Here is a 57,671-nt window from a genome sequence, read left to right on the forward strand (position 1 = left end):
AGCCGGACCGAGTTCGTGGCCGGCGGGGCGTCCGGGTCGGCGGCGACCTCGTCGGCCAGGCCCTCGTCCACGGCCTCCTGGGCCGTGTACCAGGTGTCGCGGGCCATCGCGGCACGGAACTCTGCCACCGGCCGGCCGGAGCGGGCGGCGTAGATGCCGGCGATGGAGTCCGACACCCGGTCGAGGACCTCGGCCATGTCCCGCATGTCCCGGGCGTTGCCGATGGCCAGCCCGGCCGCGTCGTGGATCATCATCTGCGCGCCGCGGTTCATGGTGATGCGGTCCCCGGCCTGCGCAATGAAGCTGGCCGCGCTGGCCGCCAGGCCGTCGACCACGACGTGGACGCTGGCCTGGTGGTCCTTGAGCGCGTTGAAGATCGCGATGCCGTCCCAGGCGTCCCCGCCCGGGGAGTTGAGCCGCAGCGTGATCGCGTCGGCGTCCAGGGCCCGCAACTCGGCCGCGAAGTCCTTCGCGCTGGTGCCCCAGTCGCCGATCTCGTCGTAGATGGACACCTCGGCCGTGCGGGCGCCCGCCTTGGCCTTGATGCGATACCAGTCGCCGGCCTTCGCCGTCGGTCTCGCCCGCAGCCGTTCCAGGTGCGCCGGCAGTTCCGGCAGGGCAACCTCACCCATCAGGGTTCTCCTCAGTCGATGCCGGCCGTGGCCGGTAGTCCTTCGGGGGCAGCCCGTACGCCTGCCGGGCGGCTTCCTCCAGCGACCGGTCCGGCAGGAGGATCCCGGCGTCGGCGAGCATCTTCAGCGCCTGCGCCGTGGCGGCCTGCCGGGAGCCGATCTCGTCGAACACCACCCGGGGGGCCGGCTCCGACTCCCCGAAGTTCAGGTCAACCAGGTCCTCGACGATGTGCTGCGTGGCCACGTCGGCGATCTGCTGGGCGAGGGTCTGCAGCGACAGGGTGAAGAAGTCCGCGAAGGTCGAGCCGAGCGCCCAGCTTCCCGTCTGGGTGCCGAGGTTGAGGAAGTGGGCCAGGACCGCCCTGGCGATCTGCTCGTCGTGGTAGCGGATCGGCTTGTCCGCGTCCGGCAGGTCCCCCTCGACGCCCAACAGCCGCATCTTCGCCCCGTGGGGGATGGCCGACCCCGCGGACTGCCCGGCACGCCACGCCTGCGCCATCTGCGCGCCCTTGCTGAGGTCCGTCTCACCCGGGGCCCCCTCGTACAACGGCACGCCCATCCCGTTGCGCTCGATGGTCTGCGCCTGGACCCGCAGCAGCCGGTCCTTGATGAGCCAGTTCTTGTAGCAGGACCGCAGCACCGACCGGCCCAGCCAGTTGCCGCCCTCACGGTCGAGGACGTACGCCACCAGCCGGCTCACCGGGATCGGTTGGGCCCGGCCGCCGGTCCTCGAGCTGTACTGCAGGACCGAGACCAGGCCGCCGTCCGGGGCGGCCTCGATGCGTTCGATGGTGCGGGGCATCCGCTCCGCGAGCTTCCGCAGCCGGGCCCGGCCCTGGTCGTCGATGCGGTACACCTGCTCGAAGATCATGAAGCCGAACGGCAGCATCAACAGGGCGAGTCTCAGGTGCTCCGGCCACGAGAACCGGTCCCGGGTACGCACCACCGGACGGACCGCCTGCCCCACAACCGGAAGCCCGAGGTCCTCGGCGACGAGCTGCACCACCTCATCACGGGCACCCGCTGGATCCAGCCGCCACGGTGTACGCCGCAGCGGGTAGGTGACCGCCCGCAGCACCGACCCGACCTGGGCATCCTGCGACCGCATCGCGTCGTAGACGGCCACCGACTCCGGCCAGCGCAGCTCAGGGGTCGGCTCATCGTCGGTGGTCCACCACGACCCGGGGACATGGGCGTAGCCGATCTCGCTCACCGGCGTGACCACCATCCACCCTCCTCATCCTCAGAACCCGACCGTGGCCAGCCCGCTCGTCTCCGACCATCCCGCCGCCGCCGGAACCGACATCGGCGGGGCTGGCGGCGGGGCGTCCGGGGTTAGCCCACCGTCCTCGATCGCCCGCCCCCGCGCGTGGTAGGCCAGCACCGCGGCGACCGCCGCGTCGATCCACAGCCCGTCGCCGCGCTTGGCCAGCTTCAGGTAGTGCTGGGCCAGGTCCGTTTCCTCGCCGGGGCGCAGCTTCTTCCGCGAGCCCTTCACGATCACGGCGTTCTTGACGTGCCGGGCCAGGTCTTCCGACCCGTCGTGGGTGATGTCGGCGGCGGCGGTCTGGAACCGCTCGATCGCGCGGTCCATGCGCTGCTCGACGTTCGTCGGGAACTCCAGCACCCGATCGCCGAAGTCCGCCGACCACAGGTCCAGGTAGTCCTGCCACCGGTACGGATCCGCGTACATCAGGACCACCTGGTAGGCGCCGAACGCCTCCCGGACCCGCCGATCCACCTCGACCCGGTCCACCCGCCAGTCCCGGTCGCCGCCCTTCGGTGACTCCCACACGCCGAGCTGGAACAGCCGGCCGTCGGACAGCCTGGCCGCGATCAGCGCGGTGGCGTCCCGGTTGCGAGAACCGTCGAACCCCAGCGCGATCCGGTCCCCGGGCCGGAGCTGGTCGACGCGGGCCTGCAGGTCCCAGTGCGTCGGATCGGCCAGCGCCGCCTGGCCGACGACGATCTCGTTGAGGAAGAACCGGCGCCGGTCGGACTCCATGTGCCGGGCCGAGCGGACCTCGTGGAAGATCCGGCCCCGGATGTTCACCCAGCCGCCGCGCTCCCGCGCCGAGTCGCCGTACTGCCGCAGCAGCTCCGCGTAGAGCGCCTCGTCGTCGGTGAGGCTCTCTACCCGCTGCGGCTCGACGGTGTCGACGTGCACCCGCTCGTCCCCGGCCTCAGCCGTGACCTGCGCCTCGCTGCCCTCGGTGGGGTCCCAGGCGTTCGTCAGCTCCAGCCACCGGCCGTCCATCCCGGCGACGTTGCGCTTCACCGCGCCCGCCACCTTGCGGAAGCCGCCCTGCAGGGTGAACAGGTGCGACTCCGTCAACGTCACGAACGTCATCGGCGCACCCAGGCGGGCCCGCGCCGACGTGGTCACCGGCTCGATCTTCCCGCCGCTGGGCAACTCCACCCGGGTCTGCCCGGCGTCCATGCCCGGCAGGTCGATCAGCGGCCCACCCCGGATCATCGACAGCAGGGGCCGCCACGTGTTGTCCGTCTGGTCCTCAGCCGTGCCCAGGCACACGATCAGCGGCGACGGGTACGGCGACCCCACCGGATCCCCGTCGCCGTTCCACCCGTCGAAGCGGGTCGGGCCCAGCGCCTCGGCCAGGATGATCGCCGCGCCGAACGGGTCCTTGCCCCACTTCTGCGACCTGCGCAGTTGCCCGCCGACGTACCGGAGGGCGTCCGGGGCCGGCCACGGGCCCGCGTGCGGGTACAGCCGGTAGAAGTGGACCAGGAACGTCCACATCTCGTCGGTGAGCCGGTACGGCTGGCCCATCCGGTAGCCGTCCGGGACGACGCAGTGCTCCTCGATCCACTCCCCGACGTCGTACCCGAGGGTCGGGAACTCGCCGTCCTCGGCCGGGCCGCGCCAGGGCATCAGCCGACCGCCTTGATCCGCCCGCGAGCCGATCCGGCCGCACGCTCCTGCCGCTTCTCGGCCACCTCATCGGCGGCGACCCGCCACCGCAGCCGCAGCATCGCCATCGGCGACAGCCCCAGCCGGTCCGACCACTGCCGGGCCTCCCGGGCCGCGTCGAGGTCCCCCAGCTCGGCGAGGACCTTGTGACGCACGTACTGGGCGACGTCCCGGGTCCAGCGCTGCCGCTCCCACTCCACGGCCTGCGGCAACGCCCACAACTCCGCCCACAGGGAGGTCTCCAGCTTCCGCTGCTGCCGGAGCTGCGCGTCCAGGATCGCCAGGCGCTCCCGGGCGGCGTCGAGCTTGCGCTCCAGGCCGCTCGCTTTCGCCGTGCCCTCTGCGTCGGCCAGGTCCGCCTCCAGCCCGGCGACCTTCGCCGCCGCCAGCTTCTTGCGGGTCGTGAGCACCACGTCCGGGGTCAGCGGCCACTTCGGAGGCGGGCCTTTTCGGCCCTCGGCGGGCAGCGCGGTCATCGACACCGTGGCGTTGCGGCGCACCCGGGCCGTCGGGTCCTTCGGAGGGGGGCCCATACCGGCCATGACGGATCACCTCCCGCTTCACCGTGAGTGACAAACAGGCGGGCGGTATGCATGGTTATGCACCATTGGGGGCACCCAGACCCGTACAGATTTCCAGCCCCCTGCCCCGGGGGTCCGGCAATTCGGACATCCTGGATTTTTTGAGCATGCATATCATCCGCATGACTGCATAACCATGCAGAGCGGCGGTCACTCACCGTGACGGTGGGATGGGTGGGGTCGCGTCGGCGTTACCCCGCACCTGGTTGCAGCGTACACCGCAGGTCCCACACGGCTCCGTACCGTGCGCCGGTCGCAGGTTGGACAGCGCGCTGGTCCCGCCCTTGGACTTGGGGATCACGTCGTCGGCCTGGTCTGCTCCCTCGTGGCCGCACAGCCAGCAGACCGTGGACCCGCCGAGCACGATCGCCCGGTTCCGTTCGTGCTCCGTGGTGTATCCCCGCTGCCGGGGGCCGGGACGGTTGCGTGTCCGGCCCCGGGCCAGCCGGCAGGGCTCGCACCTGGTGGCCTGGCTTGGTCGGCCGCAGTCGAGGCAGGGCTTGGCCACGGTCACCTCCGGCGGTGGTCGCGGGCCGGCCGTCACCGCCGAGCAGCCGGCCCGCTCTCCACCATCCCCGGGAAATGTCTGAGGTCCTCGGCTCAGGGCGCCCAGGCCAGGACGGTCAGGTTGGCGGAGGCGACGGCCAGGCCGGCGGTGACAGTGAGGACCGCGCCGGTGGTGGTCTGCGTCTTGAGCGCCACGGTGATCCGGCCGAGCAGCGAGGCGGGTATCGCCCAGTCCACGGCGTAGGTGGCATTGGGCATCGGGGTGCGCCAGGTGGCGGTGATGTCGGCGCTGGCTCCGAGGATGAGCGCGGGTACGACCGGGGTGGCGATCCGCATCGCGCCGACGGTGCCGGTGAGGCCGCGGTCGCCTTGGATGCCCTTCGGGCCGGTGATGGCGGCCAGGGCGACGAGGTCTGCCCAGGTGCCGCCCGTCTGCCGCCACTGGATAGCGGTGCCGGTGGCCCGCAGTTCGACGGACAGGCCGTCGGTGCCGTCCTTGCCGGGGGTACCGGGCGCCTGGTGCATCTGGTCGATGCTGGCGGCCATGCGGTTGATCTGCCGCCAGAGGGATGCCCGGTCGGTGTACATCCCGTCGTCCACGGTGCCTCCTCCCTGACTGGGTGGTGCGGGCCGGCCGGCCACCACGACGACCGGCCCGCTTCCCACCGCCCCCGAGGATGGTCTGTTGGCGTACCCGGCCCGACTTGCACGGGCTGCAGTCGCGAGGAGGCACCTGCCGTCCCGGCGTCAGGGAGAGCCTCGACGTGTGGCGGGCACGAGTCTGGGAAACGTGACAGCCCGGGGCGCGGGCGCTCTACCGGGCTGTGGACACACTCCTGCTACGGAGTGGATGTGTGAGAAATGATCGCGCGGTCAGGCGGCGGGCGTCAACTCGACGCCCCGCGCCGCGCCGGCCCGGCTGGTGCGGGTGAGCATCTCGACCTGGGCGGCCTGGTCGATGCGGTACCAGGTGGTGCCCCTGCCCTGGCCGGGTAGGTGATGGCCGGGCAGGAGTCCGTGGAGCCGGTCACCTGGGCGGCGGGAGCGGCGGGCCCAGTCGCGGACCCGGGCGGCGGTGATGTCCTCGCCAAGCCGGTGCGCGATCTGCGCGGCGGTGCCGTACTCCTGCCCGTTGTGGTCGAGGAGCGGGGTGTCGCCGGGGCAGCGGCCGGTGGGGGCGAGGACGGAGCCGCAGTGGGCGCAATGGCGGGTGGTCACAGGCCGATCCCGGCGGCCGGGTTCTTGCGCCACCGGTCGACCTCTTCGAGGTACCCGAACAGCGCGGCGCTACCCTCCTTCCAGCCGCCGTGCCGGGCGATCCGGACGAGGTCGGCGTCGGGTGCGGCGTACGCAGCGGTGGCGAAGCCCCGGCGCAGCGAGTGGCCGCTGAACGCGCTGGCGGCGTCGAGGCCGGCGGCGACGGCAGCCCTACGGATGATCGCGGCGACGGTCTCACCGGTGATGCGCCCATCGGGTGAGCCCTTGCCGGTGGCGACGTGCCCGAGCCGCCCGTGCCGGTCGATCCGCAGGAACAGTGGGCCGGACTCGCGGCCGTGGTGGGCGAGGGCGGTGCGCCACTGTTCGACGGCGCGGACGGGGCAGGTGGCGAGGTTGGAGCCGTAGGGGACGGCGACAATCCGGCCGGCGCCGTCCTTGTCGGTCTTGGAGATGCGGACGGTGACCTGGATGCCCTCGGCGTGCGGTTCCAGGTCGGTGAGATCCAGGGCGGCCAGTTCGGAGCGGCGGGCGCCCATGGCGAAGCCGAGGACGATGACGGCCCGGTCGCGGACGCCGACGAGGGTGTCGGGGTCGAGGGTGGCGACCATGGCCCGCAGCGCGGTGAGGGTGAGGGCCGGGGCCCGCTTGGTCTTCCCGCCGGCCTTGGCGTACCGCTTGCGGTAGCCGCGGAGCACCTCGCGGGCGCCGCGCCGGTCGACGGGGTGTCCGGCCGCCTCGTGGGCCTTGGCGATGGCGGCCATGGCGCGGCCGATGGTCGCGGGCGCCTTCCCGTCCATGGCGAGCGACGTGGCGTACTGGGCGAGGGTCTCGGCGGTGGCGGGCAGCGGGGTGCGCTCCTGGGTGGCGCACCATCTGGTGAAGCGATTCCAGTCGTCGCGGTACGCCCGCCGGGTGGTGGCGGGGGTGGCTTCGAGGATGAGCGCCCAGGCGTCTTCGGACAGGTGGGTGTCGCGTTCGGCGAGCGTCTGTTCGGCCGGGGCGAGGGCGTGAGATTCGCTCACCTCGTGTCCTTTCTGGTCTTTGAGAATGTCAGTTATCACGATGCAGGGCATGGGGGTTGTGGATCACACCCTTGGATGCCGGGTATCGGGTGCCTCAGTGGGCGACGGTGGGGACGAACCACGCTCCGCACGAGCAGAGGTGGTCGGCGCCGAACTTGCCGTCCCGGCGCTCGACGTGGCCGACGGGCTCGATGCAGACGCACACCTCGCCGCCGAGCTTCCAGACGGGTCCGGTTCGGGCACCACACAGCGGGGTGGGGGGTCGGGGTCAGGTCGGTCACGGCTTGCGGCCCTTGCAGTCCGGGCAGAGGTCTTTGCCGCCGGGGCGGCCGGTTGACCAACCCTGGCGGCGGAGGGCTGCACGGACTGCAAGGCCGGATCCGTAGTCGGGCACAGTGAACTCGCAGCCGTCGCAAGTGACCTCAACGATGTGCCGGACGGTCATGTCGATCTCTCTTTCCGGTTCGTGGGTTTCGTTTCGGCACGACCCCCGCGACCGCGCCGAGGACCCGGGCGCGCGGCCAGATGTGCGGGGCCCCCTCCACCGCGCCGGGCATCCCGCAGCGGCAGCCCTGGCCGGTGCAGGGCCGTCCGGTGGCGCACACGACGACCCAGGCGTCCACCGGCCCGGCGCAGAGCACCTGGAGTTGCCGCTCCCCGCAGTGCGGGCACTCGACGCCGGGCAGCGGCGTGGTGGCGGCGGGCATCCGGCAGGCGGCGCGCACCCAGGCGTCCTCGTCGGCCAGGTGAGCGGCGACCACCCGGGCGGTGCCGGGCTGGAGCGTCGGCAGGGCGGTGAGGATGCGGCCGAGGGCAGGGCCGTCGGGGCAGCGGAGGGTGTCGCCGAGCCAGCGGAGCCGGTGGTCGAGGCGGTCGAGAAGGTCGGCCCAGGTGGTGATGCGGGGCTCGCGGGTGCCGGCCCACTGGCCGGTGGGGTCGCCGTGGTCGCCGCTGGAGTGCCGGGTGCCGTAGGTGGGCGAGCGCAGTGCGCTGGCGGCGGCGAGGAGGCCGGCGTCGGCGAGGCGGACCTCGTCGCGGGCGAGCTGGGCGAGGCGGCGCCGGGCCTCCTGGAGGGACCAGGCGGCGGCGGTGGCGGCGAGGTGGTGCGGGGTGGTCAACGCGGTGCTCCTCAGACGTTGAGCGGGTTGCGGATGAAGCGGTGGAGCCGCAGGGCGACGGCGGTCTGGACGGGGGTGAGGGTGGGGCTGGGGGGGCCGGCGACGTGTCACAGCAGCTCCTGCGCGTGTGTGAGTGGAACCGGGGCGGGTCATACCGAGTCCCTCCAGGCGGCGGAGGGCTCGCTGGGTTCGGCCACGATCTGGATGCCGTACAGCTCCCGGGACATGCACCGGACCAGCTCGGCGGTGGCGAAGGCGGCGTCGGCCTCGGGGACCATGGCCACGATCTCGTCGTGCACGGGCAGGACCACGCCGCCGCCCCAGCGGGTCTGGTCCCAGGCGAGCAGGGCGTCCACGAGCAGTTCGCGGGCGGTGCCCTGGATGGCGTAGTTCGGGGCCTTGTGCGGGTAGTCGCGGGGCAGGTGGATGATCCGGCCGGCGTAGGTGGGCATCTGGGTGGCCCCAGACCGGACCATGCGCTTCATCTCGTCGGCCCAGGCCACGTACGCCGGGGCGATCTGGCGCAGCGCGTCCACGATGGCCTGCATGACGTCGGCGGTGACCCCGAGCTGGCGGGCGAGGCTCTCGATGCCGCCGCCGTAGGCCCAGCCGAACACGCCGCGCTTGGCGGTGTACCGGTTGGCCTTGGTCCAGCCGGGGCCGAAGGCGAGTTCGGCGACCATGGCGTGCAGGTCGACCCCCTCGCGGAGCTGGCGGATCAACTCCGGGTCCTGGCTGAGTGCGGCCATGACCCGGATCTCGACTCCGCTGAAGTCGGCGGAGACGAGGGTGTGGCCGGGGTCGGCGGTGATGCAGGCCCGGACCCCGCCCTCCCGGGGGAGCTGCTGGAGGTTGGGGCGGACGCAGGACATCCGGCCGGTGTCGGTGCCGAGGGTGTAGACGGTGGGTCGGGCCCGGCCGTCGCCCGCCTCGCAGAGGACCCGGTAGGGCTCCAGGAAGGTGGTCAGGACGGTCTCGTGGTGCCGGTAGTCGAGTACCGCGGCGATGAGGTCCCCGGCCGGGCCGGGGGTGCCCTTGAGGCCGTCGAGGACTCCGGCGGCCACGCTGGGCTGGCCGTTCGGGTGCCGGGTGCTCGGCTGGGTGCGGGGCAGGGTGACGCCCAGCTCGGTGAGCCGCTCGGCGAGCTGCCGGTCGCTGCCGGCGCTCTCGACACCCAGCGCGCGGAGCCGCTCGGCGGCGGCGTGCATGGCCGGGGTGTGGACCGCCTCCAGGTGGGTGACCTGGTCGCGGTCCACCCGCAGGCCCCGGTGGGCGACCCGGGCGGTGATCCGCTGCACGGCCCTCTCCCGCTCGGTGACGGCCGGCGGGGGCTGTGGGAGCCGGACGGCCAGGGCGGCGGTATCGAGGACGTCGGAGGCGGCGTAGCGGATCATGGTGGCGCACGTGGAGTCGACCTGCGCCCAGCCGGAGCGCTCCACCGGGGTGAGGGCCTTGGTGTCGGTCAGCCACCCGTGGGCCTTGAACAGCGCGGCGCGGGCCTTGTCCGCCTCCGGCGCGGTCGCCGAGTCGGCCAGCACCGTGCCGGCGAGCTGCTTGAGCCCGGGGTCGCTGCCGGTGCTGGTGGGGTCGGCGAGCTTGGCGGGGATGACCGTGTCGTACATCCGGTCCCACGCGGACTCGTCGAGCAGCCCGGCGTGGGCCAGGGGGACCAGGTCGGCGGTGGCCGAGTGGGCGTGCAGCCGGGGCGCGGCGGCCAGCGCGGTGCGGATGACCTGCGCCTGGGCCGGGTCATCCGGGTCGAGCACCACGGCGGTGTGCTCGTCGCCGAGCTGGACGGTGCGCAGCGCGGCGTTCGCGTGCCCGACCGGATACCCGGAGGTCTCCACGTCCACGGTCAGGGCCCCCGCCCGGCCGATGGCCTCGGCGACCACCTGGCCGGCGGCGGCCGGCGCGAGGCCGGTGATGGCCCCGGACCGGTCCACGGCCACGGGCAGCGGCACGGACTCCCCGGCAGCCGCCCGCCGGGCCTCGGCCCGCTCCACCTCCTTCTGGGCCGCCTTGGTGTAACGCCCCGTAGTCGGGTTGGTCTTGTAGGTGGGCCGCTTCGCCCCGGTGGAGGGTCGGGTGGTCTGTGGGGGGTTCACCAAACCCTCCACAGACCCCTGTTCACCCTGCTCAGAGGGAATTTGCGTAGAGGCAGGTGTGGAGGGTTCGCTACAACCTCCGGTTTCCGTGAGAATTTCCGTGTTTTTGTGATCTTGGACTTTTTTAGAGATTGTGTGTTGAGGGGGGAACAAACCCCCCACACCCTCCACACATCCCTCAGAAAGTGCCGACTGAGCTGGGGTTATGTCCCGTGGAGGGTTGGTAGTCGAACCCTCCACCAACCCTCCACCAACCCTCCACGCGGAGGCGTCCTGCGGGCCGGTGGTCGGTACCGGTGCGGTCGCAGCGGGCGGGGTGGTGCCGGGCATGAACCCACCACCGGCCTGCTGGATCCGTAGCAGCCTGTAGTTGCCGTCCCGTCGCTCGTCGGGGGGAAAGCCGAGTCGGGTGAGTTCCCGGCCCCACTTCGTCATCGTGGGCCGGGCGTTGTCCTTGATCCCGTTGTTGCGGCACCAGCCCACGAAGGACTCGTGCAGGGCGCTGGCTTTGGTGCCGGGGTCGTACGGCTCGCACAGGGCGTTCAGCCACTGCTTCACCGGGTCCTGTCCTGCCGCCAGAAGGTCGGCCCGGTTGCGGATGTGCTCGGGTGCGGCGGCGGTCATGGCGGTGTCGGGGTCGTCGATCCACCGGGCCGCTTCGATGATCATCTTCCAGAGCACGCCCGGCGCCTCCGCCCGCCAGGCCATGCCGCCGGTGTCGCCGATGGCCCGTCGGGCGGCCCGGACCGCTGCTTCGTCGCCCTCGCAGGGGATGAGGCGGACGCGGGCCCGGATGGCGGGGTCGGTCAGGGGCGGCTCGTCGTTGGCGGTGAGGACGAGGGTGTGGGTGGGGTTGAAGGTGACCGGGTCGGTGCGCATGGCGTTGCCGGTCAGTGCGGTGCCGCCGGTGAGCTGCTTGAGGCGCTCCTGCGCCCACCGGCCCTCCCGGGGGCCCTCGTCGATGAAGGCCAACCGCCGGCCGAGCAGGGCGTAGACGATGCTGGCGTGGGCGTTGTCGCCGTTGCCGAGCAGGCGGGGGTCGGCGGAGAGCGCGTAGGAGCCGAGGACGGTCATGAGCAGGTGGACGACCTGGCTCTTTCCGCGCCGTTCGGGGCCGAGCAGGATCGGCAGGGCCGCGTCGGGGACCCCGGTGACGGCGATGGCGAGGACCCGGATGGCCCAGGCGCGGACCTCGGGGTCGGGCCAGACGATCTCCAGGAAGTGGTCCCACAGCGGGGTGGGAACGTCGGCGGGGGCGACGGAGGCGCTGTGCAGGTGCGGGAGGGTGTGGTCGATCCAGGCGGGTACCGGCCGGTCGGTGCTGGCGCGTAGGTCCCAGGGCACCCCGCCGGCCCAGAGGATGCCGGGGTCGGTGTCGAGGTCGCTCAGGCGTAGGGCGCAGGGGTGGGTGCCGGCGGCGACGGCGGCGTTCATGGTGGCGGCGACCCCGTTGCGGCCGGCGGTCATCATGAGGCGCTTGCGGCGGTCGGCCTGGCGGCGTTCGTCGGTGCCCTTCTCGGCCTCGGCGTCGCCCCGGGGCATCAGCTCGGCCAGCTCGTGGACGGCCCACTTGGTGAGGTCACCCCGGACGTCCCAGCGGTCGGGTCCGCGGAGCAGCCAGGCGCCCGCGTCGACCGCGTAGCGCAGGACGGGGTGCATCCGGGCCAGGACGGCGGCGCTGATGCCGTGGTCGAGGTCGGAGCGGGGGTCCCAGGTGTGCGCGCCGATGACCTCGCGGACGGACCACGGGACCGCCTCGGCGGGTACCCCGAGCGCCGGGCCGGGCACGGAACTGCCGGGGGCGGCGGGGGCCCACATCTCGCCGCCGGAGAAGCAGGGGTCCCGGTCGACGGGTACGGCGCCGACCACAGTGACGGCCTTGCGGGCGGAGGTGAGCATCATCCGGTCGAACTCGTCCTCGCGGCCCTCGCCCGCAGTGAGGTCGCACCACTGTTCACGCAGCTCCAGCAGGGCGGTGGCCGCCCCGGGGTGGCCGGTGGCGCCGAGCTGGACGAGGTGGTGGGTTCGGGCGGTGGCGGTGTCGTGCCGGGATCCGGACGAGGCGGCCTGCAGTTCGCCGACGGCCTTGCGGGTGGCGTCGGCGACCTCGGCGCAGGCCTCGCGGTGGTCGCGGAGCAGGGCGGCCAGGAGGGTCTGTCCCCGGCCGACGTCGGAGGCGGCGGGTCCGGCCTCGGTGGCGCCCTCGCGCAGCCCGGCCACCCACGCCTCGGGCAGCTCCGGGAGTTCGGTGGGCTTGGGGACGGTGGCGCTGACCGCGCCGGTGGGGTCGTACCAGCGGTAGGGGGAGGCGTCGGCGTCCGGGTTGACCGAGGGCCACACCACGGCGTACCGGTGGTGGCGCTGGATAACCTCGATGGACTCGCCGAGGTTCGCCGCGTACCGCCCGGCCGGGACCCGGTAGAAGCGGATCCCCGAGGGCCACTCCCGGGCGCTGGAGCGCCAGGTGGGCGGCAGGGCCCCCCAGCGCTGCTCGTAGGCGGCCAGGGAGTCCGCGCCGCGCTTGGCCACGGTGGCGGTGGTGCCGTCGGGCAGGGTCTTGACCTTGTCGTAGTGGTCGACGTCGAGGCCGATCACGCCGTCGGGCATCCGCAGGGCGATCGACTGGTCGGCGTGGGTCCCGGACCAGGTGGTGAGGGTGGCGGGGTCGGTGTCCCGCCCGTCGGCGCCGGTGTACCCGACGGGCGGGGGCCACTTCGCGGCGACCGGCACCGGCAGGATGCAGGTCCAGCCGGCCAGGGCGTAGTCGACGACGCCGTCGGCGTAGGGGCGGGGGGTGTCAGGCATCGAGCCACGCTCCGCTGAGCAGGAGTCGGCCGACGTGCTCGGCGACGGGGGGGGCGACGGCATTTCCGAGGGCGGTAACCCGGTCCACCCGACCGGGAAGCCCATGAGCCACTCGACCCACTCCGGGTTCAGCGGGCCACCGACCCTCTCCGACAGCGGTCGGCCGGGCCGGTCCCACCCCGCTCCACGCCGGCCGTCCCGGGCGGTTGGTGTGGGCCAGGACGAACAGTCGGGGCCGTGGGTGTGACGCCCCCATCTCGCAAGCGCGGACAATTCCGGCACGGGCGGTGTATCCGAGTCGTTCGAGGTCTCGGAGCACGAAACGAAGTCCCCGGGTGCGGTGACCGAGGACGTTCTCCCCGATGACGAACCAGGGTTGGACGGCGTGGATGACTCGGGCCATCTCGGGCCAGAGCCACCGGTCGTCGTCGGTCCCCCGCCGCTTCCCTGCCAGGGAGTCCGGCTGGCAGGGATAGCCGCCGGCGACGACGTGCACCGGGGGTCGGGGCTCGCTGAGCCACCAGGCCACGGCGGTGCGGACGTCGTCATGGCGGGGTACCTCCGGCCAGTGTCGGGCGAGTACGGAGCGGCAGAACGGGTTGATCTCCACCTGACCGACGACGGTCATCCCGGCCCGTTCCAGGCCGAGGGAGAGACCGCCGATGCCGGCGAACAGTTCGAGGGTGTTCACCGGGCACCGGCCCGGCGGCTGAGCGGGTCGGCCAGGCCGAGGTCCCGGACGGCGCAGTAGAGGGCGTGCCGGGCGGCGTCGCGGGCGTGACGCATCCCCTTGGTGAGGTCGAGCAGTCCGGCGGCAGCGAGGCGGAGGTCGGTGGCCCAGGGCTTGACCTCAGCGGCAGACCTGGCGTAGACCCGTCGCCACTGTGCGCCCCGGGCCCACGCCTCCACCTCGCCGACCATGGTCCGCGTCCGCTCGCCGGCCGCCGCGCTGCTCGACTGCCCGGCCCGTCTGCCGACGACGAACCGCTCGTAGGCCACCACCTCGACCCCGGTCGCCGCGTTGATCCCCTCCAACACGGTGACCATCAGGCCGGGTGTCACCTGCAACGCCTGCTGGTCGACGAGCCGGGTGCCACGGTCGGTCACCTGGAGCTGGAGCCGGACGATGCCGGGGGTGGGCCCCGGGTCGATGCCGATGACGTACATCAGGCGGCCTTCCTTATGTCGGCGTGCCGTCCCCCGAGGAGCTGGGAGACGATGCGCTTGTCCTGGAGCAGGTCGGCCAGTTGACCGGCCTTGTCGTGCAGCACCGCGCGGATGCGGGTGTCGATGGTGTCGGTGGCCACGACGTCGATGACCTCGATGGAGTCGTGGATCTCGCTGCCGATGCGGTGGCAGCGGTCCTCGGCCTGGACGGCCTCGACGAGGGACCAGGGGCGCTGGAGGAACACCACGGTCCGGGCGGCGGTCAGGGTCAGGCCGACACCGCCGGCGCCGGTGGTGACGCAGAGCAGGTCGAGCTTTCCCTGCTGGAACGCCTCGACGGCCTCGCTGCGGGCCTTTGCCGACTGGCCGCCCACCACGTAGCCGACCTGGAGCCCGGCCCGGGTGGCCTGCTCACCAGCGAGGGCCATGAGCTGCCGGGACGGGGCGAACGCCACCACCGGGGAGCCGGGGCGTTCGGCGAGGACGTCGAGGAGGGCGTCGACCTTCCAGCTCGGGGCCCGCAGCTTGACCTCGGTGTGCTCGTGCAGTTCCCCGTCGGCGCCGACCTCGCGGGTGACCGTGACGTCGGCGGCGGCGCTGGCGAGCTGGTTCAGGCGGGTGAGCTGGGCCAGCACCGACATGACCGACAGCTCGGTGCCGTCGGGCAGCTCGGCCAGCATCTGGTGTTCCAGTTGGTCGTACGCCCGCCGGTACGCCGGGGGCAGGTCGACCTCGCGGACGCTGTAGACCTTCGGGGGAAGCTGGGTGAGCACGTCGGCCTTGGCGACCCGCCGGTGCTGGCCGAGCAGGGTGGCCCGGAACTCCGGCTCGGCGAGCTGGTTGAGGCCGATCACCCGGGCGCTGTAGTCGCCGGGGATGGTCTCGCAGTACCGAGCCTTCCACCTCTCGCCACTGGGCCAAGCCGTGGGGGCGAGGGCTTCCAGGGTGGGCCACAGGTCGCCGGGGTGGTGGGTGATCGGGGTCCCGGACAGGGCCACGAAGTTGTCTGCGCGTTTGGCCAGCCGGCGGGCGGCGATGGATCGGGCGGCGTGGCTCGATTTGATCAGGTGGCACTCGTCCACCACGACGGTCTTCGCGCCCAGCCGGTCCAGGGGCTTGCCCTTGGCGGCGTCCATCCGGGCGGTGTCGTAACTGGCGACCACGACGTGCGCCGCCGTGCCGGCCGGCCGGGCGGCCAGCCGCCGCCGGTGCTCCGGGGTGCCCCGCCACGCGGTGACCCGCCAGTCGGGGGCCCAGGTCCGCCACGCCTCCACCCACGGGTTCACCACGGACGCCGGAGCGATCACGATGATCGGCGCGACCGGGTGCCCGGCGGCGGCCCGCTCCAGCAGGCCCAGGATCGTGGTGATCGTCTTGCCCGCGCCGGGGTCGTCGAACAGCAGGGCCCGGCCCAGCTCGGCGATCATCCGGGCGCCCTGCACCTGGTACGGACGGGGGGTCAGCCCTTCGGGCAGGGTCACGGTCAGCTCGTCACCGGCCCGGGTGCGGCGCCGCATCTCCTCGGCCAGCCAGGCCAGCAGCCGGGGCCCGGGCCGCCACATCGCGCCGAACAGGTGGGAGAGCTGCACGACCGCCGCCCAGGTGGTGGGCAGGACGAGGGCGCCGGGCGGGTCGCTGGGCTTGATCAGCGGGGTGGCGAGCTGGAGCCGGGCCGCCATGTGGGCGATGGCCGCGTCGGGGCCGACACCGATGAGCACGATGTGCGCACCGTCGGCACTCAGCTCACCGTGGAGAGCGGCCGACGGAGGATCTACGTACGTCACGGTCACCTCCGTGGTAGGGAGTCGGGGAAGGTCTGAGAAGGTCACCGCCCGGCCCGAGGCGGGGAAGGGCCCCGGGCCGGACAGTCACCCGCTCAGGCCGCGGCCTGGCCGGTGAGCTTGGCGAACAGCTCGGCCTGCTCCGGGCTGAAACCCGCCGGAGCCGCCGCCGGAGCGGGCTGCTGCGGGATGGGCAGCGGCTGCTGCACCGGGGCCGGCTGCTGCACCGGGGCCGGCTGCGGCATCGGCTGGACCACCGGCTGGGCCGCCGGGACCTGCTCCGGGGCCTGCTGCTGCGGGGCGGGCGGCGGCTGCATCACCGTGCCGGGGTACGCCTGCTGCGGCACCGGGGCCGCCCCGCTGGGCCGGATGTACTCCACCCGGTACTGGTTGGCCGGGTTCATGTTCGGCACCGGCCGCTGACCCACCAGGGTCACCCGGATCGCGGCCCCGGCCTCCGGGGCACCCGCCGGGGCACCCGCCTCGGCCATGGCCCGGGCCAGCTCGTCACGCGCCTGACCCTTCACCCACCAGGTGGCGACCCCCTCGGGGTGCTCCGGGCTGGGCTGCACCTGCATCGGCACGACCATGACCAGCTTCGGCCGGCCGTCCCGGTAGGTCTGGACCTGCCCGGCGTTGTTGGTCTGGTGCCGCACGTCGGCGTTGGTCACCGGCCGCGCCACGATCCCCGCGAACGAGGTGCCGATCGGCTTGCCGTTGAACTTCCAGGCCGCACCGCCGCCGCTGCTGGGCTGCCCGAAGAACCCGTCCAGGGTGCCCGCCGCCGGGGGCGGGGTCGCCGGACCGGCCGGGAACTGCTGCGGCACCTGCGGGGCGTACTGCTGCGGGAAACCCCCCGCCGGGTAGCCCGGGGCCGCCGGGTACTGCGGGGCCGGAGCGGCCGGGTACGCGGGCTGCTGCGGGTAGCCCGGCTGCTGCTGAGGGAACTGCGGCATCATCGGCTGAGTGGGGTACTGAGGCTGCATCGCTGTCTCCTTGTCAGGTGGTCGGACCCGGGCACCCGGGGCCGTTGTCGCGCTTGGACTGAGGTCGGTAGAAGGGGCAGAAGAAGCAGTTGTCGTCGTCAGGGGAAACCGGGACGTCAGTGAACTTCGTCGATCCGTTGAGGATTTCCTCCGCCATTGCCTTGCGGCGGTCGGTGAGCCGGAACACCTCCTCGATCAGGGCGTCGTCCTGCGGCCCCGTCGCCCGCTCCCAGACGTAGAGGCCGTCCAGGCTGGCTGCGGTGCGGGGGTAGGCGGCCAGCGCGACGCGCGTCACCGGCAGCCCGAGAATGCGGTAGCCCTTGCCGTAGAGCAGGAGCTGAATCTGGTAGTGAGCGGGCGGTCCGGAACTGCTGCGGACCTTCGCCATGGACGACTCACCGAGGATCTTGTGGTCGACCACGGACTTCTCCACGGCGTCGTACAGGTCGGCGGTCCCGGGGTGCTCCGGGTGCGGCACCACCCGCTGCTCCGCCAACCACCGGGGGAAGTCCAGCGCGGCGTTGGCGGCGGTGAAGGCGTCGGCCAGCCAGGCGTGCACCGCCGTGCCGATCACGCTGGCCCACGGGTCCACCACGTGATTGGTCACCGGCAGCCCCGCCAGCTTCCCGACCACCTGCCGGTCGCACGGCACCCCCAGCTCCGACGGGCCGAGGTGACGCTGCCGGTTGCGGGCCGAGCCGTTGGCCTGGTCCACCACCACCCGCCGGAGTTCCGAGGCGTACCGGCTGGCCCAGGGCGTGTTGCCCCCGAGCCGGGCCGGGGCCGCCTTCATGAACTCCTCGACGCTGACGGTCATGACGGGTCGCACCGGTATCCAGGGCAGCCAGCCACAGGTCCGACCCGGTGACCGCAGTCACCCGAGGCCCAGGGGGTATCGAAGTTGTGCGGCTGGTTCGCGTTGGGGTGGAGCAGGCAGTCAGCGCCGTGTGTGCACTCCTGCTCGGCGAGTGCGTTGTGGAGGAACTTGCGGACTGCCGGGTGTACACCGTCCCCGGGGTCGAAGGTGAGGTCACCCGCGTCGATGACGGCCTGCACGAGGACGCTGATCGAAGAGGTGACGTAGCGATGCTCGGCGAGCTGAATCCGCAGGGCCTCCAGCGCCATCGGGCTGAACTCCGACCGGAGAGCAGCGACCAGCGCGACGTACGAGGGTTGGGTGTTCTCGTTCACGGCTGGATCCCCCGCAGGTCCCACTTGCCACCCTTGCGGGCGTACCGGACGTAGACCTCGGGCATCTCCGCCTTGAGCGCCTTGGTGTCCAGCCGCCAGCTATCCACGTACGTCAGCCGCAGCGGCTGGGCCAGGGACCCGTGCGCCACCTCGATGCGCTGCACGTCCGGCAAGGCGGTGGTCAACTCCGCCTTGATCGCGTCGGTCACCGTCTTCAGCCGTGCCGCCGCCTCGTCGGCCGCCGGCTTCAGCACCGCGTACGCCGCCAGCAGGTCGTCCAGCCGGCTCCCCGGCGCCACCTCCGCCTGCGCGGTCGGCCAGGCCGGGGCCGTCACGCCGCCACCTCGCCGACCAGCGGAGCGAACGCCTTCAGCGGCAGCGACCCGGGCCGCACACCGATCCTCTGCGTGGTCTCCGTCTTCGCGGCCGACCCGAACGTCGCCAGCACGCCCCTGGCGAACCGCTCGACGCTCGGCCAGTGCCAGCCGTGGCAGTGTGTCCGGTTGTGCTCCCGGTTGGCCTGGTTGTCGACACGGGCGTGGTCGGCGGGCTTCGGGCAGGCCGTCACGGCGCCCGCCGCGCACTCGTCCCGCCAGCAGGCCGGCAGCGTCGCCCGGTAGCCGCTCGACGCGGTCACCTCGAACCGCACCGGGTACACGCCGCGACTGGACACGGACAGAACCTCGCGGACCAGCACGAACGCGAGCCCCTTCGGGTGGTCGAAACGCTTCTCGGTCACTGCTCCTCCAGGTGGGGGTGGTTGAGGTCGTTACGCAGCTCGGCGAGCACCTCGGCCGTGTCCGGACGAACGGCGGGGATCACAGCGGTGGGCGCGTCAGCCGGCCGGCGGGCGGTGGGCCACCAGTCGGGGCCGACCTTCCGGACGGTCTCGGGACGGTGCAGCCCGATGTACGCCCGGTTCACGGGGTCACCGCCTCGGCGACCGCGTGCCACTCGGCGGAGCGACGCAGCACGATCAGCGCGGCCACCAGCAGGTCGGTGCCGTGGAACGGAATGCGGACGATGTCGGTCACGGAAGCCCTCTCGGTGGTGTCAGGCGGCGCGGCGCCGCTGCTGGCGGCGGGCGACCCGCTCGGCGGTCTTCGCCAGGTCGCTCGATCGCTGGCTCGGCACCGTCATTGCGTCGATGAAGGCGGCGAGCTGGGCCTCGGTGAAGTACCTCTCGCGCCCGATCCGGACGTGGTCGAACTGCCGAGCCCAGGACCTCTCGCGCAGGCTGCGAAGCGAGATCCCGAGCCGCTTGGCGACCTCCGGGAACGGGTGGAGGGTGGGCAGGGTGGTCATCGCGTCTCCCTCGCGGTGACGGTGTGGGCGTCGATGTACTCGCGGTAGCCGCTGAGCGGGACCCGGTAGGACCCGTTCGGGCCATCCGTCTTCGTGGCTCGCAGAGCGCCCGACTGGATGTAGCGGCGGACCGTCCACTCGGAGATCCGCAGCAGGTCGGCAACCTCGCCGACGGTCAGGTGCTGCTCTTCCACGTGTTTTCCTCCCGGCTGTTCAGAGTTGCAACGTGCCGTGCAGAGAGCACGTTACAGAGCTTTACGACTCTGCACAACTCTGAGCACAGGAGGGTGGCGTGTGCCGCCATCCGGGCAGGGGCTATGTCCGGATCGGTAGGCCGTGCTACAACCTGCACGTGACTAAAGAGGCTGTGGCGTACCAACTCTGGGCGGCCGTCGAAGACGAACGGCTGAAGAGAGGGTGGACAGCCGTGCGCATGGCGGAGCATCTCGGTCTGCCCCGAAACACGATCAGCCGGCTGAAGACCTCACCCCGTCCGCCGCACGTCGGCACAGTGCACACCATCGCCGACTCGCTCGGGATCGACCGCGAAGAGGCCGAAGAGATGGCCGGGCTACGCCCCCCGACATCAGCCCGTACCGGTGCCGTCAGCGTCCGTGAGGCTATCCAGCGGGACTGGTTCTACACCGAGGAGCAGCGGCGGGCCATGCTCGCGATAGTCGACGCCTTCGACAGGGACAACGGCGGCCGTCAGGACTGACGGGCACCCTTCCGCGCATCCGCAACCGCGTCCACCGCAGCGTCGATCGCCTGCGGCATCAGGTCCCCGTAGATCTCGCTCGTCGTGGCGAGTTGCTGGTGTCCGAGCAGCCGCGAGATGGCCAGCGGGGTCATCCGGGGGTCGCTGAACAGCCAGCTCGCATACGTGTGCCGCAGGTCGTGCCACGAGGGGGCCTGGTGGAGCACATCGGCGCATTCGCAGGTCGACACGGAGCCCGGGGGAGGGCCATAGTGGGCCGCGCACCGGGTGGTACCGACCACAACTCGGGAGCCGCATGGCTCACCGGCCCAGGTGGTCCCGCCGTAGTCGCGGCACCGGCCGCGTGCGCCCTCGAGGTGCTCTCCGTCGCCGACCGGGGGATGGGTGGCACACAGGCGGGCCCGGCGTAGGGCCGGCTTCCACACCTGGTCGTAGAGCACGTCATAGCTCAGGGCCTGGCCGTCATCGTTGCGGAAGAGCAGCGTCTCCGGGGGCTGCCCGTCGACGAGCTTGGTGAGGGCGGCGTACAGGTCCGCGCCGATCGGCAGCACCCGCCGGGCCCGGCCCTTCGTGGTGCCGAGATACCGCTTGCCGTTCGCCTCCTTCCAAGCCCGCCACACCCGGATCCGAGGCCCGGCGGTGGCGGTGGCCGGAACGAGGTGCATCGCGGCGAGCGCGGTCACCTCCGACCAGCGCATCCCCGTCTCGATGATGCAGTCGAGTAATTCGTGCCACCGATCGGCGAACTGTGCGCGGAGCAGCTCGAACTCGGTGGGGGTGAGGTAGACAGCACGATGGCCGGCGGTGCCGTCATCGTCGTCGGCGACCTGGTCCCGGACGAAGTCCGTGCCGTGGCACGGGTTCACGCTGAGGTGGCCGTGGCGGACGGCGGCGCCGAGCGCGGTGTGCAGCAGCGAGTAGTACCGGGTGACCGTCTTTGGGCCCATCTGCGTGCGCAGATCATTGAGCCAGCGACCGATCAGCACCGAGGTGATCTGCGACAGCGGCAGGTCGCCGAAGGCCGGGTATATCCTGTCGCGGAGCTGTTGCTCGTACCGCTCTCGGGTGCCCGGTGTGATCCGGGTCTTCGACGGGAGCCACTCCTCGCACCAGGCCCGCAGCGTGATACCCACGGGGGTATCGGTGTCCCCCGGTACCGGGATGCCCATGTCGGCGTAGACGCGGTTCGCGGTGATCCGGGCCCGGTGCCCCTCGACGATGGCGCGCGCCTGCTCGGCGTACTCCTCGGACGGCCAGGTGGTGTACTGCTTGCGACCCTCGTGTCGCCAGACGACCCGCCAGGAGTCGCCGCGCTGCTCGATGCTCGCCATGGGGACAGATCATGGTCCCCATGGGGACAGTCGTCCAGTTTCCGCGCGGGTTTTGCCGTTACGGAACGTGCTGAATGCACGTACCACTACGAGGTCAGAGCCCTTACGGGCAGGTCAGGGCCTGAGTCGCCGATCAACTCATAATCCCTCGGTCGCGGGTTCGAGTCCCGCCCGCCCCACCAGGCAAAACCCTAGTTCCGCGATCGTCCGGGGAGCTGTTCGGCCAGGGCGAGGAACACGTAGGAGTTCGGGACGGCGGCGGTGTCGACGGCCGGCAGCGCGATCCGCAGCCCGGCTCGTCGGAACGCGCGCCGGTGTCGTTCACCTGGGAATCCGAGGGGTCGCGGCCCGGAGTCGCCCGTCCGGCCCGGTGGGCACGCGGGCCCCGGACGCCGTCCGGCTCCGGCCGCTGGACGTCCGTACTGTAGGCGGTACGGCTATCGGTCGCCGTGGATCGGTAACCGGCCGGGGGTCGGGTGGCCGGGTGTCCCAACGGTTTCCCAGCCGGATCCCAGACCGGGCCGGTTCACTGCCGGCATGAGACGTTTCCGCGCATTCGTCGTCGGGGCGGTGGCGGCGGTCGTCGCCGTCGTCACCGCCGCCGCACCGGCTGCGGCCAGGCCCGACTGCGACGTACCCGTACCGCCGCCGATCTGCAACCCGATCGAGGACCCGCCGCCGCCGGAGGGCAGCGACAAGTCGCCCACCGGCCGGGTCGAGTCGTACGGCTTCGCCAACGGCGCCTTCCACGTCCGGGGTTGGGCCCGGGACGTCAACGGCGGGCCGGTCACCATCTGGGTCAACGTGGACGGGCCGTTCGTCGGCGGGTACCCCGCCGGGTTGTGGCACGCCGGTCAGGGGGCGAACGTCGGCTTCGACATCACCGTCCCCGCACCGTCGACCGTCGGCACCCACCGGGTGATGATCACCCTGGTCAACGTGCCCGACGGCACCGAGCCGGCGGCGCCGTACTCGAGCATCCTGAACTACCTGACGTACACGGTGGAACCGACTCCACCGGCGAACCTGAGCCTGACGCCCGTCGTCGTCAACAGCCGGGACGCGGTCGTCGTCGGCTTCACCGACCTCTCCACCGCCGAGGAGGGCTACTCGATCACCTACGACTGGATGGTGCGGCGGATGAACGACGACGGACACTGGGTGCTCACCCCCGAGTCGCGCACCGTCCACGTCGGCCCCAACCCGGGGACGGGCTGGTACACCCACACGGTGACCGGACTGGTGTCGAACACCTTCTACCGCTTCTACGTCCAGACGAAGGAGAACGGGCGGCTCTCCACGCCGACGACCGGCGGCGTGTCCACCCTCGACTGACCCGGCCGCCGGCAGGCTGGTCGGTGCGGTCGCTACCCACGGCCGTACCGGCCGGTCGCCGTCGGGTCCCACCACCGTCCGGGGCGGTGGCGCCGGTCGATGGGAGACTATCCTCGGACGGGGCGCCCGGGGCGACCGTACGCCCCCGGTCACCACGTCGAGCGGCGGAGGGCGGCGGTGATGGTCGAGATCCCCGGTGCGCGCGCGGAGTTGGAGAACGCGTTCCGGATCCTGTACGCGAACATGCTCTACCTGGCCAGGGCCCTCGAACCGGACCAGGAACCCGACGACGCCCTGCTGCCGGAGCCGGCCGTCCTCGACCGGCGGGAGCCGCTGCGGCACGCGTACCAGGTGACCCTGAGCCTGCTCGCGACGAAGCAACCCTGCGCCGCCCACGCGGTCGACCGGGGCGGCCTGCTCCTCGCCGAGGACGGCTGGAGCGTCGAGACCGCCACCGGCCCGACCGGGAGACGCGCCGTCGGCCGCCGCGACGGATTCGTGATCACGGTGAGCGCCCCTGACGGGGAGCACACGGCCTGCCGCCTCGGGGAGGGCTTCGCCATCACCGGCGAGACCCCGCACGTCCTGCTCCACGAACCCGTGGAGTTCGTCCCGCCCGAGCCCTGCGTGACCGCCGAGACCCTGCCGGCCGGGGCGCTCCTGTGCTACGAGTGCGACGGCCTCGGCTGGTGCCCCTGTTGCCTGGGGCGGGGCTTCGTCCTGGACGACGACCGACGTCGGCAACGGTGTCCCTGCTGCTTCACGAGGCAGGTGTGCCTGATCTGTGAGGGGGCCGGTCTCAAGTGGATCCACATGATGAGCTGGTGGGCCCGTGAGCAGTATCCCGAGCTGCGGCAGGACCGGCCGGAGGGTGGCGGGTAGGCGGCCGGCCGGAGCGCCCCGGCCGGCCGCGCGCCGACGACTGCCCGAGACGACGACGGAGCCGGCACCGGGGCGGGTCGGGCCAGCGACGACACGGCCGGTCAGGCCGGCTCCAGGAAGGCGCGGCGGACCCGGTGCAGCCACGCCTCGACCGTGGCCCGGTCGGGTTCGGCCGGCAGCGGTGAGGTCACCGCGTCGAAGCGCGGGCCTCGGCGGCGGCGAGCGCCGGGCGGGCGGCCTCCGGGTCCGTGGCCACCGCCTCGCCGAAGTCGAGGTACCGCCGCGGGTCCGCGACCCGGATCGGCAGGGTGCCGGTGGCGTAGAGGGCGAAGCCCTGGTCGAGGAGGCGGAGCAGGTGCCGGCCGTGCTTGGCCTGCCGCCTGCGCATCTTCGACTGGAACCGGCCGGTGGTGACCAGCCGCTTGAGCTGGGCGGTGGCGTACCCGAAGTAGGCGTCCCGGACGCGGCTCGCGGACAGGAACGCGGCCCGGATGTCGATCATCTCGGCGCCGAGGGGGCTGCGGACCTCGTACAGGTCGTCGGGGAGCCAGAGGATCTCGGTGACGGTGGGGTTGCCGGCGAGCAGCAACGTCGCCGCCTTCGCCGCCTCGTGGTACGTGACGTCCGGGTCGTGCCGCACGATCGAGGCCTCGCGGCCGGTGGGCGGGGTGAGGCCGTGGAAGGCGACGGTGGGGGCGGCGTAGACGCCGAGGCGGTCCACGTCCGAGTCCGTACCGGCGAGCCCGTACGCGGTGGAGCCGACGATGCCGCAGAGCAGCAGGTTGGGCACCACGTCAGAAGTCTCCCTCGGCGACCTGGAGGCAGGTGAGGCCGAGGTCGTGCCGCCACATGTGGACGACCTGGTCCCGGTCGTCGATCACGAAGGCCACCTGGTAGCGGTCCTCGACGAGGGTACGGTACATCTCCGCCTTGACCACCGAGTCCTTGCGGTTGTCCTGGTGGGGGCGCATGTGCAGTTCGTGGTACGGGACGTGCTGGGCGTCGAGCCACAGCTCGGTCTGCCACCGGCACACGTCGTCGCGGCCGGTGAGCAGGATGACCCGGTGCCGTCCGGCGGCGGCGATGGTCTGGACGAGCTCGACGACGGCGGGGTTGGGCCGGTCCTCGCCGACCCGGGACCAGTCGTACGGCGAACGGTCGCCCCGGTGGGCGAGGGTGCCGTCGATGTCGACGAGGACGGCTCGGGGCAGGGTCACGGCGGGCTCCTCGGGTACGCACGGCGGTCACCGGCGTCGCTCATGATGGCCTACCACGCGGGCGTCGGCGGCCCCGGCCGGTCGGGTCGGTGGCCCGGTGTGCCACGGACCCGTCACCGCCGTGTTTCCAGCCGATCTCAGTCCGCAACAACAGTCACCAGGAGCGACGAATTTCGTAGATCCTAAAGAGTTCTACGACGATTTCGTCAACTCTATGGACATGAACTGGCGTTCCTCGTAGAGTCCCAACATCTTCCGATCCCGTGATCCTGGAGATGATGTGAACACTGCCGCCGCGGAAGCCACCACCCTCTCGGCAACCGAGCTGCACGCCGCCGCCACAGTGGTGGACGGCAGCACGGTCATCGAGCTCAGCGACGCCCACCTCGACCGGATTCGGCGTGGTGGCGTCACCGCCGTCAACCACACCGTCACCAAGCCGTACGTGGACACGGCCACCGCGTTGCGACAGGTCAACCGGTGCCGCCGGTGGATCGACGAGCACCCCGACGACGTGCTGCTCGCGCTCACCGTGGCCGACATCGAGCGGGCCAAGGCCGAGGGCAAGGAAGCCGTCATCCTCGGTCCGCAGGACACCGAGATGATCGGTGTCGACCTCGACCTGCTCGGCACCTTCTACGACCTGGGCATCCGGGTCCTGCAACTGACCTACCAGCGGCAGAACCTGCTGGGGGCCGGCTGCGGCGAGGAGGTCGACCCCGGGCTGACCCACCGGGGTCGGGCCTTCGTCGGGGCGATGAACGAGCTGGGCATCCTGGTCGACGTCTCGCACTGCGGCGAGCGCACCGGCCTGGACGCCATGGAGGTCTCCGAGACCCCGGTGGTGGTGACGCACTCCTTCTGCGACGTGCTCTCACCGCACATCCGGGCGAAGTCCGACGCCTTCCTGCGCCGCCTCGGCGAGCAGGGCGGGGTCATGGGCATCACCACGCTGTCCGGATTCCTCTACTACCCGGACGCCCCGTCCCGGCGTCCCGACCTGACCCGCTTCGTCGAGCACGTCAAGCAGGTGGTCGAGGTGACCGGCGGCGTGGAACACGTCGCCATCGCCACCGACTACGACGAGACGTGGACCGAGCCGATGCGGATCGCGCAGTTGCAGTCCATCGCGCGGTCGACGTCCAAGGAGCAGCAGAACCTCCTCGGCGACTTCGGCTGGAACGAGCGCCGGGCGATCGGCATGGACGACGCCTCGGACTTTCCCAACTTCACCGAGGCACTTCTGGCCGGCGGCTTCACGCCGGACGAGGTGACCAAGGTTCTCGGCGGCAACTGGCTTCGGGTTCTTGGGGAGGCATGGAAGCCGGGTGACCGGTAAGCGCCGCATCGTGACAGGCAAGGAGACCCATGCGAACTCGACTTTTGACCAGAGTGCTGGCGGTGGGCGTCGTGGCGGCGCTCGCGGCCGGCTGCTCCGGAGGTGGTGAACCTCCGTCCACCGACACCGGCGACAGCGGCAACGACGGCCTGATGGCCAGTGTCCGGCTGGAGGACGAGGCGCAGCCCGCGGGCAGCCCGAAGTCCGGCGGCCGGCTGCGCATCATGATCCGCCTGGACGCCAACGAGCTGGACCCGCACAAGATGTCGGAGACCTCGGCCTTCGTCATCAACGAGCAGATCTACGAGTCGCTGGTGCAGTCGTACCGGGGCGAGATCAAGCCGGCGATCGCCGAGTCCTGGGAGCAGAGCGCCGACGGGCTGACGATCACCTTCACGCTCCGCGACAACGCCTACTTCCACAGCGGGCGCAAGGTGACCGCGGCGGACGTGAAGTACTCGATCGAGCGGATCAAGGACCCGGCGACCCGGGCCCCGCGCGCCCGCAGCTACGAGGGCATCACGTCGGTCGAGGCGGTCGACGAGCGGACCGCCGTCTTCACCCTCGCCAAGCCGAACGCGGCGATCCTGACCCTGCTCTCCACCGCCGCCTCGTCCGTCGTGGACAAGTCGGTGGTCGACGCCGAGGGCGGGCTCAACGGTGACGTCGACGGTGGCAGCGGCCCGTTCAAGCTGGCCTCCCGGGTCACCGGCCAGGCCATCAAGCTGGACAAGCACGACCGGTACTGGGAGTCCGGCGTGCCGTACCTCGACGGGCTGGACTTCAGCTTCAACCCCGACGACAACGCCCGCGCCGCGGCGGTCCGCAGCGGTACGGTCGACTTCCTCTGGCGGCCCGCGCCCGAGTTCATCGACGCGCTCAAGCGCGACGAGGCGCTCAAGTGGTACGGCGGCTCCGGCTCGCTCTCGCTGCACCTGCGGCTGAACACCTCCAAGGCCCCGTACGACGACGTGAAGGTCCGGCAGGCGATCTTCCTGGCGCTGGACCGGCAGGAGATCCTGAACGTGGCGAACTCCGGCTTCGGGACCGCGCTCAACGCGGGCTACCTGCCGCCGGACCGGTTCGGCGCGCTGACCGAGCCGGTGTACGGCCAGCCGGACATCGAGAAGGCCAAGACGCTGCTGACCGAGGCGGGGTACCCGGACGGCTTCGAGGCGAAGCTGATGGTGATCGCCACGTCGGCGTTCCAGGTGCGCTCGGCCGAGGTGGAGCAGCAGCAGCTCGCCAAGATCGGCATCAGGGTGACCATCGAGTCGGTCGAGTCGACCATCGCCGACACCCGCACCAAGTCCGGTGACTTCGACATGTACCAGTCCGGGTTCGGCCTCACCTACGACCCGGACGAGCGGTTCACCGCCAGCTTCCTCGCCAACGGCGGGCTGAACTACGGCAACTGGAGCGACCCGGAGTACGAGAACCTGGTCGTGCAGGCCCGCTCGGAGCTGGACAAGGACAAGCGGGCCGCCCTCTACCAGCAGGCCGAGAAGATCCTCGCCGAGCGCGGGCCGGTGGCCATGACCTTCCTCAACGCCGACTACGACGTCGTGCAGAAGGACGTCATGGGCTACCGGGGCGACGCGACCCCGACGTACCGGTTCTACCGGAACATCTGGCTCGACCGCTGACCAGCGGTGGTGGGGGCGTCGGGTGCCCGGCGCCCCCCACCATCGCTCCCCCGCCGGCCCCCGGCCATCCACCCCGTGACGAAAGGCAGGTCAATGTCGTCCGTACCGCTGACCGAGCGCTACATCATCGCCGCCCGGCTCAAGGGCTACCTCAACAAGCACGCCGAGTCGGTGGCCCTGCTCACCGAGGCGTTGGAGCTGGAGCCGGGCAGCGCGCGACTGCTGCGGTTCCGGGGGCACCGGCGGATCTCGACCGGTGACTACACCGGCGCGGTCGAGGACCTGCGCGCCGCGGCCGACCAGCTCGCCGACGTCGAGGACGAGTACGAGATGTACCAGCCCGAGGTCGAGAAGGACGTGGTCAGCCTGATCCTCGGCCGGCCCGAGCAGGTCCGCCCGCAGCACCTCACCGACACCATGGCCGCGCAGGACCCGGCGGCGCTGGACCGGTACCTGACCACCCTGCACACCGGCGTCTGGTACCACCTCGGTGTCGCCCAGTACCTGCTCGGCGACTTCGAGGGCTGCCTGCCCAGCTTCCGGGCGGCCGAGCAGTCGTCCCGGCACCAGGAGGGCACGGTCGCCTCGCAGGACTGGCAGTACATGGCGCTGCGCCGCCTGGGCCGCCCGGCCGAGGCCGAGGAGGTGCTCGACCGGTTCCGCGCGATCGCCCTGGTCGAGGAGGACCACCTGGTCGGGTACGAGGGCCGGATGCGCCTCTACACCGGCGAGATCAGCCCGGAGCAGCTCTGGGCGATGTGCGACAACAACAGCCTGCGCACCGTCACCCAGGGCTACGGCCTGGGCAACTGGCACTACTACAACGGCGAGATCGACAAGGCCCGTGAGGTCTTCGACGGGGTGCTGGCCACCAACGTCCGGCACGCCTTCGCCTACCTGGCCGTCCAGGCCGAGTACTCCCGCAACCCCGACTTCGCCGGCGTCGCCGCGACCGCGAGCAAGGAGAACTGAGGACCATGGCCATCATCCGTGCCGAGATCAGCCCGCGTGACCAGGAGACCAAGGACGCGATCATCGCCGAGCTGACCGACGTCCTGGTCAAGTACGGCTCCCCCCGGGAGAACACCCACGTCCTGCTCTACGAGGTGTCCCACGACAACTGGGCCAAGGGCGGCCTGTCGTACACCCGGCGGGCGGCGCAGGCGCAGGCTCAGGCCAAGGAACCGTCGTGACCGTCGCCGGTCCCGGCCCGCACGTCCTGCTCACCCCGAACCTGGCCGGGCTGCTGCCGCAACTGCGTGAGCGCTACCCCACCTGCCGGTTCACGGCGGTGGCCGACGACGAGCCGGCCCGCGAGGAGTACCTCGACGCCGAGGTGATCCTGCGCAGCGCGATGAACGAGGACCTCTTCGACGTGCTGCTCAGCAAGTGCCAGGGGTTGCGCTGGGTGCAGATCACCGCCGCCGGCTTCGACTGGGTGGGCGGCGACACCTGGCACCGCCGCCTCGACGAGGGGCTGATCTACACCCGTTCCCCCAACTCGTACAACGTGCCGATCGCCGAGTACGTGGTCGGCGCGGTGCTGCTGCACGCCCGCGCCTTCCCGGAGTACGCGGCGGCGCAGCGGGACCGCGAGTGGATCCGGGTGGTGGCCCGGGACGTCATCGGCAGCACCATGCTGGTCTTCGGCACCGGGGCGATCGGGCGGGAGGTGGCCTGGCGGGCCCAGGCCCTGGGCGTCACGGTGATCGGGGTCAACCGGGCCGGTACCCCGGCCGAGGGGTTCGAGCGGGTGGAACCCTTCGCCGGGCACCTCGCGCTGCTGCCGGAGGCCGACTCGGTGGTGCTGGCCATGCCGCTCACCACCGAGAACCGGCACTTCTTCGACACGGACCGGTTCGCCGCCATGAAGGAGTCCGCGGTGCTGGTCAACGTCGGCCGGGGCGCGCTGATCGCCGAGGACGCCCTGGTCGACGCGATGCACGCCGGCCGGATCGGCGGTGCCGTGCTCGACGTGTTCGAGCAGGAGCCGCTGCCGCCGGAGAGTCGGCTGTGGGACCTGCCGCGCACCACGCTCACCCCGCACACGTCGTTCCGGGGCGACGGCAACCTGCAACGCCTGTACGCCGACTTCTGCGCCAACTTCGACCGGTACCTGGCCGGCGCGGAGCTGCTCGGCACCAAGCGGCAGCCGGAACTCGGCTACTGACCCCCGGCTCCCGCCTCGGCGGCCCGCGTGCTCCGGCACGCGGGCCGCCGCCGTCTCCGCCGCTGCCACGCTCGCTGCCGGTGCCGTGCTCGCTGCCGGTGCCCGCCGACGCCAGGTGAGAAGGGGACCCTTCTCGACCGTATGCGTTAAGAGGGGGCCCTTCCTTACCCGAGCAGCGCTCGGGCGGCGGTGAGGACGTCGGGGTCGCGCAGGAGCACCCGGTCGGCGGCGGGGCCCAGTGGTACGTAGCTGTCGACGCTGGTGACCCGGGCGATCCGGCCGGCGAAGCCGCCGTCGACCAACGCGGTCACCACCGCCTCGGAGACCCCGCCGCTGCGGCGCGTCTCGTCCACCACCAGCACCCGGTCGACGCCCTTCAGCGCGGCGTGCAGGCTCTCCGTGGGCAGTGGCGCCAGCCACTGGAGGTCGACGACCCGGGCCTGTACGCCGTCGGCGGCCAGCGCCCCGGCCGTGCGCAGGCTCATCGGGACACCGTTGCCGAAGGTGACCAGCGCCAGGTCGCCGCCGTCGCGGACGGTACGCACCTCGCCCAGCGGGGCCGCCGGCCAGTCCGCCGGTACGGCGTACGGCGCGAGCCATCCGCCGTCGCCGTCGGTGTGCAGGTCACGCTGGTGGTACAGGGCGATCGGCTCCAGGAAGACGCAGACCCGACCCTCCTGTTCGGCCAGGGCCAGGCACTGGCGCAGCAGGGCCGGGGCGGTGGCCGGGTGGCTGGCGACGGCCAGGGCCAGCCCGGGGATGTCCCGCAGCACCGCCACCGAGTTGTCGTTGTGGAAGTGCCCGCCGAAGCCCTTCTGGTACGCCAGCCCGGCGATCCGCACCACCATGCCGTTCTGGTACTGCCCGGCGGAGAAGAACCGCAGCGAGGCGGCCTCCCCCCGGAGCTGGTCCTCGGCGTTGTGCAGGTACGCCAGGTACTGGATCTCGGGGACGGGCAGGGTGCCGGCCAGCGCTCCGCCGAGGGCGACGCCGAGGATGGTCTGCTCGTCGAGGAGGGTGTCGAAGACCCGGTCGGCGCCGAACGCCTTGCGCAGGCCCCGGGTGGCGCCGTACACGCCGCCCTTGCGGGCCACGTCCTCGCCGAAGACCTGGGCGGCCGGGAAGCTCAGCAGCGCGTCGTGCAGCGCGGCGTTGATCGACTGGGCGAGGGTGAGCGGGCCCCGGTGCTCGGGGAGCTTCCCGCCGAAGACCCGCTCCCGGCCGACGCCGGCCCGGCGCGCGGCGGCCCGGACCTCGGGGACCCGGCGGGCGGTCAGCGGCGCGGTCACCGCCGCCGCGCTGTCCAGCCGCTCGACCCGGCCCAGCAGCAGGTGGGCCTGCTCGGTCACCAGCTTGCGGGCGTGCTCGTACCGGTCGAGGGTGTCGGCGGGGGTGAGGATCCCCCGGTGGGCGAGCAGCGCCGCGGTGGCCAGGATCGGGTCGCGGGCGTGGTCGGCGAGGATCTCCGCGCGGCTGCGGTACGCCAGTTCGGCGTCGGAGCCGGCGTGCCCCATGAACCGGACGGTGCCCAGGTGCAGCACGGCGGGCCGGCGGGTGGTGCGGACCCGGTGCGCCACCTCCGCCGCGGTGGCCAGCAGCCGGGCGGGGTCGGTGCCGTCGGCGGCCACGTACTCGATGCCGGGCAGCGCGGCCAGCGCCCGGCGGATCCAGCCGCGCGGCGAGCGGGTGCTGATGCCGATGCCGTTGTCCTCGCAGACCAGCAGCAGCGGCAGCGGCAGGCCCTGGTGGGCGCACCACCCTGCGGCGTTCAGCGCCCCGGCGGCGGTGGAGTGGTTGGCCGAGGCGTCGCCGAAGCTGGCCACCACCACGGCGTCGTCCGGGTACCCGGTGGGGGTGGTGCCCCGGCCGAGGGCGAAGGCCATGCCCACGGCCCGGGGCAGGTGCGAGGCGATGGTGGAGGTCTGCGGGACGATGTTCAGCGCCCGGTGGCCGAAGACCTTGTGCCGTCCACCGGAGATCGGGTCCCGCCGGGACGCCGCCGCCGAGTGCAGCACGTCGGTGACTCCGGTGGCGCCGGGTACCTGACCGGCGCGGGCCGCGTAGAAACCGCCGGAGCGGTAGTGCAGCAGGGCGGGGTCGGTCGGGCGCAGCGCCAGGGCGACGGCGGCGTTGCTCTCGTGGCCGGCGGAGCCGATCGTGTAGAACCCCTCCCGCTGCGTCTGCAACCAGCGCAGCGCGAAATCGAGGTGCCGGCTCTGCACCTGGGCGTCGAGGTACGCCAGCAGCAGCGCCGGGTCGACGTCGACCTCCGGCGCGACCGGTTCGGGCAGCGGCCCCGTGGACCATTCGGTGAGCCGGCGGACCAGGTGCTCGTCGACGGTTTCCACGGGGGTGCTCCTTGCGGTGGGGGTGGCCGGGGTGGGTCAGCGGCCGGATCTGCCGCGCAGTCGGGGGTCGAGGACGTCGCGGAGGGTGTCGCCCAGCAGGTTGAAGCCGAGGACGGTGATCATGATGCAGATGCCGGGCACCACCGACGGCCAGACCGACATCTCCATGAAGGACTTGCCGGAGGAGAGCATCGAGCCCCAGGAGGGCTGCGGGGGCTGCACGCCGAGGCCGAGGTAGCCCAGCGACGCCTCGATCAGGATCGCGTACGCGAGGCTGGTGGTGAACTGCACCGCGATCGGGGCGACCGAGTTGGGCAGGATGTACTTGAAGATGAGCCGGGTGTTGCTCAGCCCGACCGCCTGGCCGGACTCCACGTACGGCTCCCGGCGGATGGTCATCGCGGTGCCCCGCACGATCCGGGCGAAGCTGGGGATGAAGACGATGACCAGGGCCAGGATCAGGTTCTCCGTGCCGGGCCCGCGCGCGGCCACCACGGCGAGGGCAAGCAGCAGGGTGGGGAAGGAGAACATGATGTCGGTGGCCGGGGTGATGATCGCGTCGAGGACGCCCCGGTAGAAGCCGGCGAGCAGGCCCAGCACGACGCCGATCGCCCCGGCGCAGGCCACCACGATCAGGCTGACCGTCAGCGAGGTCCGCGCGCCGTACAGCGCCCGGCTGAGCAGGTCCCGGCCGGCCTCGTCGGCGCCGAGCGGGAAGGTCCCGCCGGGCGGGGCGAGCCGCTGGTTGGACATCGCGGTCGGGTCGTACGGGGCGATGAGCGGGGCGAAGACCGCGGCGGCGGTCATCAGCACGACGATGACCAGCCCGATCGCGCCGACCCGGTCCCGGGTGATCAGCCGCAGGATCTGCACGGCCCGGTGCTCGGGCCGGTCGGCGGTGTCGGGGCGGCGGCGCCAGGGCCGGCGGCTGGGGGCGGCTTCAGTGACCACTGCGCAACCTCGGATCCAGGTAGGTGTAGATGAGGTCGACGATGAGGTTGACCACGACGTAGAAGAAGGCCAGGAAGAGCAGGGTGCCCTGGACCACCGGGTAGTCGCGCTGGCTGATCCCGCGGATGACCATCGTGCCCAGGCCCGGCCAGGCGAAGACCTGCTCCACGATGACGGTGCCGCCGAGCAGCGCGCCGGCCTGGATGCCCAGCACGGTCACCACCGGGATCAGCGAGTTGCGCAGGGCGTGCCGGGCCACCACGGCCCGCTCGGCGAGGCCCTTGGCGCGGGCGGTCCGGACGTAGTCCTGGTTGAGCACCTCCAGCATGCTGGAGCGGGTCATCCGCATGCTGATCGCGGCGAGGCTGGCGCCGAGGGTGACGGCGGGGAGGATGAGGTACTTCAGGCTGCCCACGAAGCCCTCACCCTCGCCCGCGCCCTGCGAGGGCAGCCAGCCCAGGGAGACCGAGAAGACGTACACCAGCAGGATGCCCAGCCAGAAGTTCGGCAGGGACAGGCCGATCAGCGAGCCGATCCGGGTGCCCGCGTCGAGCAGGCCGTTGCGCTTGGTCGCGCTGAGCACCCCGAGCGGGATCGAGATGAGGATCGAGACCACCAGCGCCGAGACCGCCAGCAGGAGCGTGGACGGGAAGCGCTGCACGATCTCTTCGAGCACCGGCTGGCCGGTCCGCATCGAGGTGCCGAGGTCACCCTGGAGCAGACCGCCGAGCCAGTTCAGGAACTGCTGGTACACGGGCATGTCGAGCCCGAAGTAGCGGCGCATCTCCGCCTCGATCGCGGGATCGCCGAAGTCCTGTCCCATGATCGAACTGACCACGTCACCGGGGATCATGCGGATCACCAGGAACGAGATCACCGAGATCCCGAACAGGACCGGTACGACCGACAGCAGGCGGATCAGCATGATGCGCAGCACGGCTCGTTCTCCCTGTTCCGGCTCAGGCCCCGGGACCGGCGGCGCCGGGCTCCGGACCTGCGTCCAATGTGGACTCCTCGTCCCCCGTGACGGCGATGTCACGCGCCCACTCGTGGGCGCGCTTGGCGACCCGGAGCACCATCACCGACCGGCTCTCCATCACCCCGTCGAGGTGGCCGAGCCGCTCGGTCCAGAACCGGCGCATCGCGTTGCTGGAGGCGAAGTAGCCGACCGCGATGATGTCGAACTGACCGGTCACGTGGTAGACGTACGCGATCTCCGGCATCCCGGCCAGCTTGTCGATGAGTTGCTCGGTGGCACCGGGGGAGCTCTGGATCTCGAACAGCGTGTGCACCGGGCGCCCCATGAAGGCGGCGCTGGGGATCATCGCGAACTGCACCTGGCCCTCTGTGATCAGCCGGTCCAGTCGCCGCCGCACCGAACCCTCGGAGAGGCCGACCTTCACCGCCAGCGCGACGTTGGTCTGTCTCGGGTCCTGGACCAGCTCCCGGATGATGCTGCGATCCTTCTCGATCGAGCTCTTGGATGCCATCTCGCTCCAACTGATGTGAGTGACGTAATTCGTCGCTGCCGGGAGCCTAGACGACGAACATCGTCTGTGCAACACTCCCGGTTGACGAATGGCGGCGTTAAGGTGAACTAACTGCTGGGGGGTTCGATGGCCTTGCTGGAGGTGCGGGACCTACGTACCGAGTTCCGTGCTGCACGCGGTTCGGTGACCGCTGTGGACGGTGTCTCGTTCACCGTCGACGCGGGTGAGACGGTGGCGCTGGTGGGGGAGTCCGGCTGCGGGAAGTCGGCGACCGCGCAGTCCATCATGGGCCTGATCGTGCCGCCGGCCGGTGAGGTGACCGGCGGGCAGGTGCTCTTCGAGGGGCGGGACCTGCTGCGGTTGCGCCCCCGCGAGATGCGCGCGGTCCGGGGCAAGGGGATCGCGATGATCTTCCAGGATCCGATGACCTCGCTGAACCCGGTGCTGACCGTGGGCCGGCAGCTCACCGAGTCGCTGCAACTGCACCTCGGGCTGAGTCGCCGGGCCGCCCGCACCCGGGCGGTCGACCTGCTGGAGATGGTCCGCATCCCCGCCGCCGAGACCCGGCTCGGCTCGTACCCGCACCAGCTCTCCGGCGGCATGCGGCAGCGGGTGATGATCGCGATGGCGCTCTCCTGCGACCCCCGGCTGATCCTCGCCGACGAGATCACCACCGCGCTCGACGTGACCATCCAGGCACAGATCCTGGAGCTGCTGCGGGACCTGGCCCGGCAGACCCGGACCGCCGTCCTGCTCATCACCCACGATCTCGGGGTGGTCGCCGGCATGGCGGAACGGGTCAACGTGATGTACGCCGGCCAGATCGTGGAGCGGGCCGAGACGGTCGACCTGTTCCACCGCCCGCAGATGCCCTACACCTGGGGGCTGCTCGGCTCGGTGCCCCGGCTCGACCTGGCCCGGGGCGGCCGGCTGCGCCCGATCGCCGGCCGCCCGCCGGAGCTGTCGCAGATCCCGGCCGGCTGCCGGTTCGCCCCCCGCTGCGCCCACGCCCGCGAGCTGTGCCACGAGAGCCCGCCCGACCTCACCACCGTGCGCGAGAGCCCGGCCCGGGGCCAGCTCACCCGCTGCTGGGGCACAGGCCCCAGCGAGCAGGGCGGCTGGCTCACCACCCAGGACCGGTACGCCGACCAGATGACGGAGGCACGCTGATGTCCGAGGCCCCGGCCACCGCGTCCGACACCACCGACACCGCCGCCCCGGTTCCGAGCCTGCTGCGGGTCCGCGACCTGGCGGTCGACTTCAAGGTCCCGGTCCGCGGCTCGCTGCGGGCGGCCCGGCTGCGCGCCGTGTCCGGGGTGGACCTCGACATCCGCCGGGGCGAGATCGTCGGCGTGGTGGGGGAGTCCGGTTGCGGCAAGTCCACCACCGGTCGGGCCATCCTCCAACTCCTCAAGCCCAGCGAGGGGTCGGTGGCCTTCGACGGCACCGAGCTGACCACCCTGTCCCGGGGCCGGATGCGGGCGATGCGCCGCCGGATGCAGATGATCTTCCAGGACCCGTTCGCCTCGCTGAACCCCCGGATGAGCATCGGCGAGCTGATCGAGGAGCCGCTGCTGGTCCACTCGGACCTCTCCGCCGCCGGCCGCCGGGCCAAGGCGCTGGAGACCATGCAGCTCGTCGGGCTCAGCTCCCGCTGGCACGACCGCTACCCGCACGAGTTCTCCGGCGGGCAGCGCCAGCGGGTCGGCATCGCCCGGGCGCTGGTCAGCAACCCGGAGTTCGTCGTCGCCGACGAGCCGGTCTCCGCCCTCGACGTCTCCGTCCAGGCCCAGATCGTCAACCTGCTCGAACAGCTCCAGGAGGAGCTGGGGCTGACCATGATGTTCATCGCCCACGACCTGGCGGTGGTCCGGCACCTCTGCGACCGGATCGCCGTGATGTACCTCGGCACCGTCGTCGAGGTCGGCGAGTGCGAGGACATGTACACCTCGCCCCGGCACCCGTACACCCAGGCGCTGCTGTCGGCGGTGCCCATCCCCGACCCGCTGGTCGAGGTCGAGCGCAAGCGGCGCATCCTCAGCGGGGACGTGCCGAGCCCGCTCAGCCCGCCGACCGGCTGCCGGTTCCGGACCCGCTGCTGGAAGGCGCAGGACGTCTGCGCCACCCAGGAGCCGAAGCTCACCACCACCGGGGACGGCCACCAGGTCGCCTGCCACTTCCCGGAGAACCCCGGCCCGCAGGACCACCCCCTCGTCGCCGTGGCGGGTGACCGGTGAGCAGCCCCGTACCGCGGCACCTGAACCTCGTCGGCGGCGGGTGGGTCGACGGCGACCGGCGGGCGAACACCAACCCGGCCCGTCCCGGTGAGACCGTCAGCGAGTACGCCCAGGCCGGCCCGGAGACCACCCGGGCGGCGATCGCAGCGGCCCGCGCCGCCCAGCCCGGCTGGGCCCGCCGGCCCGTCGCGGAGCGGATGGCGCTGCTGGACCGGATCGGCACCGCCGTCCTGGCGCGGGTCGACGAGCTGGCCGTGCTGCTCGCTCGGGAGGAGGGCAAGCTGCTCGCCGAGGCCAGGGGCGAGGTCACCCGCGCCGGCCAGACCTTCCGGTACTACGCCCACCAGCTCCTGCAACCGGCCGGCGAGGTGTACGCCTCCATCCGGGAGAACGTGCACGCCGAGGTACGGCGACGCCCGCTCGGCGTGGTCGGGGTCGTCACGCCGTGGAACTACCCGCTGGCCATTCCGGCGTGGAAGGTCGCGCCCGCGCTCGCGTACGGCAACACGGTGGTGCTCAAGCCGGCCGAGCTGGTGCCCGCCTCGGCCGGGGAACTCGCCCGGATCATCGTCGACGCCGGCGCCCCGCCCGGCGTGTTCAACCTGGTGTTCGGCGCGGGCCGGGTGGTCGGCGAGGAGCTGCTCACCTCGCCCGACGTCGACGGCGTCTCCTTCACCGGCGGCGTGGACACCGGCGCGCACGTGGCCCGGCAGTGCCTCGCCCACGGCAACAAGCGGTTCCAACTGGAGATGGGCGGCAAGAACCCGCTCGTCGTGCTCGACGACGCCGACCTGGCGGTGGCGGTGGGCTGCGCGCTCGACGGCAGCTTCTTCAGCACCGGGCAGCGCTGCACCGCGTCCAGCCGGATCATCGTGCAGGCCGGCATCCACGACCGCTTCGTCGCCGCCCTCGCCGCGGCCGCCGACGCGCTGCGGGTCGGTGACCCGCTCGACCCGGCCAGCCAGCTCGGCCCGGTGGTCAGCCCCGACCAGCTCGCCCGCAACCTCGACTACGTGCGGATCGGCGCGGACGAGGGGGCCAGGGTGGTGGCCGGCGGCACGCACGACCCCGACGCGGGACAGTTCATGCGCCCCACCCTCTTCGCCGACGCGCGTTCCGACATGCGGCTGGCCCGGGAGGAGATCTTCGGCCCGGTGAGCTGCGTGCTCCGGGTCGAAGACCTGGACGAGGCGGTCGCCGTCGCCAACGACACCGCGTACGGGCTCTCCGCCGGCATCGTGACCACCTCGCTGGCGGCGGCGGAACGCTTCAAGCGGGACGCCCGCGCCGGCATCGTCACCGTCAACCTGCCCACCGCCGGGACGGAGCTGCACCTGCCCTTCGGTGGCACCGGCGCCTCCAACCACGGCCCCCGGGAGCAGGGCACGTACGCGCGGGACTTCTACACCGTGCCCGTCACCTGCTACACCGGCTGGTGAGCGGCGTGCCGACCCCGACGATTTTGCTCACCGAGCCCATCGCGGCCGCCGGGCTGGACCTGCTGCGCGCGGCCGGTGACGTGCGGATCGCCCACGCCACCGACCCGGCGACCCTGGCCGGGCCGCTCGCCACCGCCGACGCCCTGGTGGTGCGCTCCTCACCGGTGACCGCCGCGATGCTGTCCGGCGCACCCCGGCTGAAGGTCGTCGGCCGGCACGGCGCCGGGCTGGACGGCATCGACCTCGCCGCCGCGCAGCGGCTCGGCATCCCGGTGGTCAGCACCCCCGGCGCCAACGCCGAGTCGGTGGCCGAGTTCGTGATCCTGGCCGCCCTCGCCCTCGCCCGGCAGGCCCCGCTCGCCGCCGCCGCGCTGGCCCGGGGCGACTTCCCGGCCGGGCGGTCGCTGCCGTCCGCCGTGGTCGCGGCGGGCCTGACCGGCACCATGCTCGCCGGCCGTACCCTCGGCCTGGTCGGGCTCGGCGCGATCGGGCGGGGCGTCGCCGCCCGCGCCCGGGGGCTCGGCATGACCGTGCTCGGGTACGACGTCGCCGCCGTCGCCCCGCCCGAGGGGGTCCGCCTGGTCGACCTGGACCGGCTGCTGGCCGACTCGGACGTGGTGAGCCTGCACGTGCCGCAGACACCGCAGACCACCGGGCTGGTCGGTGCGGCCGCGCTGGCCCGGATGCGCCCCGACGCGCTGCTGGTCAACACGGCCCGGGCCGGGGTGGTGGACGCCGGCGCGGTCCTCGCCGCGCTCGACGCCGGCCGACTGCGCGGGTACGCCGTCGACGTGTTCGCCCCCGAGCCGCCGGACCCCGACCACCCGCTGCTGCACCACCCCCGGGTCTTCGCCACCCCGCACATGGCCGCGATGACCCAGGACGCGCTCGACGCCATGGCGACCGCCGTGGCGCGGGGCGTGATCGCGCACCTGACCGCGCGCTGAGCCACCCGACCTGGAACCCCGCCGGAAGGAAACCGACCGTGACCCTGCCCGTCCCCGCGCCCGCCCTCGCGTACGTCGGTGTCGACGACCTCGTCGACGACGAGACCCGGGACCTCCAGGCCGCCGTGCGCGAGTTCGTCGACCGGCGGATCCGTCCGCACGTCGCCACCTGGTACGAGGAGGGCCACCTGCCCGCCCGGGACCTGGCCCGGGAACTCGGCGAGCTCGGCGTGCTCGGCATGCACCTCGACGGGTACGGCTGCGCCGGCACCTCCGCCACCGCCTACGGGCTGGCCTGCTTCGAGTTGGAGGCCGGTGACTCGGGCCTGCGCTCACTGGTCTCCGTGCAGGGCTCGCTGGCCATGTACGCCATCTGGCGGTTCGGCTCCGAGGAGCAGAAGCAGCAGTGGCTGCCCCGGATGGCGGCCGGCGAGGCGATCGGCTGCTTCGGACTGACCGAGGCGGACTTCGGCTCCGACCCGTCGGGGATGCGGACCCGGGCCCGCCGCGACGGCGGCGACTGGGTGCTCACCGGCACCAAGATGTGGATCACCAACGGGTCGATCGCCGACGTCGCCGTGGTGTGGGCGCGGACCGACGAGGGGGTCCGGGGCTTCCTCGTCCCCGCCGGCACCCCCGGCTTCACCGCCCCGGAGATCACCCGCAAGCAGTCGCTGCGCGCCTCGGTCACCTCCGAACTCGTCCTCGACGACGTGCGGCTGCCCGCCGACGCGATGCTGCCCGGGGCCGCCGGCCTCTCCGGGCCGTTGTCCTGCCTCAACGAGGCCCGGTTCGGCATCGTCTTCGGCGCGCTCGGCGCGGCCCACGACTGCCTGGAGACCACCGTCGCGTACGCCCGCAGCCGGCAGATCTTCGACCGGCCGCTCGCCGCGTACCAGGCCACCCAGCTCAAGCTCGCCGACATGGGCCTGGAACTGGGCAAGGGTATGCTGCTGGCGCTGCACCTGGGCGCCCGCAAGGACGCCGGCACCCTCGACCACCGGCAGATCAGCCTCGGCAAGCTCAACAGCGTCCGGGAGGCGATCGCCATCGCCCGGGAGTGCCGGGCCATCCTCGGCGCGGCCGGCATCACCCTGGACTACCCGGTCATCCGGCACGCGGCGAACCTCGAATCCGTGCTCACCTACGAGGGCACCTCGGAGGTCCACCAGCTCATCATCGGTCAGGTGCTCACCGGCCACGCCGCGTTCCGCTGAGCCCCGCGACGGCCGGGCCGACACCGTCGATATTACTGAGGGTGACTCTCGTCGGGTTGACGGGGTTATGGATGTAATGCCTGTTCAAAGTGGTGTTGTGGGCGTCGCGTGAATGGTACTCATGGGGTGCTTCCTGCATTAATTCGGACATCGTGCGTTGGTGGAGGCGGTCGCCGGCAATAACTTTGGGTCATCGTCCGACGCCGAACCTCGCACCGGCCGGGACGCACCTTCGGATGTCCACATCCCCGCGTCAGGCGTCAGACCAGCGTGCCCCGGCCCCGAACCGGAGGGGGGTCCCGATGACTCGGGCCCCGGCAAACCTGCTGGCTGTTCGCAGCCTGCTCCTCACGTACCTCAACACCGACCCCGCCCGGGTCCGGGAGGACGACCTCGAGCCCGCCGAGGTGGGCATCGTCGGGGACGCCTCGCACCGGGGCGGCTACCACTGCGGCTCCGACCGGGTGGTGCCCAACGACTACTCGGTGGTCGAGTCGCCCCGGGACCGTAACGGCCTCACCATCGACGCCTCCGCGCTGGACGTCGGCTGGTTCGCGGTCCGCTCCGGCGGCAGCACCCACGACCTGCGGACGTTCTCGCGGTGGTGCGTCGCCCAGTGTGTCGCCGGCACGGCCGACACCCGGGACATCCGCGAGATCATCTACTCCCCGGACGGCACGACCGTCCGGCGCTGGGACCGGCTCGGCCGGCGCAGCACCGGCGACAACTCGCACCGCTGGCACACCCATTTCAGTTTCTTCCGCGACGCCACGAAGGCGGGCCGGAACCAGACCCCGCTGTTCCGCCGCTACCTGAGCACCATCGGACTGATCCAGGAGGACGACATGCCCAGCGCAGCCGAAGTGGCCAAGTACCTGATGGAGCAGTACCGGACCCCGGACGGGCGTACCCTCGCCGGCAGCCTGGACGCGCTGCTGCGCCCGGACGGGGGCAACAGCCTCGGCCGGCAGGTGACCCGGTCGGACACCGTCCCGGCGGTCCGCCCGCCGCACCACAACAGCGACTACGGGGACCCGGCGAACCCCAAGGTGGGCAACAAGGAGTGGACCGTCGGGTACACGTTGCAGACCATCGCCGAGACCGGGCGGGCGACCCGCGCCCAGGTCGCCGAGGTGCTGGCGCTGGTCGCCCAGCTCAGCGGCCAGGACCCGGTGGACGAGCCGACGATCGTCGCCGGGGTCCTGGCCGGGCTGTCGCCGGCGGCGATCGCGGCGGCGATCCCGACGGAGCTGGCCCGCCAGGTCGCCGACGAACTGGGCCGCCGGTTCAGCGGCGGCGGCAGCACCCCACAGGCGGCGTGACCGAGCCACCGCCCCGCCTGCCGGCACCATCACCGCCATCACGACCACCCCGACCAGCGCGACCATCACGACCACCACCCCGACCGCCACCGCCACCGGCGCCGCCCTGATCCGTGCGGCGCCGGTGGCGGTCGGGCCCGACCGCGCGCGCCGACCGACCGGGATCCTGTTTGAACCGTCCGGACCCCACTGCGTAGAAGGGAGCCGGGACGGGAGGATGGCGATGGACCGAGGGTGTGGAAGGCGATGGTGGTGATGCGGCGAGCCCTGGCTCCGGTGCTGCTGCTGGTCGGGGTCGTGCTGGTGGGTGCGGTGGTGCTCGCGACGGCGACCCCGGTCCGGGCGGCACCCGCTGCCGAGACCGGCAGGTACTACGTGGTCGGGCCACCGGTCGACGGCCAACGGGAGTACCTGTACGCCATCGCCCTGCGCACCCTCGGCAACGGCAACCGGTTCCGGGAGATCGTCCAGCTCAACGAGGGCCGCGCACAGCCGGACGGGGAGACCTTCACCGACGGTCTGACCCTGCGGCCGGGCTGGCTCCTCGTCCTGCCCCGGGACGCCAGGGGTCAGGGGGTACGGATCGGCCCGCTGCCGGCGTACGCGCCCCGGTCGACCCGGCCCACCCCCGCCGCCGTGGCGTCCAGCCCCACCCGGCCGAGCCCGCCGCCGAGCCGCGCCCCCACCACGGCGGCACCCTCCAGCACGGCCCCCACCACGGCGGCGGCCCCTGCGGCGGCCCCCTCCCGTCCCGCGTCCACCCCGCCGGTGGAGCCGACCCAGGCGGTCGCCCGGCCGCCCGCGCGACCCGACCGCGCCGGTGACCCGATCGACCCGCTGCTGATCCGGGGAGGCGCGGGCCTGCTGGCGGTGCTCTTCGCCGTGGCCGCCGTCGTCCTGCTGCGCCGGGGCGGGCACCGCCGGGGCGGGTTGGCGTTGGAGGACAACGGCCCGTGGCCGCCGCAGCGGCACCACACGCCCACCCCGGCCGAACTCGGCGCGGCCCCCGCGCCGCCGTCCGCTGCCGTCCCCGCGCCGCCGTCCGCGCCGCCGTCCGTGCCGCCGGTTCCCGCCTCCGTCCCACCGCCGGTACCGCCGCCCGCCCCACCGTCCACGGCCCCGCCGGCCGAGCCTGCATCGTCGACGCCTGCGCCGCCCGAGCCGGCAGCACCGAGGGCTCAGCCGCCCGAGCCGGCCCCACCGACGGCCCCGCCGCTGGTGTCGGCACCGACGGCCCCGCCGCCGGTGCCGACGCCGACTCCGCCCGCGAATCCGGCTCCGCCTGCGGTGCCGGGGTCGCCCGACCCGGCGGAACCGTCCCCGGTGTCGCCGGTGCCGCCACGTTTGCCGTCGGTCCCGGCACCGGTGTCGCCGGGGGCGGCCGAACCATCGGTGGCGTCCCGCCAGCCGGACCGCCCGGCGGTACCGTCCCCGCCGGGTACCACGGAAGGACTGTCGTCCGTGGCACCCGGGCCGGTGCCGGCGCCCGTCCCGCCGCCGGTGCCGCCCGGGAACCCGCCGGTGGCGGCGGCAAGCGGGCGGGAGATCCCCCGGCCGGTGGTGCCGGCGGAGGGGGAGGTGCCGTACCTGAGCGTCGACCTGGAGACCGAGGCCGGACCGATCCACGTCCGGCTGGTGGGGGTGGCGGCGGGACGGGGCGCGCCCGCGTACGCCTGGCTCGGGGAGGGGGAGCCCGCGCCCCCGGCGACCCTGCCGCTTCTCCTGGGCCGCAAGGGGCCCTGGCGGCTGCACGTGGACCTCGGCCGGGCCCCGGACGTGCTCACCCTCGTCGGGGCCGGCGAGGACTGCCGGCGGACCGCTGCCCTGTTCGCCCGGCAGTTGCGGGCTGCCGGGGTGGGGGTGGCCGTGCTCGGCGACGCGCTCGGGGCGGAACGGGTCGAGGGCCAGCGGAGCCTGTCCACGCTGCCGGAGCCGCCGGCCCCGGGACAGCAGCTACCGGAGCCCTCCATCGTGATCACCGCCGGCCTGCCGGACGGGACCGCCGCCGGGGCGCGGGGGCTCGCCGCCGCCACCGGGGGCCGGTGCGTCCCGGTGGTGATCGGCCCGGTACCCGGCGGGCGGTGGTCGGTTCAGCTCGGGGCGGGAGCCGGCCCGGGGGCGGGCGCCGGGGACTGAAGCCCGCCGACGGCGGCCGGCAGCGGGCCGGGTACCACCTCCGGGATCCGCTGCCAGGCCCCCGCCGCGGGCCGGTAGGCGCGGTGCACCCGGACCCGGTCGTAGAAGCGGCTGCCGAGGACGAGCTGCACCCCGGCCCGGTGCAGCCGGTCCGCCCGGGTCCGGACCAGGTCCAGCCCGGTCAGCATGGCGGCGGTGGAGCCGACGTCGACGGTCCGGCCCCGGGGCACCCGGACCTCCACCATCAGCCGGTCGGGCCGGACGGCCGGAGGCTTGCGGTACAGCCGGAGCCAGCCCCGGGGCAGTCCCCGGGACCGGGCCGGGAGCAGGGCGTACGCCCGCCGGGTGCCGAACCCGGGCCAGCGCCGGACGTCGTTGGGGAGCCCGGCGACCGACCGGGCGGCGGAGGCGCCCCGGATCCGCAGCGGCCCACCCGGCACCCCGTCGACGGGCGCCAGCCGCCCGAAGCCCGCCGACCGGAAGCCGCCGACGACGTGTACCCGGTCCAGCCGGGCCGCCGGGAGCAGGTAGGTGTCCGGGGCGCCGAGCAGGTACTGGAACCGCGCCGGCACGTGGGAGCGCAGCGCCGCCATCGGGATCGCCCCGCCCGGCCCCACCCTGATCCGCAGCAGGTGCCCGCCCGCCGGGGCCGACCGTGGGTCGAGGGAGGCGACCAGGAACAGTTCGGCGCTGGGCACCCCCTCGGTGGCCGACCGGGCGAGGTCGGCGGGGGCGGGCACGAAGGCCTCGAACTCGGCGGCGTTGACCTGCTGTCCCCCGCGCAGCCAGGGCGGCCCGTAGGCGGGGGCGCGGCGGCGCTCGGCGACCAGCGGCGGCCGGGGGACGGCGGGGACCAGCACCGCCACCGGTTCCCCGGTGACCTGCTCCGGCGCGGGGCCCGGGGCGGGCTCCGCCCCGGCCGCAGGGGCCGGGGACGGTCCGGCCGCAGCGGGCACGCCGGCCCCGGTGTCCGGCCCGGCGACGGGGGCGGCCGGGGCGGTGGGGGTGGCGACCGGGGCGACGACGATGCGCTGCCGGGCCAGCCGGGACACCAGCCGCCCGTCGGGGGTGGCTGCCAGGGTCGGCGGGCCGTCGGCGTACCTCGGCCGGTGGGCCTGCCAGGGCACGGCCGCTCCCGCCGGGTCGAGGGCGCGCAGGTCCCGCTGGTGGTCGATCAGCTCGGCCCGGCCGCCGGGCGGCGGGGTCCAGACGGTGGCCCCGGTGGTCTCGGCCAGCTCGGCGGCCTGCTCGGCCAGTTTCGCCTGCTCACCGGAGTCGGACGGCCAGGTCAGCCAGAGCCGCAGGTCCGCGCCGTAGAGGGGGAGGTCACCGAGCAGGGCGGCGAGCTGCCCGCCGCTGTGCACCTCCTGGGTACCGCTGTAGTTGCCGACCAGGAAGCCCCCGGAGCGGGCCGTGACGGCGACCGTGACCAGGTCCTCCGAGCCGCCGCCGAGCCGGTGCGCGGTGGCCCGCCGGGCCACGAAGTCCGCCCGGGTGGCCAGGGCGAGCCCCGCCGGCAGGGGCAGGCCGACCACGCCGGTACGGGGCCGGACCAGTCCCTCGTCCACCGCGAACCACCCCGGCAGGGGGGTGGCGAGGTCCGGGGGCTGGAGCACGATCCAGTCCATCGGCCGCCGGGTCACCCGGTCCAGGGGCAGGGCGTGCAGCGGTCCACCGCCGTCGGGGCCGTCTCCCGGGTCCCCGCCGCCAAGCTTCCGGGCAGTGATGTGCCGGATGTCGGAGCCCTCCGGGCTGATCAGCACGTCGTGCCCGAGCAGCCCGGCGACCTCGGTGAAGAGGTCGGTGTGCCGGGCCCCGTCGTCGGTGAGGATGCGGACGTCGTCGGCGGCCTCGCCGCCGCGCCGGACCAGGTCGGCGACGCCCCGGGCGTCGAGGGAGCGGCCCGGGTCGGTGGGCACCACCAGCCGGCCCTCCGGCCCGGGGGCCAGCCAGAGGTCGAACAGCCCGGCCACCCGCCGGTGCCGGCGCGGGTCGAAGCGTCGGGTCGCCGGTAGCCGGTCGATTCCCAGGTCGCCCGCCGTCCCCGTGCCCTGCCTGAGCGCTGTCACCCCCGCACCCTGCCTTCGTCTGCGCCGCGCGTCGCCGCCGGTCCCTTGTCGAGGGGCGTCCGTGTCCCACGGGCGGTTCGCGCCGGCGGACGCCCGGGACGCTCCCGGGTGTGCGCCGGAGCCCGGTCGCCCGGAGGAGATCTCCGCGTCATCGACGGCCGGTACCCTCGGCTGACCTCATGACGAGGATCATGGAAATCTGGTTCAGATTGATTTGAACGAACTCGGCCCTGATCCGCAATAGATGGTGAAGGCCGGCGACGCACGGCCGTGGTGACTGAAGGAGGACACCCAGTGCTGGCGAAGCGCTCGATCCTGGCCCGCCTGCTCGTGGTGGTGATGGCCGGCTGTGCGGTCCTGGCCCTGCCCCGGCCGGTGGTGGCGGACGCCACACCGGACGCCCAGGCCTACGTCAAGTTCTACGTGGTCGCGGCGGAGTACCAGGGCCAGCCGGAGAGCCTGACCGAGATCGCCCGCCGATTCCTCGGCAGCGGTGAACGGTCGGCGGAGATCTACCACCTGAACACCGGACGGGTGCAGCCGGACGGCGGCCGGCTGACCGACCCCGGCCGGCTCAAGGCCGGCTGGCACCTGGTCCTGCCGTGGGACGCCGCCGGCGAGGGGGTGCGGTACGGCCAGCTCCCCGCCGGGCCGAGCCCCACGCCGAGCCCACGCCGCAGCGGTACGGCGCGCCCCGAGCCCGACCCGGAGCCCCGCCCGAGCAGCCCGAAGCCCAGCCCCAGCCGGACGAGCGCCAGCCCCAAGCCCACGGGCGGCGGCTCGGCCGAGAAGTGCACCACCACCGTCACCGGGTCGCGCAGCCGCTCGGACTGGGCCCAGCTCCGGATGGCGGCCGACAGCGCCTGGAACCTGACCCGGGGCAACGGGGTCAAGGTGGCCGTGGTCGACACCGGGGTCGACGCGTCGCTCCAGCAGCTCAGTGGCCGGGTCGCGGTCGGGGCGGACGTGACCGTCGGCAACGGGCGGGGGGACACCGACTGCTTCGGCACCGGTACCGCGATGGCGGGCATCATCGCCGCCGACACCAGCACCGGGAACACCCCGGTGGGGCTCGCCCCGGACGCCACCATCCTGCCGGTACGGATGGTCCGGGCCTCGGGCAACGCCCGCCCGGCCGACGCCGCCACCGCCGTCGAGGTGGCGGTCAGCGCGGGAGCCTCGGTCGTCGCGCTCGGCTCCCACGTGGACCTCACCGACCCCGCCGTCCTGGCCTCGGTGGCCACCGCCCTCAACCACGACGTGCTGGTGGTGGCGGGCGCCCCGACGAAGCCGGTCAGCCTCCCCTCGCCCAGCGAGCGCTCCGGGGCGGGGGCGCTGCTGCTCACCGGCGGGGTCGGCGCGGGTGACCAGCTCGCCGAGGAGTACCTGGAGGGCATGGTGGAGGTCGTCGCCCCGGGCGTCGACGTGGCGAGCCTCGGGGTGGGCGGCGGCCGGGTGCTCAGCAACACCGGCACCGAGTTCGCGGTGGCCTTCGTCGCCGGTCAGGCGGCCCTGATCCGGGCCGCCTACCCGGAGCTGACCGCCGCGCAGGTGGAGGAGCGGATCCGCGCCACCGCCGACGCGGTCGGCGGGGAGCAGGCCGATCCCCGGTACGGCTCCGGCATGATCAACCCGGCCGCCTCGGTGTCCCGGCCGACCCAGGACAACCCGGTCTCCTCGGCACAGCAGGAGGAGGGGGGCAGCACCGGTGCGGCGATCTTCCTCGTCCTGATCCTGGCCCTGGCGGTCGGCGGCGGGGTGGTCTTCGCCATCCGGCTGCGGCGGCGGTGACCGACCGCCGCGACGCTGCGCGACGGCCGGTGCCCGGCCGTTCCTCCCCGCGCGGGAGGGACGGCCGGGCACCGACGTGACCGGGTCCGGTTACCGCACCGTCCAGGTCTGCTCGGGGTTGAAGACGCACCACCAGAGGTTCAGCGGCGCGCCCAGCTTCACCCCCTCGTGGTCCAGGCAGGACTGCGGAGCGAGCCCGCTCATCAGGGACTTGCGCTCCGGGTGCCACTGCCACTTCTGGGCCGCGTTGCCGGAGCAGTGGGCGAGCTGCACCGGCGTGCCGTCCGCCGTGTCCGCCCAGGCCACGTCCATGCAGAGGCCCTGGGAGCGGACCGTGCCGTCGGTGCGGAACACCCACCACTGCGAGGCGTCCTCGCGGCACTTCTGCAGGGTGAGGGGCGCCCCGTCGCCGCCCTTGCCCGAGCTGACGCAGTACCCGGTCCGGGCGTTGACCAACTGCTTGGCGCCGGTGGGCCGGCCCGGCTTGACGTCCTCTTCCTCCTCTTCCGGCGCGGGCGGCTCGTCCGGCTCGCCGGCGGGCGGCTTCGGGCTCGCGCTGGGGCTCGGCGACGGGTCGGCCTCGTCGCCGGTGGGCGAGGGCTCCGGTGAGGGGCTGGGCTCACCGGAGGGGGTCGGCGACGGGGACGCCTTCGGCTTGAGCCGGCCGTCGAGGGCGTAGAACTCGGTGAAGTCGCGCACCGTACGCGCGAAGGACTCGGTCGCGGCGTCCAGGTCGCCGCCGGCCTGCCGGACGGCGGTCGGCCCGTTCCGGAACGCCGCCAGCGCCAGCAGGTACGGGTCACCCTCCAGCCCGGAGAGGTCCTCGTGCAGGCCACACATGGCGAGGCCGACGGTGGGGATGGCCGCCTCCGGGTTCCAGGCCGAGGTCCCGTCCGGGCCGTACGTCTGCCACACCTCGGGCAGGAACTGGGCGATGCCCCGCCGGTCACCCGCGCCGAGCAGGTTCACGTCGAACCCGGACAGCGCCATCACCTGGGCGGCGACCGCCGGGGGTGGCACCTGCCCGCAGACCGAGCCGGCCTGCACGATCAGCCGGGTGTACTCGGCGGGTACGGCCTTCGGCTTCTGCGGGTCGGCGGTCGGCCGGACATCGCCGGAGCCCCCGAACGGCACCAGCCTGCCGTAGTACGCGGCGTACCCGGTGGCCTGGTCGACGTACTCGACGGCCGCGGGCGGGATCCCGTCGGTCTCGCGGACCGTGTCCAGACCACGGTGGAAGGCGGCCAGGGAGAGCCGCCAGGAGTCCCCGGCGACCTCCGTCAGCCTGAGTTGGCCGCTCAGGTCACACATCTTGTGCGCCAGCGCGATGATGTTCGCGGCGCTGTCCGAACGCTTCGCGCCGGGCCAGGGAGCCCACTTCTTCCAGGCCTCGTCGGTGAGCCCGGCGATGCCCTGACCACCCGAGGCGGTCCGGGTGGCCCGGGGGTCGAGCCCCGACTCGGCCATGAGCTGGCCGGCGAGCCGGGCGGGGGTGAGGGCGGGGCACGAGCGGGCGGCGGCCTGGATGGTCGTCAGGTGCTCGTCGGAGACGGGGCGGCCGGTCAGGTCGTCGTCGCGGGCCGAGGCGACGCCCCAGCCGACGGCGGCGACCACCATGCACAGCACCGCGAGACCGGCGGCGACGGCTCCGGCGGTACGGCGTGGGATCCGACCGAGTCGTGATCGGACGGACGCGGAATCGGGGTTCACGGGGTCATCCCTTCCGGCGTGTACGACATCGCTCACGTGACGGACGGGCGATGTTCCTGGTTCACCGGGTTCGAATCGGATCAGTGGATTTTTGGTCCGGTCGATATTGAACCGACGGCGGTGCCGAGCCGTCAACGTGGCGGGCGCGGGGTTGCTCGAAAGGTCACGCCACGGGCCTTCCCGCTGGTCAGGGCGTTAAGTGGAGGTTAAGTCCATGTTGACTCGACGTAAGGTGCTCGGGCTGGGGCTCGCCGGGGCCGCCGCCGTGGGCGTGCCGATGCTGGCGGCCCCCCTCGTCTCCCGGGCCCGGGCCTCGGGCGGCCTGCCGCTGACCGTGGTGAACAGCACCGGACGGTTCGACAACGCGGCGATCCACATGTACGTCGTCGGGACGAGCCTGGAGACCGGCCAGATGGGGTACGTCCGGGAGAGCGGCCGGTTCACCCCCGCCAGCCCGGCGGACAACGGGGCGGACGGCTTCGCCGCCATCGGGGTGCCGCTGGCCGCCGCCGGGGAGACCCGGTTCGCCCTGCCGATGATGTCCGGCCGGATCTACTTCTCGATCAACGGACGGCTCCGGTTCACCGTGGTCACCGACGGCGAGGGCCGCCCGGCGCTCCAGTACCCGGTGGGGTGGGTGGAGGGCGACCCGGCGTACGGGGTGCTCCACGACTGCTGCGAGTTCACGTACAACGCGGCGGGGATGTTCTGCAACACGACGATGGTCGACATGTTCAGCATCCCCATGTCGATCCGGCTCAGCGGCAGCAGGGAGCAGTCCACCGGGAAGCTGGTCGACGGGGGCCGGGACGCCGTCTTCGCCGAGCTGTCCCGGCAGCCCGGCTTCGAGCGTCTGGTCGTCGACGGGCTGCGGGTCATCGCCCCGGGCAAGGGGATCGAGACGGGCCGCTTCGCCCCGACCTACTTCGACGGTTACGTCGGCGAGATCTGGGACCGGTACAGCCGGACCGACCTGCGGATCACCACCGACCGGGGCCGGTTCACCGGCCGGGTCGTCGACGGGCGGCTGACCTTCGACAACGGGGTGTCCCTCGCCCGGCCCTCCACGCTGGACGTCTTCTTCTGCCACGGGGCGCTCGCCGCCCCGAACGACGGGGTGACGGGGCCGATCGCGGCGGTCGTCGGCGCCGGCTTCAACCGGTCCGTGCTGGACCAGCCCGACCAGCCCACCACCAACCGGGACGCCTTCTACCAGCATCCGGTGACCAACCACTACTCCCGCGTGCTGCACCGGCACTCCGCCGACGGCAGGGCGTACGGCTTCCCCTTCGACGACGTGGTCGACGACGCCTCGTTCATCCAGGACCACGCCCCGGGCCAGGTGACCATCACCCTGACCCCCTTCGGGGCCGGGTCGGGCGAGGACCCGCCGCCCGCCCCCCGGGAGACGGTGGTCGTGCCGCCGGTCCCCGTCGACGGCGGGCCCCGGGGTGACCGGGGAGTCGACCGGGAGATCGCCGCGGCCAGCTTCGACCACGAGCACGGGGTCCGGAAGGAGCCCTCCGCCGGGGGTGGGGAGCACGTCGGGTTCCTCGCCGCCGGCGACTGGATCGGGTTCCGGGGCGTCGACTTCGGCGGCGAGCCGGTGACCCGCTTCGAGGTCGCGTTCGCCTCCGGGGCGGAGGGCGGGATCTCCGGCCTGATCGAGGTACGCCTCGGCGATCCGGGCGGTCCGCCGGTGGGGACGATCGCGGTCGCCAACACCGGGGGCTGGCAGAACTGGCGGATCGTCCCCGGCACCCTCGCCCCGACCACCGGGCGGCACGACGTCTACCTGACCATCGCCAGCGGTCAGCCCGAGGAGATCGGCAACATCCGCTGGGTGCGGTTCGCCCGGTGAGCCCGTCCCTCGCGCCCGCTCCCGAGCGGCGCCGCGTCGCCTCCACAGTGGCAGCCGTCCGACCGGTTGACCCGGCCGGCCGGCGTGCCGTCCAGCGGCGGCACCGCCTCCCGGTCGATCGACGGCCCGGCGCACCGTCCGATGGGTACGGTTATCCTCTCCCCTTGAGTGGGCTCGGCGTCGATGCGTCGGCGCGACCGTACGGGTGCGACCCGTACGTCAGGGGGAGGCGTTCTGTGTCGGCGGTGCCCAACGAAGCGCTCGGGCCGGGGGCCGGTGACGCCGTGGCCGAGCGGGTCGCCCCCGAGACACTGATGCGGCGGATCCACGAGCAGTACCGGACACCCCTGCTGCGGTTCCTCACCCGCCTGGTCCTCGGCCAGCAGGAACTCGCCGAGGACCTGGTGCAGGAGACCTTCCTGCGGACCTGGCGGAACCTGGAGACCCTGGCCGCCGACCCCCGTCGGATCGCCCCCTGGCTCTACACGGTGGCCCGGCACGTGGCCATCGACGCCATGCGGTCCCGGCAGGCCCGGCCCGCCGAGGTCAGCCTCCCCGACCTCAACCGGCTGTCGTCGGTCGAGGACGAGATGGACCGGGTGGTCAGCACCCACACGGTCCGGCTCGCCCTGCGACAGATCAAGCCGGAGCACCGGGAGGTGCTGATCGAGATGTACTACAAGGGAGCCTCGGTGGCCGAGGCCGCGGCGAGACTCGGGATACCGGAGGGTACTGTAAAATCCAGGACGTACTATGCGGTGCGCGCGCTGCACGCAGCGATCGGTCCGACCGAGCCCTCCTGATGTCTCCTGGCCTGTTGTCTCCCGGAGCCGTCCGGATGCCTCGTCGCCCCGGATCCTCGCTCGATCACCGGCACGGATGCCGCCCTGGGGGCCGTCACACCGGCTGCGGTGTCGTCGGGTGGGGAAGGGGGGCATGATGCGCACCAGCGGTGAGAACCCGACCGCCGAGCACGCCGCGCTCGCTCTCTACCTGATCGGCGCCCTCGACGAGGCCGAGCGGGTGGCCTTCGAGGAGCACCTCGCCGGCTGCTGGGAGTGCCTGTCCGCGGCCGGTGACATGGGCAGCGTGACCAGTGCCCTGGGCGGTCTGGACGCCGCCGACTGGGCGGAGTTCGCCGACCTGCCGCCGTTCACCCTGGACCCGACCGCGGGCCCGGCCCCGACCGCGGGCCCGGCCCCGACCGCGGGCCCGGCCCCGACCGCGGGCCCGGCCCCGACCGCGGGCCCGGCCCCCACCGCGGGCCCGGAATCGTCGGACGCCCGGGGCCCGCTCCCGGACGTCCCCGAGCCCGCCGCCGGGGCGGCCACGATCGGGCCGGCCGCCGTGGAGACGGCCGCCGAGCAGCCGTTGCGGGGTGAGCCGGGGGACGGTGACGGGTCCCCGGCCGAGCCGGCGGGGGCCGGTCCGGCCCCGGTCGGCCGACAGCGCCCGGCGCGGGGCCCCGGGCCGCGTACCGTCGGGTCGGTGCGACCGGGCGGAACCCGGCCGGAGGCGGAATCGGGTCCGGCGGCCCGCCCACCCCGGGGGCGGCCCGCCGGTGCGTCCCGGCGTCGCCGGTTCCTGCTCTGGGGCGGGGTGGCCGCCGCCGTCGTGGCCGTGGCCCTCGCCGGTGGACTCGTGGCCGGCTTCGGCCTCGGCGACCGTAACGACGTGGTGCTGACGGCGACCGGAGAGGCGCGTGACCAGGGGGTCAGTCTCTCGGCCACGATCACCACCGACGAGGACCGGGGCTCCACCATCCGGATCACCGCCACCGGCCTGCGCCAGGGGCTGCGCTACCGCCTCTTCGCGGTGACCCGGGACGGCAGCACCCACGTGGTACGCGACTGGACGGCCTCCACCGGCACCCAGGAGGTGACCGGCGAGCTGGCCGTACCCGTCGACGACCTCGCCTTCGTCACGGTGGGGCTGGTCGACGGCACGGCCGTCGTCACCGCGCCGATCTCCCGCTGAGCCCACCCGTCCGCCCCCTTTCCACCGGGGCGGACGGGCACCGGCAGATCGCCGTGAACCTCCGCTGGGTGCTGACCGTAGAGCCTCGGACGGCCACGACCGAGGCGCCCGGAGGCACCGATGACCACACCGATCCCGCCCCTCCCGTACAGCGAACGTGACCTCCAGGTGCAGGCGCTGGAGATCCTCCGCGCGGATCTCGACCGGGTCCGGTTGGACTTCGTCACGTCGAGGCAACTGGGCATCGCCGGGGAGCTGCGCGAGGCGATGGACTTCGTGGTGGCCAGGCAGGACGTGATCGACGGCGAGCAGCGCCGGGAGTACCGCGACCGGCGCGCGCTCGACGCCGCCCGGCGCAGGCTCGACGGACCCGAGGTGCTGCGCCGGCAGGACCGCGGCCCCCGGCATCCCGACGCCGGCCTCCGGGGCGCGGTCCGCCGGCAGGTCGACCTGGCAACCCGGATGGTCAGGCGGCTCCGCAACCGGCTGGACCCCGACCGGCCCCCGAGGTGGCCCGACGCCGGGCAACGCCGCACGGCGCCGGCCGCCCACCCGGGCTGGCCATCCGCTGCTGTGGGCAGCAGGGGCGGGGCGGACCGCCTGCCGACCACCGGCACGGTCCTGGGCCCGGCCGTGGGGTACGGGTCGGGCGTCGGCGGTGGACCGCCCATGGGGACCGGGCCGGACATGGGCGGTGGGCTGCCCATGGCGGGTGGGCCGGACGTGGCCGGTGGCCGGTTCACCGGCGCTCCCGGCGGCGCTCCGTACGGCCCGGCCGGGGTCGTCCCGGCCCCGTACCAGGTGCCGGCCGGGCCGGTGGTGCTCACCGCCGAGCAGGAGGCCGTCCGGCGCAGCCTGGTCGCGCGGGAGGTGGCGAAGCTGATCAGTGCGAGCGAGGCCCTGCGGCTGCTGCACGACAACGACCGCCTGCGGGTGGTGTCCGACTTCCTGCTGCCCACCCGCGCCCCGGCGGGCCAGGCGACGGGCCACCTCCCGACGTCACCGCTGGAGACCACCCCGGAGCGGACGCGGTCGTCGCCGACGACGCGCGTCGAGCCGCCGCGACCCGAGATGACGAACGTGTCCCCGACGTCCGACCTGTCCTCGCCCGCGCTGACGGCCGTCGGTCCACCGGGCCCCGCCCAGGGGCAGCGCAACGATCCGTCCCGGCAGACGCCCGCCACCGTGGCCACGATGACGTACGCGCCGGGCGGCGGCGGGTCCCTCACCGAGGGACGGCGCAGCGGCGACTGGGACGTCGCCCGCGTCAGCACCCAGGCGGCCCTCCGGTCCAGCGGCTACGACTCCGTCGAGATCACGCCGATGCCGTCGCCGGTGCTGAAGGCGGCCGAGCCGACGACCCCGGCAGCGAACCGCGGCAGGCGCTGACCATGGTCCCCGCTGCGGCGGGTCGGCCCGTGTCGCCGTGGGTCCGTGGTGCCGTGGGTCCGTGGTGCCGGTGCGGCGAGCCCGGTGCCGGTGCGACGGCCCAGGGCACCCGCACCGGGCCGCCGGTCAGAACGGGTCCATCTGCGGGATCTCCTTGGGGCGGTGCGTGCCCGCCTTGCAGCCGGCGAACGGGCCGGAGGGGTCGCGGAGCGAGTTCATCACCGGGCCGAGGTAGTCCCGGTGCCAGTTCGCCGGCCCGCAGAACCCCGCCTGCGGGCGGGTCATCTCCTGCCAGGCCATCCACAGCCCGTAGAGCTGGGCGACCGCCTCAGGATGCAGCCACCACCGGGGACACCAGGGCGCGCCCGAGGAGACCTCCCGGAGGTAGACCGGTACGAGCAGGTGCCGGACCCACATGGTGAGCATCCGTAGCGCCTCCAGGTGCTGCGCACCGTCGAGGTAGAGGATGAACGGTGCCACCGGCGGTGGTGGGCTCTGCGGTGGCGCGGCCTGCGGTGGCGCGGCCGATGGCCCGCCGGGCTGCGGAGGGCCGGGCTCGGGTGGTCCGGCCGGCGCCGGCTGCCCGGGGGCGGACGGCACCGTCCCGGCTGGCGCCTCCCCGTACCCCGGTGTCCCCGCGGCGTGGTCCTGGATCGTCACTGCTGCGTCTCCCTCCCGCTTCGCTGGTCTCGATCGGTGCTGGCGTGCCGTGCCGCTGGTCGGGTCCGGGCGGCTCAGCGCGGTGCGGCGAACTTCTGGGTCCAGTACGTCTGGTCGCCCCGGGTGACCATGCCGACGCCGAGTTCGGTGAAGGCGCAGTTGAGGATGTTGGCGCGGTGGCCGGGGCTGTTCATCCACGCCTCCATCACCGCCTCCGGCGAGGCCCGGTTGATGGCGACGTTCTCCCCGTAGGTGCTCCACGAGTAGCCGGCCCGGTCCAACCGGTCCCCGACGGTGCTGCCGTCGCTGCCGGTGTGCGACATGTTCCGGTGGTCGGCCTGGTCCTGGCTGTGCCGCTGGGCCGCGGTCGTGAGCCTGCCCTCGGTCCGGACCGCCGGGCAGCCGGCCCCGGCCCGCTCGGTGTTGACCAGGCCGAGCACCTGCTGTGCCTGCCCGGAGGGTGGGCTCTCCTCCGGCTCGTCGCCGTCCCGCGCCTCGTCCGGCGCCTCGTCCCCGCCGCCGGCCGCGCCGCCGGGACCGCTGGTGGTGGGCGTCTCGTGCGGCGGGCCGATGATCCCCATGTACTTGGCGAAGTACGCCCGCACCCGGACCACGTACTCCTGGGCGTCGCTCTCCGGCGGGATCCCCCCGGCCTCCCGGACCGCGTCGATGCCCACCCGGTAGGCGGCCAGGGTCAGGTCGAGCGGGTCCCCGATCGCCTGGTTGTCGTCCAGCAGTTGCTGGACGTCGTCGGCGAGGTCGCACATGTACGTCGCCTGCGCCATGATCGAGTCCTCCGGGTCCAGGGCGCTGGTCTCGTCGTTGTCGTCGGTGTCCTCCCCGTACTCGTCGAAGATCTCGGGCGTGAGCTGGGAGATGCCGAGCCGCCCGTCCTCGCCGACCTTCGCGGCGTACCAGGCGGACTCCACCTCGATCTGGGCGGCGATGACGACCGGCCCGATCTCGCCGCAGGTCTCCCCGGCGTCCTCCAGGGTGTCGCGCAGCCCCACCGGGATCTGGGCCGGGTCGAGTTCCCCCTTGCCGTCGCCCCGGCTCGCGGTGATGGACTCCTCGGCGGCCTGGTTGACGTCGAAGGCCGGTGACCCCCCGCCGGTGAACAGCATGATCAGCAGGATCAGGGGGAGCAGCAGGATGTAGATCGCGCTCATCACGAGGACGAAGGCGCCCCCGATGAGCAGCGCCGGGGGTGCGCCGAGCAGCACCAGCGCGAGCAGGATCAGTCCACCGATCACCGCCGCCTTGCTGGCGCCCGACTGCTCGTTCACGTCGTCTCCCGCAGGGTCGTGCTCGCCGACAAAAATTTCCGAACTCGTCTTGAACCGGGGGCCGGGACGCCCCGTAGAGGCGTCCGTCGACGACCCGGACGCCCTACCAACGGGGCCGGAACCCGGTCGGTTCACGGCGGGTCGTCGACGGGTCGGAAATCAGACGTACGGAGGAGGTGGGTGGCATGGGGCCCACGACGACCCTCGGCCCGGCGCCGCACGTGCCACCGGGACGGGTGCCGGTGCCGCAGGGGTACGGCCCCGCCGCGCCGCCCCGCCGGTCCCTGTCCGAGGAGGGGGTCGGCTGGATCGCGGCGCACGGTGGGGCCGGTACGACGACCCTGGCCCGGCTGTTCGGCGGCGTCGACCTCGGCTGTCGGTGGCCGGACGCGGCGCTGGCCGAACCCGCGGCGGTGATGCTCGTCGCCCGGACCAACGCCGAGGGGATGCGCGCGATGTCGCGGGCCCTGAACGCGTTGCGGGAGGGGCGGCACCCGCCGGGCATGCGGCTGACGGGGTTGGTGCTGCTGGCGGACGCCCCGGGTCGGCTCCCGCTGGCGCTGTCCCGCCGCATCCGGGTGCTGCGCTCGGTCGCGCCGGTGCACCGGGTGCCGTGGATCCCGTCCTGGCGGCTGGGTCAGCAGCCCGCGAAGACACCGAACGCCCTGCTGCGGCTGGCCACGGCGGCCGGTCTGCGCCTCGACGCGAAGGGGGACGGTCGTGACCGGCGTCCGTGAGCTGTGGTGGCATGTGTCGGTCCTCGCCGCCGAGCCGCCGCGACCGGAGATCGACCGTCCCGTACCGCCGGGTCAGTTCAATCCGCTGGCCGGTGACGGTGAGGCCCTCGACCTGC

53 protein-coding genes (2 of these 53 running past the window's edge) are annotated in these 57,671 nt (G+C 73.2%); 22 read left to right on the plus strand and 31 right to left on the minus strand.

Annotation, left to right across the window (positions count from 1 at the left end; genetic code table 11):
• From ACQUFX_RS00840 to ACQUFX_RS00935, 20 genes are all read right to left on the minus strand, one after another.
• Positions 1–632, minus strand: the 5' portion of a protein-coding gene (locus tag ACQUFX_RS00840) for a head maturation protease, ClpP-related (protein ID WP_428964114.1). Its footprint begins 610 nt before the window's first position; only the first 632 of its 1,242 coding nucleotides appear in the window; it begins with the start codon at positions 630–632; its stop codon lies off the left edge, out of view.
• Entirely contained in the window at positions 625–1,860 is a 1,236-nt protein-coding gene (locus ACQUFX_RS00845) for a phage portal protein family protein (RefSeq protein WP_428964115.1), read from the minus strand. The genes ACQUFX_RS00840 and ACQUFX_RS00845 overlap by 8 nt, the downstream gene beginning before the upstream one ends.
• 15 nt (positions 1,861–1,875) lie before the next feature.
• On the minus strand, positions 1,876–3,525 hold the full coding sequence (locus ACQUFX_RS00850; protein ID WP_428964116.1) for a hypothetical protein: 1,650 nt from the start codon (positions 3,523–3,525) through the stop codon (positions 1,876–1,878).
• A complete protein-coding gene (locus ACQUFX_RS00855) occupies positions 3,525–4,106 on the minus strand; it encodes a hypothetical protein (protein WP_428964117.1) in 582 nt (193 codons plus the stop codon). The genes ACQUFX_RS00850 and ACQUFX_RS00855 overlap by 1 nt, the downstream gene beginning before the upstream one ends.
• 639 nt (positions 4,107–4,745) lie before the next feature.
• A complete protein-coding gene (locus ACQUFX_RS00860) occupies positions 4,746–5,252 on the minus strand; it encodes a hypothetical protein (protein ID WP_428964118.1) in 507 nt (168 codons plus the stop codon).
• A 273-nt stretch (positions 5,253–5,525) separates the two neighbouring features.
• The gene (locus ACQUFX_RS00865) at positions 5,526–5,756 is read right to left on the minus strand and encodes a hypothetical protein (RefSeq protein ID WP_428966817.1); all 231 of its coding nucleotides are present in this window, start codon (positions 5,754–5,756) and stop codon (positions 5,526–5,528) included.
• 110 nt (positions 5,757–5,866) lie between these two features.
• Positions 5,867–6,892, minus strand: coding sequence for a tyrosine-type recombinase/integrase (locus ACQUFX_RS00870; RefSeq protein ID WP_428964119.1), 1,026 nt, complete (start codon positions 6,890–6,892; stop codon positions 5,867–5,869).
• 422 nt (positions 6,893–7,314) lie between these two features.
• Complete coding sequence (locus ACQUFX_RS00875) at positions 7,315–8,010, minus strand: hypothetical protein (RefSeq protein ID WP_428964120.1); 696 nt, start codon at positions 8,008–8,010, stop codon at positions 7,315–7,317.
• A 149-nt stretch (positions 8,011–8,159) separates the two neighbouring features.
• Positions 8,160–12,920: a DNA polymerase gene (locus ACQUFX_RS00880; RefSeq protein ID WP_428964121.1), complete on the minus strand. Its 4,761-nt coding sequence runs from the start codon at positions 12,918–12,920 to the stop codon at positions 8,160–8,162.
• Positions 12,913–13,611, minus strand: coding sequence for a DNA cytosine methyltransferase (locus tag ACQUFX_RS00885; RefSeq protein WP_428964122.1), 699 nt, complete (start codon positions 13,609–13,611; stop codon positions 12,913–12,915). Before ACQUFX_RS00885 ends, ACQUFX_RS00880 begins: the two co-directional genes overlap by 8 nt.
• A complete protein-coding gene (locus ACQUFX_RS00890) occupies positions 13,608–14,087 on the minus strand; it encodes a hypothetical protein (RefSeq protein WP_428964123.1) in 480 nt (159 codons plus the stop codon). The genes ACQUFX_RS00885 and ACQUFX_RS00890 overlap by 4 nt, the downstream gene beginning before the upstream one ends.
• Positions 14,087–15,871 carry a DEAD/DEAH box helicase gene (locus ACQUFX_RS00895; RefSeq protein ID WP_428964124.1) on the minus strand — a complete coding sequence of 595 codons (1,785 nt, stop codon included), beginning with the start codon at positions 15,869–15,871 and terminating at the stop codon, positions 14,087–14,089. Before ACQUFX_RS00895 ends, ACQUFX_RS00890 begins: the two co-directional genes overlap by 1 nt.
• Before the next feature lie 92 nt (positions 15,872–15,963).
• Positions 15,964–16,854: a hypothetical protein gene (locus ACQUFX_RS00900; protein WP_428964125.1), complete on the minus strand. Its 891-nt coding sequence runs from the start codon at positions 16,852–16,854 to the stop codon at positions 15,964–15,966.
• Between the two features lie 13 nt (positions 16,855–16,867).
• Positions 16,868–17,671 carry a hypothetical protein gene (locus ACQUFX_RS00905; protein ID WP_428964126.1) on the minus strand — a complete coding sequence of 268 codons (804 nt, stop codon included), beginning with the start codon at positions 17,669–17,671 and terminating at the stop codon, positions 16,868–16,870.
• Positions 17,668–18,045: a hypothetical protein gene (locus ACQUFX_RS00910; RefSeq protein WP_428964127.1), complete on the minus strand. Its 378-nt coding sequence runs from the start codon at positions 18,043–18,045 to the stop codon at positions 17,668–17,670. The genes ACQUFX_RS00905 and ACQUFX_RS00910 overlap by 4 nt, the downstream gene beginning before the upstream one ends.
• Complete coding sequence (locus ACQUFX_RS00915) at positions 18,042–18,380, minus strand: hypothetical protein (protein ID WP_428964128.1); 339 nt, start codon at positions 18,378–18,380, stop codon at positions 18,042–18,044. The genes ACQUFX_RS00910 and ACQUFX_RS00915 overlap by 4 nt, the downstream gene beginning before the upstream one ends.
• Complete coding sequence (locus ACQUFX_RS00920) at positions 18,377–18,784, minus strand: hypothetical protein (protein WP_428964129.1); 408 nt, start codon at positions 18,782–18,784, stop codon at positions 18,377–18,379. The genes ACQUFX_RS00915 and ACQUFX_RS00920 overlap by 4 nt, the downstream gene beginning before the upstream one ends.
• Entirely contained in the window at positions 18,781–18,969 is a 189-nt protein-coding gene (locus ACQUFX_RS00925) for a hypothetical protein (RefSeq protein ID WP_428964130.1), read from the minus strand. The genes ACQUFX_RS00920 and ACQUFX_RS00925 overlap by 4 nt, the downstream gene beginning before the upstream one ends.
• A 129-nt stretch (positions 18,970–19,098) precedes the next feature.
• Positions 19,099–19,350, minus strand: coding sequence for a helix-turn-helix domain-containing protein (locus ACQUFX_RS00930; RefSeq protein ID WP_428964131.1), 252 nt, complete (start codon positions 19,348–19,350; stop codon positions 19,099–19,101).
• A complete protein-coding gene (locus tag ACQUFX_RS00935; RefSeq protein ID WP_428964132.1) occupies positions 19,347–19,544 on the minus strand; it encodes a helix-turn-helix domain-containing protein in 198 nt (65 codons plus the stop codon). The genes ACQUFX_RS00930 and ACQUFX_RS00935 overlap by 4 nt, the downstream gene beginning before the upstream one ends.
• A 158-nt stretch (positions 19,545–19,702) precedes the next feature.
• On the opposite strand from ACQUFX_RS00935, the gene ACQUFX_RS00940 reads away from it, so the two are divergent.
• A complete protein-coding gene (locus ACQUFX_RS00940) occupies positions 19,703–20,068 on the plus strand; it encodes a helix-turn-helix domain-containing protein (RefSeq protein ID WP_428964133.1) in 366 nt (121 codons plus the stop codon).
• On the opposite strand, the gene ACQUFX_RS00945 is transcribed toward ACQUFX_RS00940, so the two are convergent.
• Complete coding sequence (locus tag ACQUFX_RS00945; protein WP_428964134.1) at positions 20,059–21,399, minus strand: tyrosine-type recombinase/integrase; 1,341 nt, start codon at positions 21,397–21,399, stop codon at positions 20,059–20,061. The genes ACQUFX_RS00940 and ACQUFX_RS00945 overlap by 10 nt on opposite strands.
• Before the next feature lie 537 nt (positions 21,400–21,936).
• Between ACQUFX_RS00945 and ACQUFX_RS00950 the strand changes: the two genes are divergently transcribed.
• Together ACQUFX_RS00950 and ACQUFX_RS00955 are read left to right on the plus strand one after the other, a co-directional pair.
• Positions 21,937–22,734, plus strand: coding sequence for a hypothetical protein (locus tag ACQUFX_RS00950; protein ID WP_428964135.1), 798 nt, complete (start codon positions 21,937–21,939; stop codon positions 22,732–22,734).
• 177 nt (positions 22,735–22,911) lie between these two features.
• Positions 22,912–23,616, plus strand: a complete 705-nt coding sequence (locus ACQUFX_RS00955) for a hypothetical protein (protein WP_428964136.1) — start codon at positions 22,912–22,914, stop codon at positions 23,614–23,616.
• A gap of 187 nt (positions 23,617–23,803) precedes the next feature.
• Here ACQUFX_RS00955 and ACQUFX_RS00960 read toward each other — a convergent pair whose 3' ends face one another.
• Positions 23,804–24,409, minus strand: coding sequence for a DNA polymerase beta superfamily protein (locus tag ACQUFX_RS00960; protein ID WP_428964137.1), 606 nt, complete (start codon positions 24,407–24,409; stop codon positions 23,804–23,806).
• 1 nt (position 24,410) lies between these two features.
• The gene (locus ACQUFX_RS00965; protein ID WP_067367428.1) at positions 24,411–24,833 is read right to left on the minus strand and encodes a phosphatase domain-containing protein; all 423 of its coding nucleotides are present in this window, start codon (positions 24,831–24,833) and stop codon (positions 24,411–24,413) included.
• A gap of 280 nt (positions 24,834–25,113) precedes the next feature.
• Here ACQUFX_RS00965 and ACQUFX_RS00970 point away from each other — a divergent pair, with 280 nt between their 5' ends.
• The 5 genes from ACQUFX_RS00970 (at position 25,114) to ACQUFX_RS00990 (ending at position 29,988) form a co-directional block, all read left to right on the plus strand.
• Positions 25,114–26,172 carry a dipeptidase gene (locus tag ACQUFX_RS00970; RefSeq protein ID WP_428964138.1) on the plus strand — a complete coding sequence of 353 codons (1,059 nt, stop codon included), beginning with the start codon at positions 25,114–25,116 and terminating at the stop codon, positions 26,170–26,172.
• 29 nt (positions 26,173–26,201) lie between these two features.
• Positions 26,202–27,818 (plus strand): ABC transporter substrate-binding protein, encoded by a 1,617-nt coding sequence (locus ACQUFX_RS00975; RefSeq protein WP_428964139.1) that lies wholly within the window; start codon positions 26,202–26,204, stop codon positions 27,816–27,818.
• A gap of 93 nt (positions 27,819–27,911) precedes the next feature.
• Positions 27,912–28,790 (plus strand): hypothetical protein, encoded by an 879-nt coding sequence (locus ACQUFX_RS00980; RefSeq protein ID WP_428964140.1) that lies wholly within the window; start codon positions 27,912–27,914, stop codon positions 28,788–28,790.
• A gap of 5 nt (positions 28,791–28,795) precedes the next feature.
• A complete protein-coding gene (locus ACQUFX_RS00985) occupies positions 28,796–29,011 on the plus strand; it encodes a tautomerase family protein (protein WP_428964141.1) in 216 nt (71 codons plus the stop codon).
• On the plus strand, positions 29,008–29,988 hold the full coding sequence (locus ACQUFX_RS00990) for a D-2-hydroxyacid dehydrogenase (RefSeq protein ID WP_428964142.1): 981 nt from the start codon (positions 29,008–29,010) through the stop codon (positions 29,986–29,988). The genes ACQUFX_RS00985 and ACQUFX_RS00990 overlap by 4 nt, the downstream gene beginning before the upstream one ends.
• A gap of 164 nt (positions 29,989–30,152) precedes the next feature.
• On the opposite strand, the gene ACQUFX_RS00995 is transcribed toward ACQUFX_RS00990, so the two are convergent.
• Genes ACQUFX_RS00995 through ACQUFX_RS01010 form a run of 4 tightly spaced genes read right to left on the minus strand, consistent with a single transcriptional unit; the run spans position 30,153 to position 34,777 of the window.
• A complete protein-coding gene (locus tag ACQUFX_RS00995; protein WP_428966818.1) occupies positions 30,153–32,315 on the minus strand; it encodes a thiamine pyrophosphate-dependent enzyme in 2,163 nt (720 codons plus the stop codon).
• A gap of 57 nt (positions 32,316–32,372) precedes the next feature.
• On the minus strand, positions 32,373–33,287 hold the full coding sequence (locus tag ACQUFX_RS01000; protein ID WP_428964143.1) for an ABC transporter permease: 915 nt from the start codon (positions 33,285–33,287) through the stop codon (positions 32,373–32,375).
• Complete coding sequence (nikB, locus tag ACQUFX_RS01005) at positions 33,277–34,224, minus strand: nickel ABC transporter permease (protein WP_428964144.1); 948 nt, start codon at positions 34,222–34,224, stop codon at positions 33,277–33,279. Before nikB ends, ACQUFX_RS01000 begins: the two co-directional genes overlap by 11 nt.
• A gap of 22 nt (positions 34,225–34,246) precedes the next feature.
• Positions 34,247–34,777 carry an Lrp/AsnC family transcriptional regulator gene (locus ACQUFX_RS01010; protein WP_428964145.1) on the minus strand — a complete coding sequence of 177 codons (531 nt, stop codon included), beginning with the start codon at positions 34,775–34,777 and terminating at the stop codon, positions 34,247–34,249.
• A gap of 126 nt (positions 34,778–34,903) precedes the next feature.
• Between ACQUFX_RS01010 and ACQUFX_RS01015 the strand changes: the two genes are divergently transcribed.
• The 7 genes from ACQUFX_RS01015 to ACQUFX_RS01045 all read left to right on the plus strand — a co-directional run bounded on the left by ACQUFX_RS01015 (position 34,904) and on the right by ACQUFX_RS01045 (position 44,075).
• The gene (locus tag ACQUFX_RS01015; RefSeq protein WP_428964146.1) at positions 34,904–35,947 is read left to right on the plus strand and encodes an ABC transporter ATP-binding protein; all 1,044 of its coding nucleotides are present in this window, start codon (positions 34,904–34,906) and stop codon (positions 35,945–35,947) included.
• Entirely contained in the window at positions 35,947–37,014 is a 1,068-nt protein-coding gene (locus tag ACQUFX_RS01020) for an ABC transporter ATP-binding protein (protein WP_428964147.1), read from the plus strand. Before ACQUFX_RS01015 ends, ACQUFX_RS01020 begins: the two co-directional genes overlap by 1 nt.
• On the plus strand, positions 37,011–38,453 hold the full coding sequence (locus ACQUFX_RS01025) for an aldehyde dehydrogenase family protein (RefSeq protein WP_428964148.1): 1,443 nt from the start codon (positions 37,011–37,013) through the stop codon (positions 38,451–38,453). The genes ACQUFX_RS01020 and ACQUFX_RS01025 overlap by 4 nt, the downstream gene beginning before the upstream one ends.
• A gap of 5 nt (positions 38,454–38,458) precedes the next feature.
• Positions 38,459–39,400 carry a hydroxyacid dehydrogenase gene (locus tag ACQUFX_RS01030; protein WP_428964149.1) on the plus strand — a complete coding sequence of 314 codons (942 nt, stop codon included), beginning with the start codon at positions 38,459–38,461 and terminating at the stop codon, positions 39,398–39,400.
• A gap of 38 nt (positions 39,401–39,438) precedes the next feature.
• Positions 39,439–40,617, plus strand: a complete 1,179-nt coding sequence (locus ACQUFX_RS01035) for an acyl-CoA dehydrogenase family protein (RefSeq protein WP_428964150.1) — start codon at positions 39,439–39,441, stop codon at positions 40,615–40,617.
• 302 nt (positions 40,618–40,919) lie between these two features.
• Complete coding sequence (locus tag ACQUFX_RS01040; protein ID WP_428964151.1) at positions 40,920–41,939, plus strand: hypothetical protein; 1,020 nt, start codon at positions 40,920–40,922, stop codon at positions 41,937–41,939.
• Between the two features lie 234 nt (positions 41,940–42,173).
• Positions 42,174–44,075, plus strand: coding sequence for a hypothetical protein (locus tag ACQUFX_RS01045; protein ID WP_428964152.1), 1,902 nt, complete (start codon positions 42,174–42,176; stop codon positions 44,073–44,075).
• On the opposite strand, the gene ACQUFX_RS01050 is transcribed toward ACQUFX_RS01045, so the two are convergent.
• Positions 44,030–46,144 (minus strand): hypothetical protein, encoded by a 2,115-nt coding sequence (locus tag ACQUFX_RS01050; protein WP_428964153.1) that lies wholly within the window; start codon positions 46,142–46,144, stop codon positions 44,030–44,032. The two genes, ACQUFX_RS01045 and ACQUFX_RS01050, sit on opposite strands and share 46 nt — an antisense overlap.
• A 294-nt stretch (positions 46,145–46,438) precedes the next feature.
• Between ACQUFX_RS01050 and ACQUFX_RS01055 the strand changes: the two genes are divergently transcribed.
• Positions 46,439–47,935 (plus strand): S8 family serine peptidase, encoded by a 1,497-nt coding sequence (locus ACQUFX_RS01055; protein WP_428964154.1) that lies wholly within the window; start codon positions 46,439–46,441, stop codon positions 47,933–47,935.
• A gap of 90 nt (positions 47,936–48,025) precedes the next feature.
• On the opposite strand, the gene ACQUFX_RS01060 is transcribed toward ACQUFX_RS01055, so the two are convergent.
• The gene (locus ACQUFX_RS01060; RefSeq protein ID WP_428964155.1) at positions 48,026–49,552 is read right to left on the minus strand and encodes a ricin-type beta-trefoil lectin domain protein; all 1,527 of its coding nucleotides are present in this window, start codon (positions 49,550–49,552) and stop codon (positions 48,026–48,028) included.
• Positions 49,553–49,859: 307 nt separating this feature from the next.
• Here ACQUFX_RS01060 and ACQUFX_RS01065 point away from each other — a divergent pair, with 307 nt between their 5' ends.
• The 4 genes from ACQUFX_RS01065 to ACQUFX_RS01080 all read left to right on the plus strand — a co-directional run bounded on the left by ACQUFX_RS01065 (position 49,860) and on the right by ACQUFX_RS01080 (position 54,872).
• Positions 49,860–51,506, plus strand: a complete 1,647-nt coding sequence (locus ACQUFX_RS01065; protein ID WP_428964156.1) for a beta-1,3-glucanase family protein — start codon at positions 49,860–49,862, stop codon at positions 51,504–51,506.
• 311 nt (positions 51,507–51,817) lie between these two features.
• On the plus strand, positions 51,818–52,309 hold the full coding sequence (locus ACQUFX_RS01070; protein WP_428966819.1) for a sigma-70 family RNA polymerase sigma factor: 492 nt from the start codon (positions 51,818–51,820) through the stop codon (positions 52,307–52,309).
• A gap of 133 nt (positions 52,310–52,442) precedes the next feature.
• Complete coding sequence (locus ACQUFX_RS01075) at positions 52,443–53,483, plus strand: zf-HC2 domain-containing protein (protein ID WP_428964157.1); 1,041 nt, start codon at positions 52,443–52,445, stop codon at positions 53,481–53,483.
• A 120-nt stretch (positions 53,484–53,603) separates the two neighbouring features.
• Entirely contained in the window at positions 53,604–54,872 is a 1,269-nt protein-coding gene (locus ACQUFX_RS01080; RefSeq protein ID WP_428964158.1) for a hypothetical protein, read from the plus strand.
• Positions 54,873–54,998: 126 nt separating this feature from the next.
• On the opposite strand, the gene ACQUFX_RS01085 is transcribed toward ACQUFX_RS01080, so the two are convergent.
• Positions 54,999–55,352, minus strand: coding sequence for a DUF4913 domain-containing protein (locus ACQUFX_RS01085; protein WP_428964159.1), 354 nt, complete (start codon positions 55,350–55,352; stop codon positions 54,999–55,001).
• 254 nt (positions 55,353–55,606) lie between these two features.
• Positions 55,607–56,818, minus strand: a complete 1,212-nt coding sequence (locus ACQUFX_RS01090; RefSeq protein ID WP_428964160.1) for a CAP domain-containing protein — start codon at positions 56,816–56,818, stop codon at positions 55,607–55,609.
• A 185-nt stretch (positions 56,819–57,003) separates the two neighbouring features.
• Here ACQUFX_RS01090 and ACQUFX_RS01095 point away from each other — a divergent pair, with 185 nt between their 5' ends.
• Complete coding sequence (locus ACQUFX_RS01095) at positions 57,004–57,555, plus strand: DUF6668 family protein (protein ID WP_428964161.1); 552 nt, start codon at positions 57,004–57,006, stop codon at positions 57,553–57,555.
• On the plus strand, positions 57,539–57,671 hold the 5' portion of the coding sequence (locus tag ACQUFX_RS01100) for a hypothetical protein (protein ID WP_428964162.1). 203 nt of this gene lie beyond the right edge of the window; only the first 133 of its 336 coding nucleotides appear in the window; it begins with the start codon at positions 57,539–57,541; the stop codon falls past the right edge of the window. Before ACQUFX_RS01095 ends, ACQUFX_RS01100 begins: the two co-directional genes overlap by 17 nt.

Source organism: Micromonospora fluostatini, assembly GCF_050410825.1.
Taxonomy (GTDB): domain Bacteria; phylum Actinomycetota; class Actinomycetes; order Mycobacteriales; family Micromonosporaceae; genus Micromonospora; species Micromonospora rosaria.

Coding starts and splice junctions, on each gene's coding strand:
- ACQUFX_RS00845 (WP_428964115.1), bottom strand. CDS start 1,860: ATGGTGGTCACGCCGGTGAGCGAGATCGGCTACGCCCATGTCCCCGGG.
- ACQUFX_RS00850 (WP_428964116.1), bottom strand. CDS start 3,525: ATGCCCTGGCGCGGCCCGGCCGAGGACGGCGAGTTCCCGACCCTCGGG.
- ACQUFX_RS00855 (WP_428964117.1), bottom strand. CDS start 4,106: ATGGCCGGTATGGGCCCCCCTCCGAAGGACCCGACGGCCCGGGTGCGC.
- ACQUFX_RS00880 (WP_428964121.1), bottom strand. CDS start 12,920: ATGCCTGACACCCCCCGCCCCTACGCCGACGGCGTCGTCGACTACGCC.
- ACQUFX_RS00890 (WP_428964123.1), bottom strand. CDS start 14,087: ATGTACGTCATCGGCATCGACCCGGGGCCCACCCCCGGCATCGTCCGG.
- ACQUFX_RS00900 (WP_428964125.1), bottom strand. CDS start 16,854: ATGCAGCCTCAGTACCCCACTCAGCCGATGATGCCGCAGTTCCCTCAG.
- ACQUFX_RS00905 (WP_428964126.1), bottom strand. CDS start 17,671: ATGACCGTCAGCGTCGAGGAGTTCATGAAGGCGGCCCCGGCCCGGCTC.
- ACQUFX_RS00930 (WP_428964131.1), bottom strand. CDS start 19,350: ATGACCACCCTGCCCACCCTCCACCCGTTCCCGGAGGTCGCCAAGCGG.
- ACQUFX_RS00945 (WP_428964134.1), bottom strand. CDS start 21,399: ATGGCGAGCATCGAGCAGCGCGGCGACTCCTGGCGGGTCGTCTGGCGA.
- ACQUFX_RS00950 (WP_428964135.1), top strand. CDS start 21,937: ATGAGACGTTTCCGCGCATTCGTCGTCGGGGCGGTGGCGGCGGTCGTC.
- ACQUFX_RS00975 (WP_428964139.1), top strand. CDS start 26,202: ATGCGAACTCGACTTTTGACCAGAGTGCTGGCGGTGGGCGTCGTGGCG.
- ACQUFX_RS00980 (WP_428964140.1), top strand. CDS start 27,912: ATGTCGTCCGTACCGCTGACCGAGCGCTACATCATCGCCGCCCGGCTC.
- ACQUFX_RS00985 (WP_428964141.1), top strand. CDS start 28,796: ATGGCCATCATCCGTGCCGAGATCAGCCCGCGTGACCAGGAGACCAAG.
- ACQUFX_RS01010 (WP_428964145.1), bottom strand. CDS start 34,777: ATGGCATCCAAGAGCTCGATCGAGAAGGATCGCAGCATCATCCGGGAG.
- ACQUFX_RS01015 (WP_428964146.1), top strand. CDS start 34,904: ATGGCCTTGCTGGAGGTGCGGGACCTACGTACCGAGTTCCGTGCTGCA.
- ACQUFX_RS01020 (WP_428964147.1), top strand. CDS start 35,947: ATGTCCGAGGCCCCGGCCACCGCGTCCGACACCACCGACACCGCCGCC.
- ACQUFX_RS01040 (WP_428964151.1), top strand. CDS start 40,920: ATGACTCGGGCCCCGGCAAACCTGCTGGCTGTTCGCAGCCTGCTCCTC.
- ACQUFX_RS01060 (WP_428964155.1), bottom strand. CDS start 49,552: ATGGTGGTCGCCGCCGTCGGCTGGGGCGTCGCCTCGGCCCGCGACGAC.
- ACQUFX_RS01065 (WP_428964156.1), top strand. CDS start 49,860: ATGTTGACTCGACGTAAGGTGCTCGGGCTGGGGCTCGCCGGGGCCGCC.
- ACQUFX_RS01075 (WP_428964157.1), top strand. CDS start 52,443: ATGATGCGCACCAGCGGTGAGAACCCGACCGCCGAGCACGCCGCGCTC.
- ACQUFX_RS01080 (WP_428964158.1), top strand. CDS start 53,604: ATGACCACACCGATCCCGCCCCTCCCGTACAGCGAACGTGACCTCCAG.
- ACQUFX_RS01095 (WP_428964161.1), top strand. CDS start 57,004: ATGGGGCCCACGACGACCCTCGGCCCGGCGCCGCACGTGCCACCGGGA.